Annotated in this window: 52 protein-coding genes and 1 pseudogene (1 of these 53 running past the window's edge); 15 read left to right on the top strand and 38 right to left on the bottom strand. The window is 38.7% G+C overall.

What is annotated here, in order from left to right; all coding sequences use genetic code 11:
- Positions 1-896 precede the first annotated feature (896 nt).
- The 16 genes and pseudogenes from G3O08_RS11890 to G3O08_RS11965 all read right to left on the bottom strand — a co-directional run bounded on the left by G3O08_RS11890 (position 897) and on the right by G3O08_RS11965 (position 19,597).
- A complete protein-coding gene (locus tag G3O08_RS11890) occupies positions 897-1,811 on the bottom strand; it encodes an endonuclease/exonuclease/phosphatase family protein (protein WP_239541185.1) in 915 nt (304 codons plus the stop codon).
- A 263-nt stretch (positions 1,812-2,074) separates the two neighbouring features.
- Entirely contained in the window at positions 2,075-2,605 is a 531-nt protein-coding gene (locus tag G3O08_RS11895) for a DUF421 domain-containing protein (RefSeq protein WP_163285599.1), read from the bottom strand.
- A gap of 422 nt (positions 2,606-3,027) precedes the next feature.
- Positions 3,028-3,315 carry a DUF1622 domain-containing protein gene (locus G3O08_RS11900; RefSeq protein ID WP_163285600.1) on the bottom strand — a complete coding sequence of 96 codons (288 nt, stop codon included), beginning with the start codon at positions 3,313-3,315 and terminating at the stop codon, positions 3,028-3,030.
- Between the two features lie 55 nt (positions 3,316-3,370).
- Entirely contained in the window at positions 3,371-4,975 is a 1,605-nt protein-coding gene (locus G3O08_RS11905; protein ID WP_163285601.1) for an ion transporter, read from the bottom strand.
- A gap of 129 nt (positions 4,976-5,104) precedes the next feature.
- Entirely contained in the window at positions 5,105-5,353 is a 249-nt protein-coding gene (locus tag G3O08_RS11910) for a hypothetical protein (RefSeq protein ID WP_163285602.1), read from the bottom strand.
- A 190-nt stretch (positions 5,354-5,543) separates the two neighbouring features.
- Positions 5,544-6,113, bottom strand: coding sequence for a BatD family protein (locus G3O08_RS11915; RefSeq protein WP_163285603.1), 570 nt, complete (start codon positions 6,111-6,113; stop codon positions 5,544-5,546).
- A gap of 192 nt (positions 6,114-6,305) precedes the next feature.
- Complete coding sequence (locus G3O08_RS11920; RefSeq protein ID WP_163285604.1) at positions 6,306-7,757, bottom strand: serine hydrolase domain-containing protein; 1,452 nt, start codon at positions 7,755-7,757, stop codon at positions 6,306-6,308.
- 11 nt (positions 7,758-7,768) lie between these two features.
- Positions 7,769-8,611, bottom strand: a complete 843-nt coding sequence (locus G3O08_RS11925) for a helix-turn-helix transcriptional regulator (RefSeq protein WP_163285605.1) — start codon at positions 8,609-8,611, stop codon at positions 7,769-7,771.
- A 633-nt stretch (positions 8,612-9,244) separates the two neighbouring features.
- Complete coding sequence (locus tag G3O08_RS11930) at positions 9,245-10,219, bottom strand: NAD(P)H-quinone oxidoreductase (protein ID WP_163285606.1); 975 nt, start codon at positions 10,217-10,219, stop codon at positions 9,245-9,247.
- A 286-nt stretch (positions 10,220-10,505) separates the two neighbouring features.
- Positions 10,506-11,177, bottom strand: a complete 672-nt coding sequence (locus G3O08_RS11935) for a hypothetical protein (protein WP_163285607.1) — start codon at positions 11,175-11,177, stop codon at positions 10,506-10,508.
- Positions 11,149-12,063, bottom strand: a pseudogene (locus tag G3O08_RS11940) (AAA family ATPase); the annotation flags it as partial. The pseudogene G3O08_RS11940 and the gene G3O08_RS11935, both read right to left, overlap by 29 nt.
- Positions 12,064-12,289: 226 nt before the next feature.
- The gene (locus tag G3O08_RS11945; protein ID WP_163285609.1) at positions 12,290-13,060 is read right to left on the bottom strand and encodes a hypothetical protein; all 771 of its coding nucleotides are present in this window, start codon (positions 13,058-13,060) and stop codon (positions 12,290-12,292) included.
- A gap of 653 nt (positions 13,061-13,713) precedes the next feature.
- Entirely contained in the window at positions 13,714-14,133 is a 420-nt protein-coding gene (locus G3O08_RS11950; protein ID WP_163285610.1) for a response regulator, read from the bottom strand.
- Between the two features lie 64 nt (positions 14,134-14,197).
- A complete protein-coding gene (locus tag G3O08_RS11955) occupies positions 14,198-16,411 on the bottom strand; it encodes a PAS domain S-box protein (RefSeq protein WP_163285611.1) in 2,214 nt (737 codons plus the stop codon).
- Between the two features lie 742 nt (positions 16,412-17,153).
- The gene (locus G3O08_RS21730) at positions 17,154-18,221 is read right to left on the bottom strand and encodes a sensor histidine kinase (RefSeq protein WP_163285612.1); all 1,068 of its coding nucleotides are present in this window, start codon (positions 18,219-18,221) and stop codon (positions 17,154-17,156) included.
- A 377-nt stretch (positions 18,222-18,598) separates the two neighbouring features.
- A complete protein-coding gene (locus tag G3O08_RS11965; protein ID WP_163285613.1) occupies positions 18,599-19,597 on the bottom strand; it encodes a chemotaxis protein CheB in 999 nt (332 codons plus the stop codon).
- A gap of 266 nt (positions 19,598-19,863) precedes the next feature.
- Between G3O08_RS11965 and G3O08_RS11970 the strand changes: the two genes are divergently transcribed.
- From G3O08_RS11970 to G3O08_RS11995, 6 genes are all read left to right on the top strand, one after another.
- Complete coding sequence (locus G3O08_RS11970) at positions 19,864-20,448, top strand: DUF421 domain-containing protein (protein ID WP_163285614.1); 585 nt, start codon at positions 19,864-19,866, stop codon at positions 20,446-20,448.
- A gap of 193 nt (positions 20,449-20,641) precedes the next feature.
- The gene (locus G3O08_RS11975; RefSeq protein ID WP_163285615.1) at positions 20,642-21,556 is read left to right on the top strand and encodes a glycosyltransferase family protein; all 915 of its coding nucleotides are present in this window, start codon (positions 20,642-20,644) and stop codon (positions 21,554-21,556) included.
- Entirely contained in the window at positions 21,540-22,073 is a 534-nt protein-coding gene (locus G3O08_RS11980; RefSeq protein ID WP_163285616.1) for a hypothetical protein, read from the top strand. The genes G3O08_RS11975 and G3O08_RS11980 overlap by 17 nt, the downstream gene beginning before the upstream one ends.
- Positions 22,074-22,316: 243 nt before the next feature.
- Positions 22,317-23,345, top strand: a complete 1,029-nt coding sequence (locus tag G3O08_RS11985; protein WP_163285617.1) for a hypothetical protein — start codon at positions 22,317-22,319, stop codon at positions 23,343-23,345.
- Between the two features lie 70 nt (positions 23,346-23,415).
- Positions 23,416-23,856 carry a hypothetical protein gene (locus G3O08_RS11990; RefSeq protein WP_163285618.1) on the top strand — a complete coding sequence of 147 codons (441 nt, stop codon included), beginning with the start codon at positions 23,416-23,418 and terminating at the stop codon, positions 23,854-23,856.
- A 152-nt stretch (positions 23,857-24,008) separates the two neighbouring features.
- Positions 24,009-24,368 (top strand): PRC-barrel domain-containing protein, encoded by a 360-nt coding sequence (locus G3O08_RS11995; RefSeq protein WP_163285619.1) that lies wholly within the window; start codon positions 24,009-24,011, stop codon positions 24,366-24,368.
- 111 nt (positions 24,369-24,479) lie between these two features.
- On the opposite strand, the gene G3O08_RS12000 is transcribed toward G3O08_RS11995, so the two are convergent.
- Positions 24,480-25,016 (bottom strand): YciE/YciF ferroxidase family protein, encoded by a 537-nt coding sequence (locus G3O08_RS12000; RefSeq protein ID WP_163285620.1) that lies wholly within the window; start codon positions 25,014-25,016, stop codon positions 24,480-24,482.
- A gap of 753 nt (positions 25,017-25,769) precedes the next feature.
- On the opposite strand from G3O08_RS12000, the gene G3O08_RS12005 reads away from it, so the two are divergent.
- The gene (locus G3O08_RS12005) at positions 25,770-26,819 is read left to right on the top strand and encodes a BON domain-containing protein (RefSeq protein ID WP_163285621.1); all 1,050 of its coding nucleotides are present in this window, start codon (positions 25,770-25,772) and stop codon (positions 26,817-26,819) included.
- A 98-nt stretch (positions 26,820-26,917) separates the two neighbouring features.
- Here the strand turns inward: G3O08_RS12005 and G3O08_RS12010 are convergent, their stop codons facing one another.
- The 3 genes from G3O08_RS12010 to ku form a co-directional block, all read right to left on the bottom strand.
- Positions 26,918-27,367 carry a hypothetical protein gene (locus tag G3O08_RS12010; protein WP_163285622.1) on the bottom strand — a complete coding sequence of 150 codons (450 nt, stop codon included), beginning with the start codon at positions 27,365-27,367 and terminating at the stop codon, positions 26,918-26,920.
- Positions 27,368-27,468: 101 nt separating this feature from the next.
- The gene (gene ligD, locus G3O08_RS12015) at positions 27,469-29,940 is read right to left on the bottom strand and encodes a DNA ligase D (RefSeq protein ID WP_163285623.1); all 2,472 of its coding nucleotides are present in this window, start codon (positions 29,938-29,940) and stop codon (positions 27,469-27,471) included.
- Between the two features lies 1 nt (position 29,941).
- Positions 29,942-30,715, bottom strand: a complete 774-nt coding sequence (gene ku / locus G3O08_RS12020) for a non-homologous end joining protein Ku (RefSeq protein ID WP_163285624.1) — start codon at positions 30,713-30,715, stop codon at positions 29,942-29,944.
- Positions 30,716-31,603: 888 nt separating this feature from the next.
- On the opposite strand from ku, the gene G3O08_RS12025 reads away from it, so the two are divergent.
- From G3O08_RS12025 to G3O08_RS12040, 4 genes are all read left to right on the top strand, one after another.
- Entirely contained in the window at positions 31,604-32,677 is a 1,074-nt protein-coding gene (locus G3O08_RS12025) for a formylglycine-generating enzyme family protein (protein WP_163285625.1), read from the top strand.
- A 120-nt stretch (positions 32,678-32,797) separates the two neighbouring features.
- A complete protein-coding gene (locus G3O08_RS12030; protein ID WP_163285626.1) occupies positions 32,798-33,670 on the top strand; it encodes a peptidyl-prolyl cis-trans isomerase in 873 nt (290 codons plus the stop codon).
- Position 33,671: 1 nt separating this feature from the next.
- Entirely contained in the window at positions 33,672-34,667 is a 996-nt protein-coding gene (locus G3O08_RS12035) for a HupE/UreJ family protein (protein WP_163285627.1), read from the top strand.
- Positions 34,668-34,758: 91 nt separating this feature from the next.
- The gene (locus G3O08_RS12040; protein ID WP_163285628.1) at positions 34,759-35,535 is read left to right on the top strand and encodes an FkbM family methyltransferase; all 777 of its coding nucleotides are present in this window, start codon (positions 34,759-34,761) and stop codon (positions 35,533-35,535) included.
- A gap of 48 nt (positions 35,536-35,583) precedes the next feature.
- Here the strand turns inward: G3O08_RS12040 and rluF are convergent, their stop codons facing one another.
- From rluF to G3O08_RS12060, 4 genes are all read right to left on the bottom strand, one after another.
- A complete protein-coding gene (rluF, locus tag G3O08_RS12045; RefSeq protein ID WP_163285629.1) occupies positions 35,584-36,312 on the bottom strand; it encodes a 23S rRNA pseudouridine(2604) synthase RluF in 729 nt (242 codons plus the stop codon).
- A gap of 7 nt (positions 36,313-36,319) precedes the next feature.
- Positions 36,320-37,213: a glycosyltransferase family protein gene (locus G3O08_RS12050; protein ID WP_163285630.1), complete on the bottom strand. Its 894-nt coding sequence runs from the start codon at positions 37,211-37,213 to the stop codon at positions 36,320-36,322.
- A gap of 293 nt (positions 37,214-37,506) precedes the next feature.
- A complete protein-coding gene (locus G3O08_RS12055; RefSeq protein ID WP_239541187.1) occupies positions 37,507-38,235 on the bottom strand; it encodes a sulfotransferase-like domain-containing protein in 729 nt (242 codons plus the stop codon).
- Positions 38,228-39,163 (bottom strand): aminotransferase class IV, encoded by a 936-nt coding sequence (locus tag G3O08_RS12060; RefSeq protein ID WP_163285631.1) that lies wholly within the window; start codon positions 39,161-39,163, stop codon positions 38,228-38,230. Before G3O08_RS12060 ends, G3O08_RS12055 begins: the two co-directional genes overlap by 8 nt.
- 101 nt (positions 39,164-39,264) lie before the next feature.
- On the opposite strand from G3O08_RS12060, the gene G3O08_RS12065 reads away from it, so the two are divergent.
- Complete coding sequence (locus G3O08_RS12065) at positions 39,265-40,188, top strand: glutaminase (RefSeq protein WP_163285664.1); 924 nt, start codon at positions 39,265-39,267, stop codon at positions 40,186-40,188.
- A gap of 19 nt (positions 40,189-40,207) precedes the next feature.
- Here the strand turns inward: G3O08_RS12065 and G3O08_RS12070 are convergent, their stop codons facing one another.
- Together G3O08_RS12070 and G3O08_RS12075 are read right to left on the bottom strand one after the other, a co-directional pair.
- Positions 40,208-40,624 carry a response regulator gene (locus G3O08_RS12070; protein WP_163285632.1) on the bottom strand — a complete coding sequence of 139 codons (417 nt, stop codon included), beginning with the start codon at positions 40,622-40,624 and terminating at the stop codon, positions 40,208-40,210.
- Positions 40,625-40,685: 61 nt separating this feature from the next.
- On the bottom strand, positions 40,686-42,116 hold the full coding sequence (locus G3O08_RS12075; protein WP_163285633.1) for a sensor histidine kinase: 1,431 nt from the start codon (positions 42,114-42,116) through the stop codon (positions 40,686-40,688).
- 523 nt (positions 42,117-42,639) lie between these two features.
- Here G3O08_RS12075 and azu point away from each other — a divergent pair.
- Positions 42,640-43,152 (top strand): azurin, encoded by a 513-nt coding sequence (gene azu, locus G3O08_RS12080; RefSeq protein ID WP_163285634.1) that lies wholly within the window; start codon positions 42,640-42,642, stop codon positions 43,150-43,152.
- Positions 43,153-43,251: 99 nt separating this feature from the next.
- On the opposite strand, the gene G3O08_RS12085 is transcribed toward azu, so the two are convergent.
- The 7 genes from G3O08_RS12085 to G3O08_RS12115 all read right to left on the bottom strand — a co-directional run bounded on the left by G3O08_RS12085 (position 43,252) and on the right by G3O08_RS12115 (position 50,089).
- Positions 43,252-44,796, bottom strand: a complete 1,545-nt coding sequence (locus G3O08_RS12085; protein WP_163285635.1) for an ABC-F family ATP-binding cassette domain-containing protein — start codon at positions 44,794-44,796, stop codon at positions 43,252-43,254.
- A gap of 128 nt (positions 44,797-44,924) precedes the next feature.
- On the bottom strand, positions 44,925-46,055 hold the full coding sequence (locus G3O08_RS12090) for a serine hydrolase domain-containing protein (RefSeq protein ID WP_163285636.1): 1,131 nt from the start codon (positions 46,053-46,055) through the stop codon (positions 44,925-44,927).
- A gap of 119 nt (positions 46,056-46,174) precedes the next feature.
- Entirely contained in the window at positions 46,175-47,044 is an 870-nt protein-coding gene (locus G3O08_RS12095; protein WP_163285637.1) for a mechanosensitive ion channel family protein, read from the bottom strand.
- Between the two features lie 95 nt (positions 47,045-47,139).
- A complete protein-coding gene (def, locus tag G3O08_RS12100) occupies positions 47,140-47,799 on the bottom strand; it encodes a peptide deformylase (protein ID WP_163285638.1) in 660 nt (219 codons plus the stop codon).
- Position 47,800: 1 nt separating this feature from the next.
- A complete protein-coding gene (locus tag G3O08_RS12105) occupies positions 47,801-48,286 on the bottom strand; it encodes a hypothetical protein (RefSeq protein ID WP_163285639.1) in 486 nt (161 codons plus the stop codon).
- Positions 48,287-48,322: 36 nt separating this feature from the next.
- Positions 48,323-48,799, bottom strand: coding sequence for a nucleoside deaminase (locus G3O08_RS12110; protein ID WP_163285640.1), 477 nt, complete (start codon positions 48,797-48,799; stop codon positions 48,323-48,325).
- A 39-nt stretch (positions 48,800-48,838) separates the two neighbouring features.
- On the bottom strand, positions 48,839-50,089 hold the full coding sequence (locus G3O08_RS12115; RefSeq protein ID WP_317164065.1) for a cystathionine gamma-synthase family protein: 1,251 nt from the start codon (positions 50,087-50,089) through the stop codon (positions 48,839-48,841).
- Positions 50,090-50,315: 226 nt separating this feature from the next.
- On the opposite strand from G3O08_RS12115, the gene G3O08_RS12120 reads away from it, so the two are divergent.
- Positions 50,316-50,624 carry a rhodanese-like domain-containing protein gene (locus G3O08_RS12120; RefSeq protein ID WP_163285642.1) on the top strand — a complete coding sequence of 103 codons (309 nt, stop codon included), beginning with the start codon at positions 50,316-50,318 and terminating at the stop codon, positions 50,622-50,624.
- Positions 50,625-50,829: 205 nt separating this feature from the next.
- Here G3O08_RS12120 and G3O08_RS12125 read toward each other — a convergent pair whose 3' ends face one another.
- From G3O08_RS12125 to cphA, 3 genes are all read right to left on the bottom strand, one after another.
- Positions 50,830-50,997, bottom strand: coding sequence for a hypothetical protein (locus G3O08_RS12125; protein WP_163285643.1), 168 nt, complete (start codon positions 50,995-50,997; stop codon positions 50,830-50,832).
- Between the two features lie 54 nt (positions 50,998-51,051).
- A complete protein-coding gene (locus tag G3O08_RS12130) occupies positions 51,052-51,516 on the bottom strand; it encodes a hypothetical protein (RefSeq protein ID WP_163285644.1) in 465 nt (154 codons plus the stop codon).
- 80 nt (positions 51,517-51,596) lie between these two features.
- On the bottom strand, positions 51,597-54,230 hold the full coding sequence (gene cphA, locus G3O08_RS12135; protein ID WP_163285645.1) for a cyanophycin synthetase: 2,634 nt from the start codon (positions 54,228-54,230) through the stop codon (positions 51,597-51,599).
- A 112-nt stretch (positions 54,231-54,342) separates the two neighbouring features.
- Here cphA and G3O08_RS12140 point away from each other — a divergent pair, with 112 nt between their 5' ends.
- The gene (locus G3O08_RS12140) at positions 54,343-55,209 is read left to right on the top strand and encodes a cyanophycinase (RefSeq protein WP_163285646.1); all 867 of its coding nucleotides are present in this window, start codon (positions 54,343-54,345) and stop codon (positions 55,207-55,209) included.
- Positions 55,210-55,713: 504 nt separating this feature from the next.
- Here the strand turns inward: G3O08_RS12140 and G3O08_RS12145 are convergent.
- Complete coding sequence (locus G3O08_RS12145) at positions 55,714-56,640, bottom strand: isoaspartyl peptidase/L-asparaginase family protein (RefSeq protein ID WP_163285647.1); 927 nt, start codon at positions 56,638-56,640, stop codon at positions 55,714-55,716.
- Between the two features lie 47 nt (positions 56,641-56,687).
- Positions 56,688-57,671 carry the 3' portion of a T9SS type A sorting domain-containing protein gene (locus G3O08_RS12150; RefSeq protein ID WP_163285648.1) on the bottom strand. 114 nt of this gene lie beyond the right edge of the window, so 984 of the gene's 1,098 nt are visible here — the last part of the coding sequence; the start codon falls outside the window, past its right edge; the stop codon is at positions 56,688-56,690.

Genomic DNA, 57,671 nt, shown 5'->3' on the forward strand with positions numbered 1-57,671 from the left:
GGTTTTCATGTTCTTGAAAGATGTTTGAGATTATCCTTCTAAGATACTGATTACCAATGCTTTATACTAATTTTTTAACATTTAATTTGCTGATTATCAGCGGGTTATATTTTTGTCATGTACTAAAAAATTATTCATATGATGCGCTTCTTTCAATCTTTGCTATGTACTTAACATTATATCCTGGTTCTCTTTCCAGCGCGAATTCCCTACTGCTACTAATTAGTGTCTGTCCATACAGTCCACTATCTGCGTTGCACTTGTCTTGAAAACAGTCATCCCGCCCCAGCGGGACTCCTTTATTTTCAATCCTACGTGCGCCTTGCTATTGAACTTTATGATCCAGCCACCTGACTCTATTGACAGACTCTAATTAGGTTGCTACTACTTGAATTCTATATATCTTACTGCAAAAAAGGTTGGCAATCACAAGAAATAAATACACTTATAGAGAACCCAAGTCTATTTAGTGTCTGTCCATAAAGTCCACTATCGGCGTTGCACTTGAATTGAAAACAGTTATTGACAAATGTCAACTCCTTGATTTTCAATTCTGCATGCGCCTTGCTATTGAACTTTATGATCCAGCCACTTGACTCTATTGACAAACTCTATTTAATCCACTATCCAATTTCAATTCCTTAATAGAACCATTTGATTCAACTTTTACAGTGTGATTTCCCATCTTAGAATCTATTGGAGCTATAATTTTCATTTGAACAAAATCTGAACTCAGTTTATTTTAATTCTTGCCTCCAGAATGCGCCTATAATAAGTGTTGCTGACACAAAGATTACTGTAATTATTGTCATCATTCTTATTTCAATTTTAAGTAGTTCATCCTTTCATTAATGGCTGGTTTTAAGGGTGTTTAAATTATGCCATGCAAACCTTTTTTACAATACCAACTCAACAAAAATAGGAAAATGGTCTGAACCCATTTCTGGCAGGCGCTCCAATGTTTTTAATCGGAATTCATCAGTTACAAAAACATGATCTAATGGCCACCTATTTAAAATGTTCGTTGCATTGTAACTGTTATAAAATCCTCTTCCTACCCTAACATCATAAAGTATGCTTTCAGTTCCGGTCAATTCATCAACATATGACCAAACCACATCATTAAAATCTCCTGCCACGATGGTCGGAAACTTTCTACCTTTGATTTTCTTTCCCAATTTCTTTAAAGCATCTTCCTTCTGACCTTCATTATCTGGTAAATTTTTAAAATGTGTAGGTGGGACAGGATGTAGAGAATGAAAGCTGATATACTTACCCCCAGAAAGAATAATTGTACTCTCAAAAGAAGGCACATTTTCATTTTGTAAATAATCAACTTCTACTTTTTCTATCGGGAACTTACTGAAAATAACCATTCCGTAGGTAACGTTGTTGATTGTATGTTGGGAATAAGGATAATCATTTTCAAGAACTTTAAGTTGTTTGTCCCACCATTCATTTACCTCCATGGCCAAGATCAAATCAGGTTGTTTAATTTCAATCAAATTGATGAATAGTTGAGCACTTTTATTGGACATTTTCACATTAGCTATTAATAGGCTTAATTGGGCATCATTTGGTTTTATTTCCTCTACTGAAGGAACTTCAACAGAAACCAAAGGTGTATAATTGATAAGATAAGAACCATTTATAACCATGCCCATTAAAAGTACACCGATGAACATATAATCATACCATCGCCAACGCCTTATCAATATAACTAGTATTGCAAGACAAATAAAGGATGCGATGAAAAACTGGATGCGCGGAAAATCAAGCATTTTTAAGTAAAGACTTTCGGTATTTCTCAAGATGGAAAATATTGAACATAATGCCAAAATCAATGCTATCACGATAATGACGATATACAGAACCTTCCTTGTTTTTTTCATCCTCTTAAAGGTACTTAAAAATTGATTCCTTCATCTTTATTTTAGTTGTTGCTCAAATAGCTTTAGACAAATGGTATATGAATAAAACGAACAGTAAAAGAAAGATAGGCTAGATAGAAGTATTCGGTTTTCAGTCTAACCACAGGCCCTATTTTTAAGATAGTAATACATGGACAATAATTCTATGGTTTTATTCTTACACCTGAAAGTAATTTTTTGTCGAATCTTTCATTTTTATCGCTATCGGCGGAATGAAGCACCGAGATATCTCCCGTAGATTCGAGTACAACGGCAAAGACTTGGTCATAGTTAAGTACATTGGCCTCTCGTAGTTTAGCAATTACTTGATCCTCTTCTATTCGTGCATATTTTAAATTCTCATGCAAAATCGTATTGCCATCCATAAGAAGTAAAGGTGCGTTGGAAATAGTTCTACTTAGTGATGGAAATTTTTTTTGTAGGAAAGAAAAAGTCATCGCTAAAAACAGAAGGCCTGCAATTGCAATAGATCCATGAGCCAATGATGTAGATGAGGTAAGGGTGGAAGAAATAATACTGCCAATAGCCACGGTAAAAGCAAAATCATAAGCTGTAAATTTTGCAAAGGCTCTAAGACCCACGATTCTGGTCAATATTATTATGACCACAAAAATAATGACACACCCAACTAAGGTCTGAAAAAGCGGGTCGTTGCTACTATATATCCAATCCATATTGCTTATTTAATTGGTTAATTTTTAAACTATATACAACGTATCGGCATCGATCAAGCAGGGGGAATTTCATCTCAAGCTTCTCAAATCTAGCGCACTGACGGCTAAACGGACTACGAGAACACTTGAAAAGATTGGAACCCAAGGTCGTGAAATTGCCTTACTTAGTTGCCATCAAAAAGCGCTTATATTACAAGTCTAAACTACTATATTTATTTCAGAAAATCGCCAAAGCTTTAGCCAGGTTATAAATTGCTTCCTGACTGTTGCTAAGCATTTATAGGATCTATTAATGCTATTTTTGAAACGCTTTTATCATCTTCTGGCTCACTTAAAATGTCAATGCGGTATGTTGAGGAAAAAGTACTCGCGAGCGACGAATATTGGGCTATTGTCAGTAATTATTTATTCGATTTGTTTTTTCACTTATCTTTTTTAGAATTCTCTATTTTAAATTTTTGCCAGCGAAACTCTCCTTCTAGCTCAACTTGGAGTGAAAGGCTTAAAAATGTTCTAATAAGAACAATTAAACCCAGTATTGAAACTGATTTTAAGGAAGGTTCAGTAACAACTGTTGCCATTATATCGGCTGCGATTAATATTTCTAAGCCGAGAAGCATGGATTTCCCAACCGCCTGTCGAAGTTCTATATAAGTAATAGGGTTTTTACTTTTTAATAGAAAGATAAATTTACCAGGCGAGCTACTCAATCAATGTAATGCTGGCCAATGGCGCCTGAAATAGCCAGCGCCAATTTTCGCAATACTATTTCTGTCTTTTAAACAGTGACAACTCCCTGATTACCGCGCGGCTTTCAAACCCTCCTGCAAGTGCGCCGGTAGTTACCCCCACAGTACTAATGAATGCAGCCAGGCGTATCAAATCGGTTAATTCAACTGCCTGCTTATTTAAGGTAGGCCAGGTTTGTATCAGGTCTCCCGGGAACACATAGAGTTCCATAAACAACATCAGCAAACCGACCATTAAAAAAAGGCCGATGCAAGCAAGGAATATGCTTAGGTATATAGTTGTATTTGCTACGGCAAGATGTTCTGTCAGAATTCTTTTTTCTTTCCGCGGTAAGAAAAGTGATTGTATTGTAACGAGATAAAAGCTGGCACCCATAATACTCATTACCGCAAACATGATGGCAACAGAATTGGGCATATTTATCCCTACATCCCATATCTCTGCAGTGAATAGTAGGATAAATGAAGGACTTACGGCTGCGGTTACCAGCTTTGGAAGCGACAGAGGAAGCAAGATCGCCCTATTTCTTAAAATGGGTTTGATTAGTTGTTTGGGATGACGAAATGCCATTAACAAATGAAACATAAAACTCTCCAGTCCATTGCCGCCGCGTAACTCCCGTTCAGGCAGGCGCTCGTTATTCTTATGTAACCTATCTATCTCTGCTTGCGTGAAAGCAGGCACCGATTTGCGATCTGGTATGAACTCGAAAGTAGACATAATTTTAGAACGACCTTTCTTTGTGCGGCTTAGTTCCAGGATCTCTCCTACCAAGTGCAAGAATAGTGCAGCCGCATTATACCTTACCGATTCATCGTTCAATGAAAGCATCGGCTGTTTTCTCCCAGTAGTCACCAATTTTCGAGTGGATATCATGGCGATTCGGGCTACGCTAGATGTGAAACCAGCGTCAACCCTGTTTTTTACGGTTGCCAAGGCAACATCTGTTATTACCAGCATCATATCATAGGGCCCTTCGGCCATTCGGAGGCTAGTATCATCCAGAAAATCTGAAGGTCGCCTGGCTTTATCAGTGGCCAACTGTGATGGATCTGTGATATCGAAGCTCCACGGGATACCGGTAGCAGCCTGCAATGGAGACATTACATCTAATATTAACTGCTCGGCAAACTGCTTTAATTCTTCCTTCGACTCCTTTTTACTGTATTCAATTAATATCCCGATATTCATTTCAGGCTCTGGTTGCGGGCCTTTCGCTTCCTTTAATGCTGTTAAAAATCGGCGTCCTGAAGTTAATGAGCGCAACACATTTGTAGAAGAAATGAAACTCGCCGAACGCAAAATCCGAATGGCGTTAAGCAACCGAAATACTCTAAATGCAGGAATTATTAATGCGAGCAGCGTAATCCAGTTTTGTTTTATGTATGTCCATTTGCTAGCCGCCAGGTATAGCTTTAAAATATATTCAAAAATAAAAATGCCCCAGATGATGTAAAATATCGTGTTCTGGATCTGGCCCAATCCTTTCACCAGATCTACAATAAGCAAGTAAAGCCAAAGGAGTGACAAAATAAACATTGGAATTTCAAGCCCTGCTTCGAGTTTGTACAATGCCCTGTACTTTTTGCGCTTATAAGAAAGTTTGTGCGTGTTTTGCATATTTACAAGCTTTTAGCTCTACGGAGTCTCATTAAGAAAATACCGTAGAAAACTGGGTGAACAATCTTTAGGGTTCTGAAAATTTCCATGAGTTTATCGTAAGAAAACACAAAATCCAAACGTCTGATTTTATCCATCTCGGAAATTGGTGATTAGTGGGGTTACATTCGGATTAAAACCTTCATGAGAAAGTGGAAAAATTTCCTTGTCGAAATAAGTCCATGTTTTTAGGTCAACCGTCATATATTTAGTGGTATCAACAAATGTCCAACCGTTCTTTGATGCGAATTGAATAATTCTTTCAATGTCAAAAGTTCCTTGTTTCTCACTTTTCCAGAACATTGCGCGCTGACCGCCCCAAGGTTCTTGGTCGGTCAATTGCTTTATTTTGTTATTCTTATCGAAGTCAGTCCAAAAAACCACTAGCATTGTCTTATTACAAGAAATTAGCAATATTGTCTCAAATGTTATTATGGCTGCCTGTTTTGTCATTTTTTGCATTGGGCAAAACGGCAACTGTATGGTACGTGTCCCGTAGGGCATGCACTATACAGAATGTTGTGAGAAGTTATTCTACTTTTTTAATCTTATTTATCTCTTTAAGATTAAGTAGACGAATGAATACCCATTCGCTGTTTTCAAATTTCTCAATGAATCCTGTTTCCTCATGAAAAGATATTCTGATAGTACCTTCAGGTTTCGAAGAATCAAATACCAGTCTTTCAAGTTTAATTCTGCTTTCTTTCTTATCGGATGGTACAACCGTTAGAAAGATATTCTCACAAGGAATAATGGATTCGTTCAGATATGCCGATATGCATTCCATTTTAAAGCTTCCGACATTAAGAGGTCTTAATTTATATATGTATTCCGTTTCTGAAGTCTTCAGACCGTCTGCAAACCTTATTTGCTTGAGCTTTTGGGGACCAAATGAAACCGCAAAGTTTTTGAAGTTGGGAAAACTTACGGAGTCTGGCTCGAAATCGATTTTTATGGATACTTTAATTAATTCGTCCACTCCTATGGTATCTTTTTCTAATTCTACTCGAACCGATTGAGCGTTCATTCTCAAGACAGCCATGAGAAGTATGAGAAAAGTCAGCGAAACCCGCAGAGTGAAATGAAAATGGTCATTCATGTTAGAATTTTTTGTTGATAAGAATTAGTAGTTATTCAAATACTCAAATTGCTCACAACATTCCGATAAGCGTACATGTACGCTTATTTCCGCATTGGACGTAACCTCTGTGACCCTTTCGCACCCCAAGTTTAATCAAAAAACCCAAATGATTAAAACTTACTACACAGTTATTAGCATCAATCTTCCACTCTACAGTACAATCGCAGCTATCTCATCTACTAGAGCCGCCATATTATAATACGCATTGTTGGATAGGAAAATAATCGTTTTATCAGAATCTGGCATGCGCATGATCAGTGTTGAATAACCCGGCCAACTCCCCGTGTGATATTCTAAGTCTTGAATATTATCGCCTTGCGTTAGAAAGACTCCATACCCATAATTCGTTGGTTTGCCATTTTTTAAAACATATGGGGTATTCATCCTCTTTGTTGATTCTTCGCTAAGAATTGCATTCTGCTTTAATCCGTCATTCCATTTCTGCAAATCCAAAATAGAAGAGCTTACGCCATCGTCGCCCGTAATACCATCCATAAACGACACATAATCATACCTGGATAAGCTATCAGGCAATACAAATTTATTTCTTTGAGCCGAAAATACATGTCCACTTGCATAATTTGAAAGTGAATCCTTTTGAATTCTTCTGTGGTACACAATCGACTGATCCATGTTTAAGGGCATAAAAATATTTTCTTTTAAGAAGGCACCGTAAGTTTGATTGGAGATCTTTTGAATAATACTTGAAAGCACTACGTAGCCCGTGTTTGAGTAATCCCATCGATCACCAGAATTGAATAATAATTCAGGTTTCTGTTCAGCAAATAAGGTCAGTATGTCTTCGTTTGTGGCAAATTTTGAATGATCCCAATGTTTTTTCAATAAGGCCATATAATCAGGAAGGCCGGAAGTGTGCGTTAGTAATTGTTCAATGGTAATTTCAGGATAGGGAAAATTAGGCAAGTATTTGCGAACCTGATCGCTGCAATTTAATTTACCCCTTTCTTGCAGTTGCATGATGGCCAACGCGGTAAATTGCTTTGAACACGACGCAAGTAAAAAAAGTGAACTGTCATTGAGTGCCAGTGAATCTTGGAAGTTCAGGTAGCCGACATTCTTTTTATATAAAATGCTATCACCACTGGAAACCAAAATGCAGCCATTAAAGCTATATTGACCAGTGGAGCGAATTGTTTTTTGTACAACAGAATCAATTTGATGTGCATCATCCTTGTGGTTTTTCAATTCTCCGGTGTTTCGATATACAAATGTGGGGTAACCAAATCCCATTCCTTGAAGTTTGCCTTTTTCATTGAAGATGAACTGCATAAATGTCCTTTTGCTTGCAAATGCGGGGGTAGTCAATTGTGCAGTAGCACTATACTTAGATGTGAAAATGATAGTGTCTATTACTACTTGTCCGTATTTCTGGGTAAACGGCAAGTATTCTTGTTCGAGTTTTTTTTGTCTGATTAGTACCTTTCCGATGAGCCCCCATGACTTTTTCACCACTTTATAATCCGAATTGTTTATCCCTTCAACAACTGCTTCTACAGAGTTTATGTGGTTTTCATAGTTTTGAGAATAGCCATTTAGTTTTAACACAAATAAAAAAATGAAGACTGCAAATAATCTAAGCATGAGGTAAATTTTTAGTGAGAAGTTTCATCAAAAATATCACCATTCCATCTTTTAGAATTGTAAAAATCGAACGTTAGGTCTTTATTATCAAAATATTTTTTTGGGGTCATGTGCATCGTACTTTTGAAGTCATGAATAAAATGTGCCTGATCGAAATAACCATTGTTAAATGCAATATCCTGCAAATTGATAGATAGGTTAGGCTGGATTGAACTTAATGTTTTATTGATTCTGATTATTTGAATCATCTCTTTGGTTGACCTACCAAGTCCAGAGAGACACAAATTTCGCAATGTATTTGATGATACATTTAATTCTTCACAAAGACTATCCACACGGTTTGTTTCAGCCGAATAAATACGACGCATAACATGCAGCACCCGCTGATCATACTTATTCCGAATATGTGCCAGGATAAATTCTTCGATTGCCTGAATAATTAAACGATCGTTATCGCAGGTAAGCAGCTCTTCTTGCAGTTTATCGACTGCTGATGCCTTAAAAATCTCCTTTGTGTTCAGGTGGGGACAATTTACAATGTCACTCATTGGATTTGACACCAGTAAATGGAAAAAAAATGGCTTGAACCCTATGGCAATTTCTCTAAAATTAGGGCTGATTTTAATTAAATCTGGTTTTTTTATTAGTCCGTAAATGCAAGATTCCGGCGCTTTGTTCCAGCCTTGATTTTCTTTGAGGTGAGAATCACCCTCTAAAAAAAAAGCAATTCCAATTATTCCATTTGGCGCTGTGGTATATCTTTTCTCTGTAAGTCCATTTTTTAACTCATACACGTCATAAAGCACTTCGCTTAGCAAAGTGGAGTGGTTATGTTGTATCAGTCTGTAATGCATTTATTTGCCTTTAACGATCGTTTAAAAGAATGGGATTTAATCACCAACCTTTCTGTTAATTGGTGATTCCCTACTCTATATTTACATTTTTAGTTTTGTACTAAAGTCGCTATTTTTTAATTAAATCGTAGCCGTCACTTATCCATGTTTTTGCTTCTTCAATAACTTCGCCGGTTGTAGGGTTTTTATCGTCGAAAGATTCACTGGCAAAAAGTTATCAGGTATTATTCCATCTTTATGCGTGGTTCCATCTTTGCTTTTGCAATCGAAATTATAGAATCCAATACTTGTTTTGAATTGGCTCCATTTGATAGGCTTTCTTGACTTCTGCAACAAAATGACGTCAATACTATCAGTCCTATTAGTATGTACTTTTTCATGCACGAATTGTTTTTGAAGTCTTGGCTAAAACTGGACATGCCGGACAAGGCTATCCCCCAACTATCCCAACTTTTGGGCATCTATCCTTTTTACAGATGCCAACATCTTTGGCACCCCGAGTTTAGCTAAAAACCCAAAAGATTAGAACTAATCGCATAACTGCATAAAAGCATAATGAAACTAAAACCTTCTTCCGCAAAGTTAATTTAGCCCATTTGCGCACAACCTTGCATAACGAACTAGGTCACTTTTTTAGTCCACCGTCAACAAAATTTTCCCAATATGCGCGCTACTTTCCATCAACTTATGCGCTTCCGACGCATCTCCAAGTGGAAACTTCTTGTAAATAACGGGGTGTATTTTTTCAGAACGGAACAATGGCCATATGGTTTTTTCAACTTCCTTGGCAATCTGCGTTTTTACAGCTGCGGATTGCGGCTTCAGAAAGCTTCCGGTCAATACCAGGTTTTTACTCATTACAGTGCGAAGATTAATCTTTACGTCCATACTCTTCATTCCGTTTATATTAATCAGTCGACCTTTTTTATTGAGAATTTCGAGATTCTTTTGAGTATAATCTCCACCGACCATATCCAGAATGACATCTATTCTTTCGTCTTTTAAAACTTCTTCGAAGGCTTCTTTTTTGTAGTTTATGGCCTTGCCAAGATCCATTTTATTCAGAAAATCGATCTTTTTATCAGTGCCGGCGGTTGTATACACCTTGGAGCCCAGAGCCTTAGCCATTTGCAAACCCATGGTGCCGATGCCGCTTGTGCCACCGTGAATCAATAATTTTTCACCGGGTTGAAGATTTCCCAATTGAAATACATTGAACCAAACCGTGAAAACAGTTTCGGGAATTGCAGCGGCATCGGTTAAACTTATTCCTTCGGGTACAGGAAGGCAATGAGAACTCTCAACAGCGACATATTCGGCATAACCACCGCTCGCAATCAGCGCGCAAACTTTGTCGCCAATTTTTTTATCGCTAACATCGGAACCTATCTCTATAATCTCACCCGAAACTTCCAGGCCGGGGATCAACGCATCAGAAGATCCTTTGCCATAGGCCTTTGTGTTTTTGCGTGTTACTACATCGCTGCGATTCACACCCGCTGCTTTCACTTTGATTAACACCTGGTTTTTGTCCGGTTTTGGTTTTGGGGTTTCTTCTAGTTTTAATACTTCCGGCCCACCGGATTTCGTTATATGGATTGCTTTCATTTCATTTATTTTTTTGATCAGCATAAACATACAAATTATTCCACGGCTCTAGGGTGCTGTATTTCTGATGCTTCCGTAAGATCTTTTACCAATTTCTTGTCGGTTACGTGGCAGAAGATACTTATCGGCTTCGGAACTCCACCATAAAATCGCTCCACAACGCAACGAACCGTCCCGGTACATCGGGATGGTGTGAGAGGTGGTTGCAGAGTGGTTACTGAGCTTGTCGAAGTGCTTGTCGAAGTGCTTGTCGAAGTGCTTGTCGATGTGCGCACTCCGTCCCTATTTAGGGGCGGAGCTGTCTACTCGATTGGGCATAGTTTTCTTTTATTATCAATGCAGTTAATTCACCAAGTATCGTCCTCAAGGTTTTTAATACAGCTTCATCATCAATGATTAACTTCCTTACAATACTTTCATATGTTGCCCTATCAATACCTAAACCATTAGCAATGTTATTAAGCACGGGTGTTTCTCTTACTGGATAGCGAGCAATAAGACCATTTAAATTTTTGTCATAAATTAATTGATCAAATTTGGCTACCTCTTGATTGAAATAATCTTCAAGACTAAGTTTGAGTTCAAAATCTTTATTTTCAATAATGTCAGTATGTTTTGGAAGCATAGACATAATCTCGGTTCTAACTCTTTTTTCAGATAATCTGGAACAGAGTCTCTCTTTATGTGAGCTAATGTAACTAACTATATTTACTGTTGCAGTACCGAACAATTCATCACTATCTGACCCTGTGAGTTCCGCATAAGTGTTAGCAACGAATCTTATAATATCTAAATGATAATATAGGGACTCAACGGAATAACATTTGGTTGCTATTATTCTTTTTTCAAACAATTCTTGAATTTGGTCAGTTGTTCTGTCATCTGCATCAATAAGACCAAAAGCATTAATCCAGTGTAAGGATTCACTACTAGTTATGCCTTCTACAGCTTTCAACATCTTTACAACTGCCTTTTGGAACAACGGAGACAGTAGGATATATTAATTGGTAAATCTGTCTATCTAAACTTTCATTATTGCCTTCAACAAAAAGAATTTCTCGTTTTGCTCCTAATATACTTTTTTTAATTTCTGGCGAAATTTGAGCTGATTCTGCTATTAAATCTGCATCCCAACTGTCAATATTCTTTCCGTTCCAGCTGCAGTTTCTTACTAGCAAAGTACTTGATTTGAAGTTGTCTACTGGTAGAAAAATGTCGTGGATTGAAATTACAAAGGCGCAATCGCTTCTTTTGAGAAACAGTGATGTCAATAGAGGGGAAATTATTGCACGGTGTAAATGGCTTTCAGGTTCATCAATTATTATTAATGTGTTTGGATCAGAGGTTAATACATCTGCAGCAATAAGTAATGCATTTCGTTCGCCATCTGAAAGTTCAGCGATGCTGTACAAAGCGCTACCATTCTTAGAAGCGAACAACTGTTCATCTTTACCAAGTGAGATTTCAATGGGTATGTTTGCTATTGCAAGTAACTCATTGATTCCTTCAATAGGCGCTTGAGCATTTGAGAGTTTTTTGGCTGAATCCATATCATCTTCATCTACCGCTTTTGCAATATGTCTAGCTCGAATATTTTGAGAGTTTATGAGATCAAATATTGAAATGCTAGATCTTTGAGAAGAATATACGTCTTGCCATCTTGAAGTGATTTGCTGGTCTTGGTTATTTATATTCGTCTCTGTCTGCTTCTTTTTCGCAGCAGTTAAATCCATAGAATTACTTGTAAACCAAGTTTGCCTATGCGCTAAAATCCGTTTCGCATGGGCTCTGTTACTAGCATATAAGTTATGCATTAATGTGGACTTCCCAACCCCATTTGCTCCGAGAACGAAGACGGCTCACCCTCCGCCAATGGAACAGATATTTGCCCATTATTAGAAGTCTTAATGTTAAATAAATATTTGTTCTTCGTCATTCAGTTTAATTATGCCAACGGCAATATAAGCGTAGTGCGGGATTTCGAAGCACATACTTTCAATAAACCGTAATGTTCCTTGATTGCAAGATATTCATTTTTAGACGTACAGCCCGCATTACGTTTATAAAATGTTAGCGGTTCGGGTTTCTTCTTTTATTATTTTTTGTTGTCATAATTTTAATATCTGAATACAGGTAAATGCATGCAATTGTAATTGCTGCAATTCCGGCTATAACTGCTCTAACAGTCATAGATTGTGAAATCATATAAATGCCAAGGATAATCAGAGAAATGCAAAATGGATAAGCTAAAAGTCTGATTAAAACTCTTTTTAAGCTCCATTCGCTTTTCACTCTTTCAATTTTAACTACTTCTGGTTTTCCATTTTTGACAGCTGTCAAGTTTTCCAAGAATGTACTAATATTTTTCCTATTCCATCCAAATGAGGCTACAGAGCTCATACTTTCAGGGCTGCAAATGCTGTTCACAAAAAGGCGGTCTTTATCTTTTGCAATTGTAACCATCTCACCCCAACTTGCTGTCCAATTCCAAGATCGATATGCTCTTAAAAAATTCTTGTTATTACGCTCAATACTCCATTTTAATTCTCTTGCAGTCCTATCAACGGCTTCTTGAAATTGCTCGTCTGAAAATGTAACATCGATTTCTTTAAATTTCAGGCGCCTATATTGGATAAAAGCAAAAAATAGAGCAAGCAATAAAAATGGTAACGAAGTTCTTATTATTTCTCTTGAAGTCCGAACTCCGGTATAGGTGTCCGTTACGTGAATTTGAATCAAACTCCATGCTGTCAATGAAACGATAAACAATAGAAACAAGACTATTCCATAATGAGTTAAAGTCTGAAGAGGTTTTAATTTCAGTCTTTTATTTTTTTTCATTATTTGTGTCCACCTATTTTTCATTTGTGGTTACCATATTTTGCCTGACCGCTAACACATCAATAAGCGCAACTAGTTAACTATATATCCCAAAATCAGGGAATAAACGCAACTTCTATTACGCTTATTGAAAAATAAGCGCAACTGTTGCACTTATTTCCGTTTTGGGCGTATGCTGTTTCAAACCACTTCCGCACCCCAAGTTTAATCAAAAAACCCAAAAGGTTGCCACTTATCTTATAGCAAATGTGAAAAGGCAAAAGAATCCCTCACTCCCATCGCATAAAGCAAACTTAAACCAACACAATCACTAAGAGATTAAATAGTGTCTGTCCATAAAGTCCACTATCGGCGTTGCAATTGAATTGAAAACAGTTATTGACAAATGTCAACTCCTTGATTTTCAATTCTGCATGCGCCTTGCTATTGAACTTTATGATCCAGCCACTTGACTCTATTGACAGACTCTAAATAGGCCGCCTCAATACGCGGCCCGAGAAAATAAAACAGACGATTATAGTACTTTCGTTTTTAAAGATACTACGGGGGCTAGACTCCGGCCATAAAAAAAAGCCCACCGAGCTTTTACCAAATACCTAAGTCTAGCCTATAACCAAACCGGATATTTTCGGTTTTTCGTTTTGGGATACCCCTTAAATGTTTCTCGCTATTGTTTCATTAAAAGTATGCACATCAAACGGTTTCGCTATATAGCCATTGGCGTTTGTCTTTTTACAGATTTCCTCAATTTTATCATTGGCCGAAAAAAGAAGAACAGGAACATGCTGGGTTGCCGGATTCTCTTTAATGAGCACTACGGCTTTCTCACCGCCAATTTCAGGTATCCAAAGGTCCATTAAAATAAGATCGGGCTTAATAAGGGCAATATCATCAATTACATTATCACATCTCGTTCGTGTCTCCACACGGTATTGATCTCTTGTTAAGAGCATTTTGCAGAGAAACAAAATCTCCAGATTGTCTTCATATATTAAAACACACTTATCTGCTTTACTTTTCACCCCCGCTGCAGGAAACTCTTCAACTGAAAGAAGTACCTTATTTTTACCCATTTTTATTCTATTACTTAAAAAAGTCGCACAATTTTAAGCATTTATTCTTTAACGAAACCTCAATTTATTCTGACTGCTGCACACCATTTACCGGCAGGGTAAAATAAAATGTACTTCCTTTTCCTACTTCGCTTTCTACCCACAATTTACCGTGGTGGCGCTCTATTATTTCATAAGAAATAAACAAACCCACACCCATACCTTGAAACTGCACGGCATGCTCTTCCACGCGGTGATACTTTTCAAATATTTTATGCAGACTCTGCTCGGCTATTCCGATTCCGGTATCTTTTACTGCCACGGTTATTCTATCTTTTTCTTGAGCTAAAGTTATAAAAACACTTTCTGAATGGGGAGAATATTTAATAGCATTGCTGAGTAAATTAATGACCACCTGCTGTAGCCTGTTTTTATCGCCCATTACAGCACCATTCACTTTGCCGGTCTTTATGATGATACTTTCAGGCGAAGTAAGCTGTATATTCTCTACGGTACCGACTATCATTTCATTAAAATTGAAGGTAGTCATCGAATAATTTAATTTACCGAATTGTATCTTACTCACGTCCAGCAATTCGCCAATTAATTCATTGAGTCTGTCAACAGATTGGCTGGCTTTTAAAGCAAACATTTTTGCTTCTTCTGCGGTATCACTTAAGGTAAGTTCCAGCATTTGCAAATAGGCCTTAGCCGTGGTAAGTGGCGTTTTCATTTCATGACTGGCTATACCCATAAATTCATCTTTTTTCTCGTCTTTTAATTTTTGGTCATTGATATCGGTAAATGCTCCTACCCATTTTATTATTTTATTTTCCGAATCTAAAACAGGCTCTGCTACGACCGAATGCCATCTGTAATCGCCGGCTCTGTTTTTAAGCCGCACTTCAGATTTATATACGTTGGCGGTAGCTAAACTCTTCATCCATGATTCATTTATGCCGGCATAGTCGTCAGGATGCACTATTTCTTCCCATTCTTTTTCGCCTCCAGGCTCAACACCCGAATATTCCTTCCACCGAGATGATGCAAACTCTGCATTGCCTTGTGCATCGGTTACCCAAATTAATTGAGGTATGGTTTGTGTGAGGGAGCGAAAGCGTTCTTCGCTCTCTTTTATGCTTTTATTAACCAAGGCCTGTGCCGTTACATCAGTTGCAATAATTCCAATACCATCTATTTCATTATTCATATTATACTGTGGGTATAAAATGAAATTGTAATAATTTAAAGTGGGCTCTCCATTGTGTAAAAACCTTACAGGCATTTCGATGGCATTATGAGGTACACCTGTTTTATAAACTCCCGTAAATATTTCCCTATAACCCTGATCTGCCAATTCGGGCAATACATCAAAGTACTTTTTCCCAATTACGTCTTTACCCTTGCCCCATATATTTATAATTGTTTCATTGGCCGTGGTAATAACTAAATCTTCTCCATCTAAAATCGCCATGGCCGATGGCGAAGAGTAAATAAGGTTGTGCATGCGTTTTTCGCTTGCTTCTATTTTTTTTCTGGATTCAATTTGGTCGGTTATATCACGCGCAATTTTTAATGCTCCGGTTATCTGTGCGTTATTGTCTTTAATTGGTGAAATGGTGAGCGAAATATCGATAAGCCTACCGTCCTTAGCGACCCGCTGCGTGTCAAAATGGGCAATTGTTTCACCTTCTTGAATTTTTCTAATTATTTCAGGTTCTTCATTAATGCGGTCAGGGGGAATTATTTTGAGGATGGACTGGCCAATCATTTCGGCACGCGTATAACCAAATAATTTTTCTGCCCCAAGGTTCCAGCTGGTTACAATTCCTTTAAGTGTTTTACTTATGATGGCATATTCAGATGATTGCACAATGGTAGCCAGCGTGGCATTTCCTTCGTCTGCCTTATTTGCATCAGTCACGTCTTCAATAGAAAGCAAGATTAAATTCTGTGACTCGCTATGGCGTATAATCTCCTGGGCATTCAAGAGCATTGTTCGCTCACCAATATCAGGAAAACGATGCTTTACTTCATAATCAGTAATCTTTTTTCTTTTCGGTAAAATTTCTTCCAGAAGTTTACGCAGTGAAGGAATATTCCATTGTTTGTTGCCAAGGTTATAAATTAAAGCCCCTTCTGTTTCCGTTGTTTTTAAATTAAAAACTTGATGAAATGCGTGGTTTGCCGACACAATATGAAGGCTTTTATCGAGCACCAGTAGCGGTTGCCGAATATTTGCAATCACAGCTTCTGAAAAACTTTTCGATTCCGCTATCTGCTCATTTAAATCAGTCATTTCCATATTTTCAAGCTCAAATTGCTTTGTGCGCAGATCTAACTTCCTTTTTGGTCAATCGCATCAGAAATGATTTTAGGTTGTTTATCTGAAAGCGGTTTGTTCTAAAGTATTTTCAGTGTAATCGCTTACCAATTTTCATGTAAATCTCGCAAATAATTCACTTCCTCTAATTTATTTCAAGTTAACATAATAATCCGGATTTCAATCCACCCACTCCCTTCAAACACGAATTGAAGCCCCATTTTATCTAAGATTGTGAGTTATTTCTAAACGCAAAACAGGGTTTTCGCCCAGCCAGGTTTATCTACCGCATCGGTAAGCACCTTGTCAATACAAGGCCATTCCCCACTTTTGCCCGGCTCAAGGTAAACCGGTGATTACTGATTCGGTGTTGAATCCTCAATTAAGTAATGACTGAGAAACTTCGTTAGTTGAAATTGGAGCGCTTTCCATGGTTAGCTTGCTCACAACAACTCTCTCTGAAATGGTTGCCAAAATGAAGTGAATAGTGTCATGGAGTACGACAAAAAACCATCACCTCCGGATAGAGCATTCTGCTTTATTTATTTGTGCTTAAAACAGCGTTGTGAAATAAAAATAAAATGTCAATACTAAAAAGCATGACCAAGACCTTTGCCCAATTCAGGAACGCAGTAATTATGAGCCATCAAAATATTCTTTTCAAATTCTTTCAAATTTAAGAGTGGTGTGTTCAATACTAAGTTGTTTTCTTGAGTAATTAGTAATCGCTCTTAAAATAAACTTTAAAGGTTGAACCTTCGTCAATAACGCTTTCTACTTCTATCTTGCCACCCTTATCATTTAGCATTCTGTTTACAATGTACAAACCTATTCCTGTGCCTTCAATTTGAGGGTTTATTCTTGAAAACTTATCAAAGATGTTTTTATGATGTATTTTGTCGATACCTAATCCGTTGTCTTTAATAGAAAGAAGCACATAATCTTCCTGCTTCACGGTCTTAATCACTATTTTTAAAGCTTCATCCGTTCTTCTATACTTAATGGCATTACTTAAAAGATTAAAAACAATGCTCCGTAAGTTTTTTCTTGAAAAAATTATTTCTGACGTATCAAATTGGGTGTGTATTTCTATCCCATTAGTGTAAATCTCATTCCTTAAAGCAAGAATTACATCATTAAATATATCTTCAATATTCACGCGTTCTTCTTCATTGGGTAAACTAGATTCTACATGAACATGATCGGTAAACTCTTTTAACAATGCTCTCATATTGTTAGAAGCTCTTGTAAGCATTTCAACCCATGTTGTAAATTGTTCTGTATCCTTAGAATTATATGCTTCCATTAACTGATCTGCAAGCAATAAAACAGTTGAAAGTGGCTGCCTTATGTCGTGAGTCAAGGTGTAAAGTAAAGTGTCGTTTTCGGCATTTAATCTTTCCAGTTCGTTTAATACAGCAATTCGTTTTGTTATATCTACGAAGGTTAGAATTACACCATTGGTTCTATTTTCCTTCCTAATTTTGTAGGGCAAAATGTTCATCTGAAACCACTTTTTGTCGGTTGTTTGAACTTCTTTTTCGAGAATATCACCTGTGGAAATTACTTCATTTATATTTTCAATTAAAGTTGGGTAACGAATATTGTCCGTTACATCTTCTATATGTTTGTTTATATCCGCTTCTGTCAAGGTAAATTGCTTCATAGCAGGTGGTGTGAATTTCCTTAGTATAAGGTTGCCGTCTACGTACAATTGCGGAATAATGGTGTTGGCAAAGTAATTTTCTAAATCTTCATTTAAATCATCTAATTTACTAGCCGACACCTTTGCTGTAGTTTTTACCACTAATAATTCATTTAGAATGTATAAACAATAATTTTATTAATTTTAAAGCTCTTCACAACCATGCACGCAAGGTTATCTCCAAAGGCTGAAGTGCCAATGAGAGTGTGCCGAGTACTTTTGGTGAATATAAAACATTTTGGTGATCAAAAAAGTTCAGGCTGGTTTATTAATAAACATTGATTATGCAGGCGATGACGAAAATAGAAATACGCTATAAACGCCATTCCCGGTCGCATAGGCAAACCCGATGGCTGACCCTAAATACTCCTGGTTACCGTATGGGTCATTTCAATGGAATACCTTTGTGTTATTTGCCATAATATTCTTCCAAGTAAATAATAAACATTGAAAGTCATTTACAACGTGTTTTGAGTGGCGAATAAAATTTCTTTCATTTTGTCAACATGAAACTGTATGTTTTCTCCCTTTTGCTGATAGCTTGATGCCATTTTAGATAGTCCTTTTTTAGTATTTTCATCTTCCATTTTCTTTAAAAGCGTTCTACGCTCTTCCATAATGCGCAAGGCTGTCCATAATGTAGATTCTAATATTTCGCCTTGCTTCACTACCAAATCTTTTTCAGAATACGAATGTCCAATATGGCAACGGTAACGGTCTGGTTTTCCATTTTGTTTCTTAATGTCCCACAAGCCGCCTCCACAATCAGGACAAGCATAGATACTTTTTACGCCCAACTGTTTTACATGTTCATAGTCTACCACCACTCTTTCAGCAATTTCAGATTCTATAATAACATCATGTGGGGCGGCAATCTCTCCGCGATTCGTTTGAGTAATCTCAAAAAATGTCTCACCCATTTGGCGTAGCGCAAGGCAGTAATCAACTTCCATGTTATTGAGAACCGAAAGGGGCATATCAGGATATTCTGCTTCGTTAGGATCTTGCACCATGCAGATTCCTCCACTCCTTTTAATGGCCAGCATGCCTGTAGTACCGTCGTCAAGTGAGCCTGTTAGTACGACCCCGATAACTCTTGTGCTGTAGGCGGCAGCTGCTGATCGAAACAATACATCAATGGAAGGTCGCCAACGATTTTCTTCGGGTCCCCGACCAAGAATAATTTTATTTTTCTTAACGAGTAAGTGCTGATTTGGTGCAGCAACGTAAATATGTCCTTTTTCTATTTCGCTATCTTCTTTTGCTACTTTACATTTTAAAGAGGTATGTGGTTGAAGCCGATGCACTAAGAAATCGCAAATACTTGTACGCGATAAGTGCATCACGATAAAGACTGCTGCATCCATATTGTCTTTCAATTGCGAAACTAATTCAGTCAGTGCGCTCATACCGCCGGCGGAAGTACCAACTACAATAACAAATTTTGGGGTTTTCATCTTATTGTAGGTTTTTACGTTTATCAAGAATGCCGTTGATTTGAAAACGGACCAAAAAAGTATAAAAGTACTCCATTCGGTTTCATGTTCGCAACTTTTCTTAAAGGCTAAACGAAATTCCCAAATTAAATTCACTGCCAATTAAAAGCATATATAAAAAGACCCCTTCACTTTTTGCTTTATTTCATTTCTAACAAATGTGCCTCGCTAACTGGTTTCATATTTGCGTTCTGTTTTCCCTATTTATATCTTTAAATCATAAATCTATGGATGTTTTTGAGAATTTAAAGTGGCTTCTCATCAGTTGGGATTCTGTTCTAATCACTATTTTTTCTACCATTCTTATCTATACCGCTGTAATTGTGCTTACGCGAATAAATGGGTTGAGAACATTTGCAAAAATGAGCAGCTTTGATTTTGCGATCACAATCGCCATTGGTAGTTTAATTGCATCTACCATGCTTTTAGAAGAACAGTCTGTTGCCAAAGGAGTCTTGGCGCTAATTGTACTACTGCTTCTGCAAGCGATTATAGCCCATATGCGTAGGAAAAGTGATAAACTGGAACAAATCATCACGAACACTCCCGTATTGCTCATGGAGGGAAAGAAGGTTCTTTATGAAAATCTGGAAGCTACGCGCGTTTCTGAAGCTGATTTATTCGCCAAGTTGCGCGCGGCCAACGTTTCTCATTTTGATCAGGTACTTGTGGTAGTGCTTGAAACCACCGGCGACATTTCTGTGCTACATACCGGCGAACCCAGCAATAAGGTTTCTGAAGAAGTATTGAAAAATGTAGCATATACTGCCGGTAAATCTAATTTACCAAAATCTGAAAGAAGCATAGACTAATTTTTTTTGTAGAAACTCTTCCCCGAATAGACAGGTTATTCCCCTATTGATAGAGGTTGATTTATAGGCATATTTAACTGTGACTTTATATAAAAAAATTACGATTCTACTTGGTTAAAAACAGATAGATGAGTAGTTACTACGTCAACTTTTTCGATACAAAATGAAAACGGTGAACAAATTGCAATAAATAATGACTGAAATTAACTACAAAGAAACTTTTACTATGAGCAGCCTGATTACTGTAACCACCAATAAGAATGATTCATTACATATATTTCTTGATGCTATTGCTTCAGGTACTTCTATGCCCAGAGAAGTTATTGTAATAGATCTTAGCGGGAGTGCAGAAACTGATAAAGCATATAACTTTATGGTTAAAATTCAACAGAATAAGGGTCTAAACGATGCCAGTCCAATTTCGACTGCACAAAATCTCGGAGCCCGCAAGGCGTGGGACGACAATCTCATTTTTTTGGATGTTAATTGTATTCCTAGTACAACGTTTATTGAAAAAATGGAAGAGCACCTTCTATGCGCCACTGGATTAATTATGGGAGAACCCCGTGAATTAAAACTATCAGCGTCAGCCCGTACTGGTGAATCAGATTTATTTGCCAATAGCCGGTATAATCCCCTTAGACCAGAACTTAAAAAAGAACTTACCCTTTGTTTTGATCCCAACTTATTTTGGGGTCAGGGATTCGGAATAAGTAAGAAGGAATTTATAGAAATGGGTGGATTTGATGAAAATTATAAAAATGGGATTACTTTTTCCTATCTCGATTTTATGTATAAACTTTTCCAACAGAAAAAAGATTTTTATTTGTCTAAAAATACTTTCTATCATTCCATCGTAGAACAGCTATCCACAGGAGAGCCTGACTTGCACAGCATTGTTTACCACAGCAATTATTTTTTCAATAAATGGAGCGGATGGCCTATGAAAAAAAAGTTAGCCAAATTTGTAAAACAAGGTTTGATAGAATGGAGTGAAAACCAAACCACGGAAATTAAAATTCTTAAAAACCTTGATCTCAATCTTACAACCAGCGGTAATAAAGAAGCGGTATTTAATTCTAAAATGACGCATGAAAATATCGGGTAAAATTAGGCGGCCTTTATGGGGCGGGCTCATAGCTTCTGCCATTATAGGAGTCGGAATCTATTATCTCGGAAATTTAAGTCAGTATGAAGCTCGGGAACTGTTAGGCAAATCAATTCCGGGTTTTAATATGCTTTGCAATACTGTTGTGCTCGCTTCGGCCACCATACTTGCTTTATTGTTAACTGTGCTCGGCATTTCCTCCACATCAAAATCGCACCTAAGCCAAACCCATTATCATCAGGTAGCTCTCCTCGCTAAATGGGACACCATAATTTTCATAGCCGCCATTACGCTTTTTCAGTTCTCAAACATTCCTATAACCGAAGCAGAAAATTTTCCTAAGGATTGGTACAATCTGCTTTACTGGGCTACGCTCATATCATCGTCATTGCTCTGCGGCGGAACTGTAGCAGTTATCTTAATGCTGTACAACACTGTTACTAATATGATTGACATTGTAGGTCTTGGTGTAAAAGACCATCGGCTAGTAGAAAACGAAAGCCTGGACGAAGAATAACCCCTGCGATTTGCGGTGAGTCGGGGAATATAGTGGGGAGATGTTTCCACAAGTATATAAGTGGTATTAAATCAGCAATATAACAACATACACTCACATTATTTATAAAATACTATATATCAGGTTAATAGATACTTATCTCTATGAATACGAACCACATTAATTTCGAATGGAACAGGCTCTCTTTGTGTGACTTATAGGCACAAAATTTGTGTTAATTATTAAAACACTAAACCTTATATTATGAAAACTACTACTACTAACATTGAAAACAGAGTTAATAAGCTTAGCCACGTGTCGTGGGGAGCTATTTTTGCCGGTTTCGTAGCGGCTTTATCTATTATTTTCCTGCTTAATCTACTCGGAGTCGGTATTGGCTTCGCAACCATAAATCCTTTAGAAGAGAGAGATCCGTTGGAAGGCCTCGGTTGGGGTACGATAATCTGGTGGACGTTGTCTAACCTTATTGCACTCTTTGTAGGAGGTATGATAGCAGGCCGCCTGGCGGGATTTACCGACAAAATGGATGGGGCACTTCATGGAGCTATAGCCTGGAGTCTTTATGTACTCTTGTCTGTATACCTAATTACTTCAGCCGTAGGAAACGTCTTTAGTGGAATAGCCGGCACAGCATCAAACCTCTTTGGTGGCGACAAATCCAAAGTTTTGGTAAACTATGAAGGTGCCCAACAGGATGCTGAAAAGACTACCAATATGGGTATGGACAAAATAAAGCAGCAAATAATGCAAGTGGTTAACAAAGGCCAGTCATTGAATATTCTACCTGATGATGCATCGCAGGAACTAAAAGATGTTATGAAGAACAATGACGTTACTGCACGTGGTGTAATTAACAGCCTCGATGTGGATGAATTTGTAAGCGACCTGAATTTTGATTTGGATAATGAGGGGAACCTTAAAATTACAACAGAAGGAAATGACGAATATTTTCAGAAGGAAAAGCTGAAAACATATTTGGCAAATAATACCCAGATGACCAAACAAGAAATTGATGGGCTGATCGAAAAATGGGAAACCAAAATTCAAAAGGCTGTTGATAAAGCTGAAGCAAAATTCCGTGAGTTAAAACAAGAAGCAATTGCTTATGCCGATAAGGCTGCAGAGGCTATGGCCAAATTTAGTATTGCTGCCTTTTTTGCCCTCTTATTAGGTGTAGCTGCCGCCCTATTTGGTGGAGCCATGGGTGCAGATCAACTTGTGATTTATGAAAAAGAACTGGAAGTAGAAACCGTTACAAAATCAGATTATTAAGTTTCAAATAATGATATAATAATCCCGGCAGGTAATTCTGCCGGGATTATTTTTTCAATTTTGTATTAAGATGAATTTTATTCTTAAAATAATTGTAGCTGCCGTTTGCGCTACAACGGTTATGACGGCCTTTAGTTATGCCATAAGTTTTATATTTAAAAGAAACTATAAAGAGCCGGCATTGCTTAACCGGGTATTAGATCAACTTCAGTTCTTTCCTTTTCCTGCTAAGCGTAATTCTCTGGTCGGTTGGGTGCTCCATTACCTCATTGGTCTAGGGCTCACCATTCTTGCTGTATTCATAATCTATCTCACCGACTGGCAATTTACGAGGCTCTACGGAATTGGGTATGGGTTTGTAGCTGGTATTATAGGAATTCTAAGCTGGAAATGGATGTTAAAAATGCATTCTTACTCTCCGCGTATAGATGTGGAAGGTTATTTTGAACAACTGCTGGTAGCGCATATTTTATTTGGATGGAGTTTGGCGGGTTTTTATAATCTACTGTAGCAACAATTCTTTGAGTTCGAGAAAAAAAGGATGGAATAAGAATGTCTTCATTTCCTTCCGGGAATTGCAATGAGATAAACGAAGAAAAATTTCGGCACGTTTATTTCATAAGTAATACCAACTAAATATTCAATCCTTTAAAAACAAATATTATGAACATCACACCAAATTTATTATCCTCAACAAGTATTGCAGGAACCAATGTAAAAAATCCGTCAGGAGAAAACATTGGAGAGATTAAAGATTTAATGGTTGACTGGAGTACTGGCCAGGTGGCTTATGCGGTACTTTCGTTTGGAGGTTTTCTGGGAATGGGAGATAAATTGTTTGCCATTCCGCTAGAAGCGTTTGAATTTGACACAGCCGACGCAGAAGACCGCATTGTCCTAGATGTCGATAAAAACTTTCTGGATGACGCACCGGGCTTTGATAAGGACAACTGGCCAAATACAGCAGATCATGAATTTACCAGAAATGTTTATTCTCACTACGATGTTGAGTATAAATTCTAAAATTTCCCAATCTCATTAAAAGAAGAAAGGAGCCCATTGCGGCTCCTTTCTTTTTGAATTGAACAAAATTTTAATTAAGCTATAATTACCAAATAGCAAAGCATATAGTTATTACTTGGCTTTTTGATTGATGCTTTGGGTGGCAAGCTCAGACAATTTTTTGTCGGCGGCTTTTTCTTCTTTCAAGGTTTTTTTGAGAATCTTTGCTACATCGTCAATACCGAGTTCTTCGGCCCAGGCAATGAGTGTTCCGTAGGTGGCAATTTCATAATGCTCCACTTTTTGTCCGGCAGCAATTATACCTGCATCACGTACTTTTCCAGATTCAGTTTCTTTCATGATATCCTCACCTTCGGCGATGATACCCGCCATAGCATCACATTTCTTACCTTCTGCCTTCTCATCTATCATTTCAAAGGCCTCATCTAAGCGAGAGATTTGTTCTTTCGTTTCTTTCAGATGATCATCTAGTGCATCTTTCAATTTTTTGGTAGATGCATTTTCAGCCATTTTGGGAATCGCCTTGGTAAGCGCATTTTCTGCCCAATAAATATCTTTAAGGCTGTCAAGAAATAATTCATTCAAATCTTTGGCTGCGCCACTTTTGGCTTTAACACCATTCGCGGAAGCATTTTTTGTAGTACTCATAACTGTTCATTTTAGGGTTAGATTATGCTTCAATCCAATTCTTAATCCACTTTTCATAAAAATCGGTAAATGACTGATTATCATCGCTATTTCCTATATTAGCATACGAGATATAGAGCAAAATTTCCACCAAGTGTAGAATTTTAAGGGCACAACGAAATATTTACAATTTCCGGACGCTAAAAGATTGGAACATTATGCCTTGAAAATCACTTATACAAGCAATGTAGATCGAGCAACGTACCCATGGGAATTAGAAACATAGAGAATTATCATGCATCTATTCAACCTTGGCTACAAGAATGGCATGAGGATAAATAGCACAACACTGTGGGAACATAGCTACACACCTTATAATATTGAATTTTACGTACGGGAAATAGATGAGCCAATATGAACCAAAAAAGACTTAAAAAAGGTGAAGGATTCTAAATGACTGCACTATTGAGTTGGCCATTATTTAAGCCAAAATAGTATCAATAATATTTAAAGTTACGTAAAGAAATTTGAACATATTAAAAATAATCAGGCTGACGCTATCAATTTTTCCCGTCATTAATGATTCATATAATTCTAGCTATAGTTGCGCTTTGGCAAAATCTTATAATCTTAGTCTTTAAATAAGAACACATATATCGATTTACTAAAAATTTTTAAATGCAGGATGTTGCCCGTTGAGTTTATATAAGTGTAAGGAGCTATTTCTGGCACGTTATTCTCATTACTCTTAGCCTAATCTTAAACTTAAATACAATGAATTATAATGATGACTGGCGCGAAGAACGCCGCAGACACAAAGAAAATTCCAATTACAACCCAAGATGGGAAAACCAGAATGAGCGACAAGGCTCCGGCGACTCGGGATACAGGAATAATTCTGAATTTGCCACCTCAAATTCCGGTAGTATTGACAGTTCTGACCATCGTTACGAAAGTAACAGAAATAGCGAGCAAAATTCTCGCAGTGGCAGAAACCCCAGCTGGGATCAAAATGCGCCAAACAGCAGCATGAACGAGGGGCGCAACCAAAACGAGGGTCGTAATCACTTTCAAGAGAGAGACTTTGAGCGTTCTGGAAATTATGGCAATACCTATCAAGGGCGCAATAATGATAACAGACCTAACCAGAATTACAGTGCCCAGGGTATGAGTGATCCACGATATGGCAATCCACAGTTCAGCGACCGCCAACGTCGTGGCTCAACGGGCGGTTCATCTGACCGTTATGAAAGAGGAAATTATGGAGACAACACTGATTATCGATCTTCAGGTCAAAACTTTGAAAATGCACCACAGGGACGTTATGGCTCGCATACCCAAGGTTGGGATGATAACGAAGACTACAGAGACGGCAAAAGTCTTGGACGCAGAGACTTGAGAGATTCCGGTACTGATTATGCCAGCGGCAGCCATAGAGGTAAAGGCCCGAAAAATTATAAGCGCGATGATTCCAGAGTCAAGGATGATGTGAACGATGCACTTACAGATCACCACAATATTGATGCTTCTCATATTAATGTTGAAGTAAAAGAAGGTAATGTGATTTTAAGTGGTCATGTGGAAAATCGCCAGGCAAAACGCGAAGCCGAATACGCAATTGACTACATTTCGGGTGTGAACAATGTGGAAAATCGAATCCATGTAGAATCTAAATCGAATGATTCCGGTTCAAGCTCATCAAACTCGAGTTCATCAGAGTCAGACTCAAAAACTGGTTCAAACTCAAATGATAGCAAGTATTCTGATGATGAAAACAAATCGTCATCAGACACTTCAAAACGAAACGGCAAAACTACAGTTTAGAGGATAGTTTTTTAAACTAGAAAATGGCTTCCGAATAAATTGGAAGCCATTTTTAATTTTCTGTAAATAACAGGAGTCTGATAAGGGATTTCTAAAAATTAGTAACCAAAACTACCAACGACTCTCGGCGCAAGAAATTTAATAAGATCCGGATGAATAGCTTTGGAAATGCCATTTATTTCTCTTTCTGTTACTATACCGTCATTGGTATTTGGCATATCAAGCACTTTTAAAAATGCTTCACCTTTATCGCAGTCAAAGTGTAATCGATACGTAAAGGCCTTCTCAAAACATTCAGAAAACATTAGGAAAATTTGCTCATTCTTAATAACCGGCCTTGTGAGGTCAGTGAAATGAATACTCGGAAACACTCCAAGAAAGGGTTTATTAAGCGCCCTATTGCAATTGGAATTCATAAAATCAGGAGGATTGCAATAAACGCCAATACTGTATCTCTTACAAGCCGTGGTACATTGAAAATCAAGTTCATGATTCGTTTTATACACTTTTATATCGTTAAGCAATTCGTCAAAACGCATACTAGTCATATCTATTCGATTAAGGATGACGTAAGATAAAAAACAGTATTCTAATTATTAAGAATCTATTTCGAGAAATTTTTGTTCCAAAAGGGAGAATTATTTTTATTTTAGAGACTATCGAATTGCTCTAAAGCCTTGTTCATATCAAGCTTTTCAGTTAGCACTTTTTCAAAAAGGTCTCCTTCCTTTTCTATTCTGCTTGGCATATTATGAATATCGAAATCACTGATTTTCAGATTTTTATTAACTTCATCCCAATGTAGCGGGGTAGAAACAGTAGCCCCCGGTCTTGGGCGCACACAATATGGAGCAGCGAGGGTTTGCCCCTTCTTATTTTGCATAAAGTCAAGATATATTTTTCCGTTCCTGGCTTTTATAGATCTTTCCATACTTGTCGTTTTTGGAAGCCTCTCTTGAATAAAATGACAAATAAGCTTGGCAAAAGAGCGCGATTCGTCGTAATCGTATTTTCCCGAAAGGGGAATATAAATATGCAAACCTGTGGAACCTGAAGTTTTGCAATATCCTTCAATTTTTACCTGATCTAAAATTTCTTTGGCCACTAGCGCCACTTCTACCACTTGCGAGAAAGGTGTCTTCTCTGAAGGGTCAATGTCAATAACCGTATAAGTGGGGTTATCCAGTTTGCCAACGTTTGAATTCCAGGGGTTTATTTCAATGCAACCCAGATTTGCCATATATATTAACGTTGCCTCATCTTGACAAAGCAAATAATCAATATTCTTATCGGTCGATTTTGAGTGTATCGCAATTGTATCAACCCAATCGGGCAAATTTTCATTGTCTTTTTGATAAAAGCCTTCCTTATCAATACCATTGGGATGCCTGTGCAAATTTTGAGGTCTATCTATCAAATAAGGCATAATGGTATCGGCAATCTGGATGTAGTAATCAATTATATCATATTTTCGAATGCCTTCTCCGGGAAAATATATTTTAGCGGGATGGGTTATGGCGACCTGCTTGCCGTCTATTTCAAGCACTGAATCCGAACTCATTTTAGCACTTTTACTCTCCTTAACTTTTGTTGGTGTTTTACCCGTTGGTGTTTTGTCTGCAACTGCTATTTTGTCAAGGGATTTATCATCCCGTAAACGTTTAAAAACCGGATGACGCAGCAAACCTTTACCGGTAATTTCGCTATAATTTACCTCGCAAATTAGTTTGGGTAAAATCCAATGGGGCTTCCTGCCTTTTAAATTTGGTGCAGACTTGAAAGGATGTTTTTGAGCCTTTAGGCTTTTCATTTTCTTCAAAAGATTTGCGCGCATCTCGCTGCTAAAACCGGTTCCACAATTGCCAATATACTCGAGCTTGTTATTTTGGTAAGCTCCCAAAATCAGCGAGCCAAACTCTACTCCTTCAGATTCTGTGTATCCGCAAATAATGGCTTCTCTATCGTTTACATTTTTAAACTTCAACCAAACTTCACTTCGCGCTCCCGGATAATACGCACTTGCCCCATCTTTAGCCATTATGCCCTCAAAACCGGCTTTTATCACTTTTTCGTAAAAGGCAGAGCCGAGCGTTTCTATGTGATCGCAATAGCGAATATTTTCCGAGCCGGCATTTTCTACAAGGACTTTGAGCAGCTCTTTTCTGTCTTTCAGCGGAAGCGAAATTGTAGAATGCCCATTTAAATAAACGAGATCGAAAACGTAAAAAACCAAATTGTCATTTTCTTCACCTTTGTAGTTCTGCAATTTTTCAAAATCCGAATACCCCTCTGCATTTAATATTACCACTTCTCCATCCAGCATAACTTCGTCGTCAAGAGACGTAAAACTCCTGGCAATTGGCGCAAATTTTTCATTTAGAGACAACCCATTTCGAGAATAGAGCTGAACTTTTCCATTTTTGACAGATGCCATCGTCCGGTATCCATCCCACTTTAATTCGTAAATCCAGTTCTTATCATCGAAGATTTTTTTGCCCGTTTTAGCGAGCATTGGTTTTACCAATTGGTTGGCATCACTTCCACTTATTCCAATTCTATTGCCGCCCTTACCTTTTTCTAATTGGTGGTGCGCCTTTTCGGCAAATGTTTCCGAATCATAAGGCACATCAACCGCGTATTCATCGTCTTTTTTAATGAGAAGCCAGTTGTTTTTCCCTTTTTCGAAGTGTGCTTTTACGAGTGCAAAATCACCTTTTACTTTCGTTCCCTGAAAATGAATTTTTAAGTCTCCTTTCTTTAGCTGTTCCGCGGCATCCTTCACACCTTTTCTTTCATTGATGATGTATGTACCTTTATCCCAGATCTTCATATCGCCAGCTCCATAATTCCCCTTTGGAATATTTCCGTGAAAGGTGAGATACTTCACAGGATGATCTTCGGTTTGCACGGCCAGCCTTTTATCATCCGGATTAAGCGATGGACCCCTTGGAACGGCCCAGCTTTTCAAAACGCCTTCCATCTCAAGACGCAGGTCATAGTGCAAACGGCTGGCCTGATGTCTTTGAATTACAAACCTCCCGCCATCAGATTTATCCAAATCACCCTCCGGCTCTGGTGTTTTATCAAATTTCCGTTTTTTATTGTAATCATCCAAACCCATATCAGGCCACTTTTTTCTTCTTTTTATCGAGGCTGGCTTTAAGTTTCGCCATCAAATCTTTGGCCGCCGTAGGTGTCGATTTTGTCTTTTTCACTTTGGTTTCTTTACCGGCAGCCTTGTCGTTAATTATTTTCATCAACTCGTCTGAATACACATCCTTATACTTCTTAAAATCGAACTTTTCAGTGTATTGATCTATCAGCGAAATGGCCATATCAACTTCTTTCTTAGAAACTTTCGTGTCAGGCAACTTCATTTTTTGTGGATCTCGCAATTCGTGAGCAAAGCGAATGATGTGCAATACCAGCGCATCTTGGTAAACGCCTACCAGACACAGATTTTCTCTTTGGCGCATTACAAATGTTGCCACACCCAGCTTTCCGGTTTTTTTAAGTGCGTCGCGCAGGAGATTGTATGATTTCCCGGCATCCTTTTGGGGTTCTACAAAATAAGGTTTCTTGTAAAGCACATCGGCTACCTCATCTGATTCTACAAAAGACTCAATATCTATAGTACGGCTTTTCTTAAAATTGGCTTTTTCATAATCTTCATCCTCCAATATTACGTAGCCTTCATCCTTTTTGAAGCCTTTTACTATGTCGTCCCACACAACCTCTTTTCCGGTATTTTCGTTTATCCGCTTATAGCGAATGTGCGCATTGTCATGTTTATCAAGCATATCGAGCTCAATACCGCGTTGCTCTGATCCCGAATAAAGCTTTATGGGGATAGACACGAGTCCAAATGATATTGATCCATTCCAGATTGATCTCATAATTAATCTCTTTTTTATCTAATTCTGCCTGGCACTAGCCCTCCGTCGAAAACTGACCGAGCCAGATCGGTTTCAGAAAAATGTTAAAAGTACAAAGCATAATATAGAAACCGAAAGCCCAAAACAGTCACTTCCTTCTGTCAGGGGCTCCCGGTTCCATCAAAAATAGTTTAGGGTGCCAAAACGTGAATCCAAAATACATTCCATTCCTTTATCATCTGGTCTTCAGTACACTATGCATTAAACCCTGAAACGGTTTCAGTTTTGAATCCCCACTTGTGTTGACTTTTGGACACAATTATCTCCTGATTTCACTGAGTTAATCCTACCCAAATTTAAAAAAAAATTGCCGCTCGATAATTCGAAGCGGCAATCTTTGCAAAACTTTAACCGGTTTAATAAAGCTTTTGCTCTATTATTTTTTCGGCAGTGGTTTTTTATTTTGATCTTGTTGGCTTTTGGCCTGTGGAGTTTTTTGACCTGGTTTAGTTTCAGGTTTTCTCTCTTGTTTTTTTTCTGTAGGCATGACGTTTAAATTTTAAGGTTATTAAAATATTACATTTAATTAGTGTTCAAATTTGAATCCAAACGTAACATTCAGATTACCAACACCAATCTAAAGTACTGATGTAGAATTTTTTACACAAGTTGCCCGCTTTGTATATTTCCTTACTTCAGTTTGTATTTCTTGACGGGTAAGGAAGCGTTTAAAAGGTACACGAAGGCCTGAAAATTGCTACTATTTCAGTGATTTTCAACAGATCAAACACTATTTAAAAAAACAGCACATTTATTGCTGTGGGGAATTCGATTTCAAAAACCGCTTTAAATCGTACCTATCTTACCATTTCAATATCTTTACACTTCATTTTCCTATTTTTGATTCCGATGAAGGTTAAAATTTTATTCTTACTATTTATTCTTACTACCTCCTGCGCTACACCAACTAATAAAACAGGCGAAAAGGAATTATGGGCAACCAATAATCAGGATCAGAAATTAGATTTAATAGCCAAGCCACCACGAGGAATGGTTTTTGTTCCTGGCGGAAAGTTCATTTTGGGAAGCGAAGATTCGGAAGCACAGCGTACCGAAGGTCCTGCAATAAACGCAGAAGTTTCAGGATTTTACATAGATGAAACTGAGGTAACAAATGCGCAATTCTCGTCTTTTGTTGAAGCAACGGGGTATAAAACTATATCTGAAAGATCAATTGATTGGGAAGATTTGAAGTCGCAAGTTCCATCTGGCACTCCTAAACCACCTGACTCACTCTTAACGGCAGGTTCCCTTATCTTTGGTCCCGCTCCAAATGTTACCAATCTTTACGATATCTCGCAATGGTGGGCGTGGAAAGTGGGTGCTAATTGGAGGCATCCCCAAGGGCCTGATACCAATATTGATGGAAAAGAAAATTACCCCGTCGTTCATATCGCTTTTGAAGATGCGCAAGCTTACGCCAAATGGGCAGGGAAACGACTTCCTACCGAAGCCGAATGGGAATACGCCAGTCGCGGTGGTAAAGGCCATAAACCATTTGCCTGGGGCGAAAAACTAATGCCTGACGGGAAATATCTCGCCAATTTTTTTCAAGGTTCTTTCCCTGATAATAATTCAGCGAATGATGGATATGCTGGTGCCGCACCGGTAAAAATGTATCCGCCAAATTCGTTGGGCTTATATGATATGATAGGCAATGTTTGGGAGTGGACAAACGACTGGTACAGACCAGATTCGCATAAGCTTGCCAATCTGGTGTCTGCAAAGGGATGCTTTAATCCGCAAGGACCCAAATCTAGTTATGATCCTATCGAGCCACTCGTCCCGAAACGCGTTATTAAAGGAGGGTCGTTTTTATGCAGCGATGAATACTGCAGCAATTACCGCCCTAGCGCCCGGATGGCCACTGCTATAGATTCCGGGCAGGAACATTTGGGTTTTAGATGTGTGATGGATTTATAATAAATTCCATTGCTTTTTGAAATATATCCAGACGATTTAAAAATCCAAATCGTCCAAATTGCCGTATATTTTTTTTGAATTCTTAAATTCACCGCCAAACCGTTTAAAATAACCTAATCGATGCCAAAATTTTTCAGAGAACCCCTTTTTCACTTCCTGCTTTTCGGAATACTTATTTTTATTCTTTATGCTTTTGTAAATCAGGGCGAAGCGGGCGAAAATGATATCGTGATAGATGATGGAAGAATGGAACATATTATAGCGCTCCATCAACTCGAGTACAAGAAACCGCCATCAGAAGATGAGCTTCTGGCACTTATAGAAAGTAATATTCGTCAGGAAATTTTCTATCGCGAAGCCCTGCGCTTGCACTTAGATGAAAATGACGATGTGGTAAAAGGACGCCTCGCTCAAAAAATGGAGTTTTTAAATAACGACCTTACCGCTATAGATTCGGAGCCTGACACAGAAGAGCTTGCGGCTTTTTATAGTCAAAACAAGGAGAAGTATAAAACAAAACCGACCTATACTTTTTATCAAATTGGGTTTAGCAAAAACAATGAAACAAATGCCCGCGAAGCGGCAATAAATGTTCTTAAAGAAGCTAATAATATACCGGTGGAGAATATGCGTGATAAAGGAGGTAATCTGCCATTATCTTTTTCGTATAGCGGTATGACTGCTGAGGCTTTGGGATATGAATTGGGTACTGATATGGCTGAAAAGCTTGATAAAGCTCCTCTTAAGCAATGGTTTGGCCCGATAGAAACGAAATACGGTGAGCATCTTTTCTTTCTGGTAGATCGGCTAGAACCAACCTTCCCCGAACTGGAAAGTATTGAAAAAAAAGTCGCAAACGATTTCGCCGCAGAAAAAGAAAAGGAAGTACAAAACGCAATGTACCAGGAGCTTAAAAGCCAATACAAGATACAGGTTGAAACCAATGAATTGGATGCAGCTATGAAGAAACGAATTTTGGAAACCGTAAACTGATATGCTCAAAATTTTCAAAGCATTCGTATTGGTATTATTTTTTCTGGGCTTTTCAGCCAATGTAGCTGCCCATGAGGTAAGACCCGCCTATTTGCAGATTAGCGAAACTGGAAATAACATCTATAAAGTTTTCTGGAAAGTGCCCACCATAAGAAATGCTGAGCCCGACATCAAACCCATTTTCCCGAAAGGGTACACATTAGAAATGCTCCGAACGCCCCAAACACGCGGAAATGGGATGGTGTACGCATACGTGCTGAAAGGAAACGAAAGCCTGGCTGGGAAGCAAATTACAATCGAAGGACTTTCAAGTAGCGGCATCGATGCTCTAATAAATATTGAGTATGCCAACGGTGAAAAAGCATCGCTCTTGGTTCAGCCGGGCAAAAATTCGGGAATCATTCCGGGAAAAACTGACAAGGGCCAGGTTGTAAAAACATATACCATTTTGGGAGTGGAACATATTTTATTTGGATTAGATCACTTACTTTTTGTTCTGGCCTTGATAATTATTACCAAAGGTTTTAAGAAAGTATTAAAAACAATTACCGCATTTACACTTGCACATAGCATTACACTAAGTATGGCTGTACTTGGCTATGCCAATGTTCCGGGACCACCCGTTGAAGCTATTATAGCATTGAGCATTGTATTTTTGGCAGTGGAAATTCTTAAAAATATAAATGGCGAGCAAACTCTAACGAGCAAAAAACCGTGGTTAGTTGCTTTTACTTTTGGACTTCTGCACGGATTTGGATTTGCCGGTGCCCTCGCCGAAGTGGGTTTGCCACAGAGTGAAATTCCTCTGGCTCTGGCATTCTTTAATGTGGGTGTTGAGCTTGGGCAAATCGGATTTGTTATTCTTGCATTGATTCTTATAAAAATATTGGCGCTGAATAAAAACTGGCCAATGGCACTTAAAAAATTACCCGCCTATGCTATCGGATCAATCGCTATGTTTTGGATGATTGAAAGAATCGCCGGATTTTGGAATTAGCTAAATAATCCATATAAAAATTTACGTTAAAAGCTCTTTTCAACATTGCTTTTACTACCTTGCTTGTTTGAATTCTTAACCAGAAAAAGCCATGCTAATAACTCGAGTAATTTATCCCCTTTCTCTTCGCGATAGGGTAAGCTACAAACTAAATAGGTTTTATAAACATTTGAATACAAAGGATGTAACTACGCTCTTTGGAAAAAACGTAAAGATGGATCTGCTTGAAACCGATTTTGGGCATAGAAGGATAATTATGAATGGGTTTTATGAACTCGGCCTTAGTCGCGAAATTCACGAGCTTGCCCAGCAAGGTGGGGTATTGTTTGATGTAGGGGCTAATTATGGCTACTATTCGTGTATTTGGGCTTCCGCAAATAGTGAAAATAAGGTGCATGCCTTTGAAGCGTCGCCAAAAAATGTGGATCCGCTGACCAACAATATCTCAAAAAACGACCTCTCTCCACAGGTGGTAATCAATCAATTGGCCATGGGAAAAGAAAAAGGAAAATTGAGATTTAATTTGGCTCTCGAAAAAAATCAATCGGGCTGGGGTGGTTTAACAATTGATGAAAACACCGAATCTGTTGAAGTAGACGTTAATACCCTGGATAATTATACAGCTGATAACGGGATAGAACGTATCGATGTTTTGAAAATAGATACTGAAGGAGCCGACACCTGGGTGCTGTATGGCGCAGAAAGATTATTGAAAGAAAAAAGAATTAAACATATCCATTTTGAAGTTAATCTACCCCGAATGAAGCTTTTAAAAATTTCGCCCGATGATGCTCCGAAATTTTTGGAGAGCGTAGATTATAAAGTAAAAAAAATATCAGAATCAGACTTTTACGCCTATCCGGGATAGAAGAGCATAAATCCAATTTTTAATTTGCGATGATCAGAAAACATGAAGCTATATCGTTTTTTCAGAATCTTCTAAAAGTAGATTCAGTTCGTTAAGTTCGGCTTTGGTTAAGTCGCGCCACTTCCCTACCGGAATGTCAAGCCTGATATTTATTATGCGGGTTCGCTTCAATTTTATCACTTCATAATCCAAATATTCACACATACGCCTAATTTGTCGGTTAAGGCCTTGTGTGAGTACAATTTTAAAAATATAGTTTCCTACCTGCTCAACCTCGCACTTTTTTGTAACTGTTTCGAGTATAGGAACGCCATTAGACATTTTCTCAAGAAACTCCGGTGTTACCGGCTTATCGACCTGCACAATATACTCCTTGCCATGATTATTTCTTGAGCGTAATATTTTATTTACGATATCTCCATCGTTTGTCAATAAAATCAAGCCTTCACTGGGTTTATCCAGTCGGCCTATAGGGAATATCCGCGTTGGATAATTAATAAAATCAACGATATTGTCTTTCTCTCTTCGGGTATCAGTTGTGCACACTATTCCCACTGGTTTGTTAAAAGCGATGTAAACCGGTTTTTCCTCCGGAGTTGTAATAAGTTTTCCGTTTACGTGTACTACATCGCCCGGCGCTACTTTGGTGCCGAGCTCGGGCACTTTCCCGTTTATGGTTACTCTGCCCTGGTCAATTAATTTATCAGCCGCGCGCCTTGAGCAATAGCCAGCTTCAGTTAAAAATTTATTGATTCTTACCAATTCAGTATCAGCCATGCTCACCCTATTTCTTTTTCTTGTATTTTTTTAAAATCTCGTAATTGCGGTAGGAGGTATCTATACCGAGATATTTCTTCAATACGGCTTTTGTTTTATCTTTTCCACTGCGCCGATTTTCTGAAATATCGTAGTCAAATTTCCAGTTTAGCTTTTCAATTCTTGGCTTCATCACTTCGGGATGACCTCGCTCAAAGAGTTTTAGCTCACGCACATGACTCTCATAGTCAAACGATTCCCCCTTCTCAATATTTTCCTCAATCCAGGAGTCGTCGTGCCAGAGTTTATTAAAATTCTGACGTTTCTTTTGCATGGCTCTCGGGTCTTTTACCCAGCCGTAGTGATAGATATAGGCATCAATAGGCACAACACTAAGTTTTTGGTTTTCGCCTTTTCTAAATCCCTGGGCATCTCGGTATGAATAAATAGACTTATCATTTTTAATTACCCTTATCTCATGGGCATACCAATTGGCACTTGCGCCCACATAATCGTACGAACCGTAAAAATGCAAGTAACTGAAGAGGAGTCCATCCACCTGTTTATCACCTTTATATTGCTCCATAGCTTTCCGAATAACGGGAAGATATTTTTCATGTACCACTTCATCGCCTTGAATGTAAAACGCCCAGTCAGCATCGGCAGCCACTTCGGCGAAAGCCTTATTTGTTTCTACTGCCAGCACACGCCCGCCTTCACGCAAAGATTCATCCCATTCTGTTTCTATAATACGTATTTTTTTGGGGTCGATCGCCTGAATGAGTTCCAGCGTTTTATCATCACTTTTTCCTACTGCGACTACAAAATCATCGCAAATAGGAAGGATAGATAAAATGGCTTCCACAACAGGATAATCATAGATAAGCGCATTTTTAACGAAAGTGAAGCCAGTGACCTTCATAATTGCAAAGGTAAGGATTGGTTTTTTGTTTTTGGTGATTATTCCCTTTGGGTCTTCCTGCCGCTTAGGGTTATACTATCGGAATGAGAAACTGGAGGGTGGCATGGACAAATATAATTTTTGTAGCAAAACCATTAACTTGATCAAAGTAGTAGGGTCTATATCACTTATATTCTAACTCTATCAAGATAAGTAATGCCACGCGTCAAAATAACTAAAAACCAATCACTAGAAACTTTTAAGCCAAATTATTCTACTCGTCAAAAAACTAAAAACCAAGCACTAAAAACTATTTAAGACAAGCTAATACGCTTTAATCTTTCGTAAAGCGGTAAGCATTCATTCAATAGGGGTTTCAGCCTTTCGGGGAATGGTGAAGTTTTGGGTTCGTAGGGTTGGAAACCGGTCGACTTATGTACATTTCCGTACCAGTGCTTTGCCCAAACCCCGTCTTCGGGAATAGGCCCTGATACCCATGTGAGCATTGCCTCATCAAAGGGAATTGCCAATGCAGCACATAATTTTTTGAGCTGATTTTCAGGGCTTTGTAAAATGGACTTGCTGTCTAATATTATTATCGGCAATTCATTGGCCTCCAAATATTCAAGCAATTCAATATGCATAGCATAGCCCACATCTGACATTGTCGGGTTTTCGATTTCTTTGGCGTAAGAAGGAAGCATTTCTCTGGGATCTCGGGTTAGTATGACATTGATCATTTCAGGTAGAAAAGCCCAGTCGATATTGATAAGATGATGGGTCATTTGCTTGAAAAAAAGAACCGGTTTTTCGGCCTTTCCAAGCATCATTTCAACGACTTTATTCCCGTCATTCTCCATGGTATCAAGCACTTCTTGTGCCAATGGATGGTATACTTTGGCATCGCTGCTGCGCAAATAATGAGCGTACAAGGGTTCGTCAAAAACGAGCGTATCACCTCGCTGTGCAAATGCATACATCAGCGCCGTTGATACATTGCGCGGCCCCGACCAAAGATTTATGCGCTTTACGCTATCAGGCATTTACAGAATTATTTAATCGTTTTACTTCGCGTTCAATCAGGTCGTGGTAGAGGCCACTTAATCTTCTGCTCATATTTCCAAACTTGCCATTTCCAATTTGGCGACCGTCTATTTTCACAACAGGTGTAACGCCTCCAAAACTTCCGGTTACAAAAGCCTCATCAGCACCATATACATCAAAAAGCGAAAAATTAGTTTCACGACAAGGTATTCCATTTTCGCGGCACACCCGAATAATATTTGCTCTGGTAATTCCATTCATGCAGTATTGACCGGTAGATGTAAGCACTTCATCATTTTTTACAATAAAGAAATTAGTTGCATTGCAGGTAGCTACAAACCCATGAATATCAAGCATTAGTGCCTCGTCGGCTCCAGCCTCTAGTGCCTGTATAAGTGCCTGTACTTCGTGAAGCTTGCTGTGGCAGTTGAGCCGCGGGTCTAAATAATCAGGACTTCCCCGACGGATGGTGCTGGTAAAAAGTGAAATACCTTTTTCTTTCGATTCTTCTGATGCCTTTTTGTGCTCGGCGATAATCACGAGATTGGGGCCACTTATGGTGAGCCTTGGATCTTGAGAGGGGGTTTTCTTAATTCCTCTGGTTACCATGAAGCGTACATGCACATGGTCGCTCATATTGTTGGCATCAAGCGTTTGCTGTATTTTTTCTGCGAGCTCTTCCCGCGTCATTTTCAAATCCATTCCCACAGTTGCAGCTGCATTCCAAAGCCTGTCGAAATGCATATCCAGAAATACGAGCTGACCTTTGTGCAATCTTACTGCTTCCCAAATGCCATCGCCTACGAGATATCCGCTGTCAAAAACCGATATTTTCGCATCCTTTCGCGGAAGCAGCTCTCCGTTTACATAAATTACAATCTCATTGTTGCGATCATCTTGTAGTGCATTGTGTGTTCCATGGATCATAAACTTCAAATTTTGGAAGCTGTAAACATACCGAAATCACAATGAAAATAGCCCGATATCTGCTGAAAATTCGTACGATTGCAAAACAAGTAAAAAAAACAATGGCGCAAGTAAAGTACCAGGAGATTATAGAAGAAATATTTAATGAATTAAAAGCCAAGCCAAATAAAGGCAAGGTTGCTACGTATATTCCTGAACTTGGAATTGTATCTGCCGAAAAATTTGGCGTTTACTTACGAACTGTTGAGGGGGAATCCTTTTTTTATGGTGACAGTAACGTACCTTTTAGTATTCAAAGTATTGCAAAAGTACTTTCTTTAGCGTTGGCTTATAAAACAGATGGTGCTAAATTGTGGAAACGTGTAGGCGTTGAGCCATCAGGAAACCCATTTAACTCACTGATACAACTGGAATACGACTGCGGCAAACCGCGGAATGCGCTCATTAATGCTGGGGCAATTGTAATTTGCGATGTGCTTATGAGCCAGTATGAAGATGCGCCTGCGGTATTGCTCGATTTTATTCGAACGGCATCTGGCAACTCCAGTATTGAGTACGATATGCGTATTGCTCAATCTGAAAAATCACAAGGTTTTCGCAATATGGCTCTGGTAAATTTTATCAAATCGTTTGGCAATATTAAAAACGATTCGGAGAAAGTACTTGATTTCTATTTCAATCTCTGCTCTATCAAAATGTCGTGTAAGGAGCTCGCTGAAACTTTTGTTTTCCTTGCAAATAACGGGCGTAATCTTGAATTAAATCGCGATATATTAACATCAAGTGAAACGAAACGCCTAAATGCCATTATGCTGACATGCGGGTTTTATGATGAGGCTGGAGATTTTACATACAAGGTAGGCCTTCCGGGAAAAAGTGGCGTGGGCGGCGGTATAGTAGCCGTATATCCAAACAATTACAGCATTGCAGTCTGGAGTCCGAAATTAAATAAAAAAGGAAATTCTTATTTGGGAATGAAGTTTTTAGAGCGGTTTACATCTGAAACCGGCTTATCAATATTTTGAAAATCAAAAAATGAATAAATTATTGCCGGTTATCTTCTTGTTTAAATAATGAATTTAAACTTTCTACCGTTAGAGGCTTTGTAAGATATGCCATTACATTATAGCCTTTGGTTTTATTAATGTCGGTTTGATTATTTGAAGAAGTAAGCACCACAATTTCAACGTTTTCCCAATAATTTCTTTCGAGCGCTTTATATTTTTGAAGAAATTCAAAACCATCCATTCCGGGCATATTTAAATCGAGAAAAATTAAATCAGGCTTATTTCCGGTTTCCGAATTTGCGCTAACATCTTTTACAATGTATTCAAGAGCTTCAGCACCATTGTGAACCACTGCAATATGCTGAGTTAATTCTGTTCTTTCTATAATCTTTTGGTTAATAAAACAACTTATCGGATCATCGTCAATTATGAGTGTGCTCTTAAATTTTTTCATCTATTGCTGCGACTCCTTGTCAGTTTAATTCCCTTCTTGCTTTTTGGTGCGAGAGTCATCATTATGGTTTTTGCAAAAATAATTCAAAAATGGTTCCAACCCCTATTTCGCTTTGAGCTTTTATCATACCGCCATTTCTTTCAACTATTTTCTTTACCAGATAAAGTTCTACACCACTGCCAGAAAGATCTTTATGGAAGCGCTTAGACAAACCGAATATTTGATCGCCGTGAAGCGATACATCCATTCCCAATCCGTTATCAGCAAATCGAAGTACGAAAAACCCGTCTTTTAAGTACGTGGAAATTTTAATCTCTCCAGATCTATCGGGTGATTTATATTTGATAGCATTGGATAATAGATTTAGAATGATTTCTTTTATTCCCGACTCGGAATAGCGTAGTTTTTCTAATTCGAAATGTGTTGAAACAGATGTATCTGCTGCGTCAATAAACTCTTTATGCTCTTCCAGAATCTGAAAAAGCAAATCTTGCAGTTCTATCTCTGCACCATCCGCATCGGGCTTTGAATCAATAAGCATCAATTGTTCAAGCCTATTTATGTTAGCGTTGAGCACAACAATAGATGCATTCATTTTATTGCGAATATTCTCCTGAACCGGATCTGTGGCAGGAATCATAAAAAGTAGATTTAGCAGTCCTTGCAAATTATTTATAGGCGCCTTTAAATCGTGCGAAGTAGCAAAAATGAAATTGTCGAGTTTATCGTTCGTTGCAACAAGTCCTGTATTGATTTTCTTCAGCTTTCTCTTCGATTTCTCTAGTTTATAGATCAACATATTAGAAAAAGCAACAACACTGGTTAACATTATAGTAATTACAATGGCATTAACCCAGAACAGGATGCTGGCAGATTTTCTACCCACTCTTCCCATCACAGCCGAAAATTCGATCTCCTTCGAAGTTAACTCAATTGACAATGTATTGATTTCATTAAAAAACTGACGCTTTAACAAGCTATCTGCCTTACTGTCTGCAAAAGGTGTAGCCTTATTTATATCAACACCGAGATGAATAAGTTGATTGACAAGAGAATCTCCCTGCCACCAAATAGCAATAGCATTCTGCATAAATTTATAATGCCGGAAGCCTTTATAAAGCCAGATAATATTATCAATATTTTCGGGAGGGTTCTGCCCTTTGCTAAGCGATTCTCTAACAAAACTATCGGAGCTGGAGTTTAGTAAACCATGCAAACCAGAGCCAGTACTGGAAGGTATAGAAATATACTGGAGAAATAGTTCATATTCTACAGGATCTTCATAAACCAAGTAAGTCATGAGATGCCTTACTCCTTCTTTCTGATTTTTCGAATAGGTAGACTCTCCTGAAATGTAAGCATTTATGCCCGAGACTACTTTAATAGTATTGTAATTGAAGATAGTGAGCACCGCACACGCAAACACGGCAACAACAAGCAGAAAAACTCTGTTACCCTTCTTTTTTGATATTATAGCTGTGCTTTGCGACATGTACAGTAAAGATTTTATCAAGCCCAAAATTCAGCTACCAGAAATTTTTTCTTTTGGTCAATAGAGTAAAACATGATCTGGTTATTTTGATTGATCCGTTCAAAGGTGCAGAAAATCATTGTGAAACAATAAAAAAAATTCAATTATTTTATTCATTCACAGCCTTATACAGAATAAGCTAATGAATCAAAAAAAGGTTTTTCAACATAAAGCACTTCATCGGGAAGGATATACATCCTGTATTATGCTGACTTTCAGTATCCTGAACCGAAGCATCAATGATCAATTTGAAATTAAGAGTGGTATATCTGAATATGTTCATGATTCTTTATTTTAAACAAATATTGTACATACATTTGCACCGAAATTTTAAAGCTTGCATGAGTAGTATTAGCCAGATTAGCCGGTTTAAATTTCAACAGAAATTTTAAACAAAAGCCTGGCATAATTGTCTTATTAATACTTTATCAAAATGCATTATTTAAAAATCTCGAAAGGAAAATTAATTTAAAACCAAAGTTAAATGAAACAAATTGTAATTATTTTAGCATCAGCACTTATGCTGGTAAGCTGCGGTGGCGGCGAGCAAAACACAGATTCTACAATGGATAATACTCCGGCCACAGAATCTAAATCTGACGAAGTAATGGATGAGGCTCCTGAGGCTGTAACATTAACCATTGAAGGAAACGACGAGATGAAGTACAACAAAGACATGCTATCTGTAAAAGCCGGTCAGGAAGTGACTTTGGTTTTGAAGCATGTTGGAAAAATGGACAAAGCAGCAATGGGTCACAACTGGACGCTTCTTAAAAAAGGTGTTGACATGCAGGAATTTGCAATCGAAGCGATAGCAGCAAAAGATAGCGAGTACATTCCGGTAGGTACCAATAAAGTAATCACTCACACTGCCATGATAGGTGGTGGCGAAGAAACTTCTATTACTTTTACAGCTCCGGCAAAAGGTAAATACCAATTCCTTTGTACTTTCCCAGGGCACTTTGCTGCTATGAACGGAACTTTTATGGTGGAGTGATTTCCAAAAACATTTAGAATGAGAAAGCCCCAATAATTGGGGCTTTTTTTATTCTACAATATAAGTCTTCGTTGTTTAACCTATTTATTTTCGTATATCTTATCCAAAGGCTCCATCAGGCCCTATCGTCACTACCCGATTTGCGGTAGTTTCTCTAAAAGTCTGGTCATGCGTGGTTAAGATAACTGTTCCGGGATAATCAATAAGCGAATTGTTAAACGCCGTAATACTTTCCAGGTCTAGGTGATTTGTTGGCTCATCGAGCATGAGTAAATTAGGGCCGGCCAGCATAGCGCGCGAAATCATACAGCGAACTTTCTCGCCCCCTGACAAAACGCTGCACTTTTTCAGTGTCTCCTGTCCGGTAAAAAGCATTTTGCCCAAAAATCCGCGGATGTAAACTTCATCCTTATCTTCAGAATACTGGCGCAACCAATCAATTAAATTATCGTTGCTTTTGAAATATTTATCGTTATCGGCAGGAACGTACCCTGTAGTTATTGTTTTTCCAAATTCAAACTCTCCTTCATCCGGTTCCATCTCGCCATTCAAGATTTTGTAAAATGCAGTAGTTACAACGCTGCTCGGACTTTGGAGTGAAATCTTATCTCCTCTACGCACATTTAAATCCACATTTTTAAAAAGAACCTGCCCATCAATACTTTTGCTCATGCCGCGTACATGCAAGAGCTGATCGCCCGCGTCTCGGTTTTGATTAAAAATAATAGCCGGATACTTTCGGGTTGACGGCTGAATGTCATCAACATTTATTTTCTCAAGCAATTTCTTTCTACTTGTAGCCTGCTTAGATTTTGAAGCATTTGCGCTAAAACGCGAAATAAACTCTTGCAATTCTTTCTTTTTCTCTTCTGCCTTTTTATTGGCATTTGACCGCTGACGAAGGGCGAGCTGACTGCTCTCGTACCAAAAAGTATAGTTACCCGTATAGAGCTTTATTTTCGAAAAGTCGATATCGACAACGTGCGTACACACGGTATCTAAAAAGTGGCGGTCGTGAGAGACAACAATAACAGTGTTCTTAAAATTGAGCAAGAAATCTTCAAGCCATACAATTGTCTCGGAGTCAAGGTCGTTGGTAGGCTCATCGAGAACCAATACATCGGGATTTCCGAAAAGCGCCTGTGCGAGCAAAACGCGTACCTTTTGCGGACCACTAAGATTTTTTACCTCAGTAGAATGCAGCATTTCTACAATGCCCAAACCAGATAGCAAGCTTGCGGCAGCACTCTCGGCATTCCAGCCATCCATGTCTGCAAATTCAGTTTCCAATTCAGATGCCTTAATACCATCCGCATCCGAAAAATCTGGTTTCGCATAAACGGCATCTTTTTCCTGCATGATTTTCCAGAGCCTTTTATGCCCCATCAATACAGTATCAATTACCGACACATCATTATATTCGCTGTGGCTTTGGTTTAGCACAGCCATCCGTTTACCTGGCTCCAGATATACATGACCGGTATTTGGATCAATATCTCCCGATAGAATTTTTAGAAAAGTTGACTTTCCTGCACCATTGGCACCAATTACTCCATAGCAATTGTCGCCATAAAATTTAAGATTTACTTCATCAAAAAGAATTCTCTTTCCGTATTGAAGTGCTATATTTTGGGTTTCTAACACAGTTTCCTCCTATTTTTTGCGGGTGCAAAGGTCGCATTTATTTATGATATAAAAACAGCTCTGTTTAGGGTGCCTTTTGCACCGATACAAATGTTCTTATAAAGGCTGCCGCCAATAAAACGGCCGAATTATCTTTCGACAGACTTCATTAACCCAAAACAGAGTTCCTCAAGATTACCTGAATAAGCATTGGATCCCGAAACATTTGAAAGCACAACAACGGCTCTGCAATTATTTGGGTCAATAATCATGCACGACGTATAGCCTCCTGTACTTCCCCTTTGCGAATAAAGCATATTTCCATTTTCGCTTCTGGTAATCCTCCAGGCCAATCCTATTTCAGTTTTATCGTCTTGATTGAAAGTAGGATTCCGCGTAAGCGCTAGCACTTTATCGGCAGTATCGCAATGCGCTTTCGCGAATTTTGCCAAATCCTCAGCAGTAGATAGTGCTGCTCCGGCCCCGCCGAGCGCTGCCATATCCCAATTAGAAGTATGCTTGCCGTCTTTATTTAAACCGGGAACCAAAGTATTCTTAATGTCTTCGCGATGGGTTGTAGTTGCCGACATTTTATACTTTTTGAAAATACGCTCTTCAAGTAGGTCGTCAATTGATTTTTCATCAACTTTAGATAGTGTATAACCAAGCAATCCAAAGCCAAGATTTGAATCAGAATAAGATTTTCCGGGCGGATTAGATAATGAAAGATCGTTTTCCAAGTATGCGGCAAGCGTTTTCTCATCAAAATTTTTGTACGGGTTTCGCATACTTAAAAGTGATGTAAGGAGCATACCCGTTGGCACATTTGGTAAGCCTGAAGTGTTGTTTGCCAATTGCTCAAATGTTATTTCAGTACTATCTTTCATTACTACAGGCAGATGTGTTGAAATGCTGTCTGTTAATTTCAACTTATCTCTTACAACAAAATCAGCAAGCAAAGTGGCGGTCATTACTTTTGTAATTGAGCCAATTTCAAAATGTACATCCTGATTGTGAACACTTAAAATGGTATCGTTTCTGGAGATTACTCCCAGAAAAACAGTTCCCGAATCGGTAAGAATAGCGATAGAAACTTGAGTTCTATTTGGAAAATAATCCGTTTTATTAAAAATGAGTGCTGCCTGAGTAGAGTCTATTCCCTTTTCAGCAAATAGCTCATTTGCAGCTTCTGAAGGGGGTGTGGGCTTGCAACTAATAAGCCATAACACGGGCAGGAGAAAACAAAAAAGGGAAGCCTTAATCCAAATCTTAGAAGTCATAGTGCATTATGGATGAGTTTCAAATCTACTCTTTCAGAATAAGAAAATCCATGATTTTGTTTAAATGCTTATTAAAGGCATTCATTTATAATAGCCTTTCGCGAAAAGAAATCAAAATTTTAAGCTGTGCTATTTCCCTCCCTCTTCTGGCTTCGCACAGAGATATAGTTAAAAACTTCGCGCATCGTTTTCTTTCTTATTTCTCTTTGCAAGAGCGGATCAATGTTCTTGAGTTTATACTGAAATTTCATTTCAAGATGATCGGCTTTCATTTCTACCACTTTTAGATTATACGACTTGGACATAATGTACTCGCTAAAACCTTCTAAAGTGCGTATAAGGTCTTTTTCTAATTCTTCTATACTGATTACATTCTTTAAACCTACCTGAAAATCAATGCTCATAATACGTGCATCGCGTCGGGTATAATTTATAATTTCGTTAAAATAGACTTTGAAATTTGGCATAATCACCAAGTCGTCGTCATCATTTAATATTTTGATTTTCAACATACCTATTTCAATAATTCTTCCTTTGTGATTATCGAGTTTTACATAATCGCCTATTCCAAATGTATTTGAAAAGCTGAGATATATTCCGCTTAAGAAATCGGCGATATAGTCGCGTGTTACAAGTGCAATAGCTGCTGCAACTATGGTTGCCGAGGTAATTATTTCAAATGGATCTACCCCGAAAAGCCGAAGGACAAAACCTATAAAACCGAATGCAATAAGAATGTTGGCAATATTTTCAATACCAAAATGCACGTTGTCCTTTTTCTTAAAAGGTTTATTATTGCGCCTTGCATAGTAAGCAATAATCACAATAGAGAGAAGCTTAATAAACAAGTAGAAAATCAAAAATGCCATTAGGGCATATATCATAGGATTGCGATCCAGAATATCCTCAACTGTTTGATTAAAATAGCGCAAATAGATTATTATTGCGAAAAGAATAATTTGAAATATTACACCTGGTTTCTTTAGCATAGCAATAAAGAAGTATGACTTGGATTTAGCTTAAATACCTATTTGCAACTGAAATTGTTGTTACGGCAAAAATACAATGAAAATTAACTTTGGCTTTACTTTCTGCGGGCGTCTTCCATTTCTTTTTGCAAATGATCGAGATAGAGAATTCCATTTAGGTGATCTATTTCATGCTGAAAAATTATAGCTGTAAAATCTTCTACCATTTCTACTTTCTGCTCCCCATTCATTCTATCGTATTCTATCAGTATGGCGTAAGAACGGCAGTGCAGGGTATCTGTTCTATTTGGAACAGATAGGCAACCTTCGCGCCGGGTTTGTTTCATTTCTGAATACTGCAGAATTTTTGGATTCAAATATAGTTCAAACGGAAACCCTTCTTTATCAAAGCGCTGCACCCAAATGATATTTTTCAAAATACCCACTTGTGGCGCAGCTATTCCCACGCCCATTGATGCACTATCTATTACCGTGTGGTAGAGCCTTGCTATAAATCTGGTTAAAACTTCATTATTTTCATCAGGAGTAATGTATTGAGAATCTTGCCTGAGCAGAACAGAGTCTTCTCTATTGGTGATTTTATAAACGCGCATTGGAATTTCTGGCGAGCCATCTAAAATCAAAATTTCCTGATGACTTGAAAATTGAGAGACCTTTTCTGACTTGTACAATACTCCTTTTATGCTGGAGCATCCTGAAATCGTCAGAGCTGTAAGCAATAGTATACCAATCCATTTCAGGAAACCTCTTCTCATTTTAATAGGTAGCTCTAATCTGAACTGAATTCTGGCGTAGTTTATAATCCTTTTCCTGGTACATAAATTCCACTACCACATCTACCTGGCTGTCAGGAGTCCATTCTGGCCCGCCTGTAGTATTGGCCTTTAATCTGATGTCATCTGACCGTTCAGAATTTACCATGGTTTGCACCCAAACGCTATCCCCATTTAAGACCACCATTCTTTTAAAAATCAAATTAGACGGCAATGATTCATTATCTTGGGCTGAAATACTTACTGCTGCGCGCAGCGAACGCTCTGCTTTACCAACAGATGGCATAAAATCGCGCCACAGCTCTGTGCTTAAAAGGAGCGTTTTGCCATCAACTACAAGCGATTGGGGGGTATCTTGCAGCGCTTTCACCAATTTGGCATCTGTCCTTGCGCCGTCTGCTGGCGTAGTTTTTTCGCAGCTGGCTGCACATAACACGAGGGCTGCGAATATTAGAAAAACTGAACGCATATTCTGGTTGGTTTAGGATTTAATTTAGAGATTTGGCTAATATTTCACTTTATCATTCTTTTCTGCCCATTGGTTAAATACCACATTGGCATCGCTCCGCATCATATTTACAAATTCAATTTTCTGGTTTTCACTTTTTTTATCCAGTTCATCGTATATAAACTGATCGTCAAAGTCAATCTTTGCAGCATCTTCTTTGGTGCAAGCGAAATATACTTTCTTGGGTCGCGCCCAATAAATAGCACCAAAGCACATTGGGCAAGGTTCGCAAGATGTGTAAATCACACAATCATCAAGTTGAAAAGTATTAAGTTCCCTGCACGCATTTCGTATAGCAACCATTTCGGCGTGAGCTGTTGGGTCGTTTGTACCGGTAACGCAATTATGTCCTTCAGCGATAATTTTTCCATCTTTTACTACTACGCAGCCAAAAGGGCCACCCATATTGGTTTCCACAGCTTTAGTAGAAAGCTCTATCGCGCGCTCCATAAATCGTTTATCGTCTTCAGTCATATTTATTAAATTCAAATTAATTAAAGCCACGAAAGGTAATTAAACTTTGGATAGTGCCTGCTCAATATCCCAAATAATGTCATCTGAATCTTCCACTCCAATTGAAACCCGGATTAGCTTTTCAGTAATTCCCATCTTACGTGCATGGTCAGGATCTACACCTGTATGAGTCATGGTAACAGGGTGTTGCGCCAAGCTCTCGGTGCTACCCAAGCTTACTGCCAGCTTAATGAGCTTTAACGAGTTGAGAAATTTAAAAGCTTCTTTTTCTCCACCGGCGATATCAAATGAAACCATTGCGCCCGGACCGCTGTATTGACGTTTGTAGATTTTGTAAGCGGGCGAATTTTTATCAATCAATCCCAAATAGTGTACACTTTCCACTTTTGGATGCGCATTTAAAAATCCAGCAACTTTTATCGCATTTTGCTGCTGGCGTTCCATTCTCACTTTAAGCGTTTCGAGGCTTCGCATTAGCAGCCAACCCGTATTGGGGCCAGCCATATTTCCTAAAAAGGTACGAAGTGTTTTTATTCGAACCATTAAATCTTTACGACCCAGCACAGCTCCTGCAATTACATCGCTGTGGCCGCCTATATATTTTGTAGCCGAGTACATTACAAAATCTGCCCCAAGCTGAAGCGGATGTTGCCATAGCGGTCCCATGTATGTATTGTCTACAGCAATTAGCACTTCATTATCACTGGTGTTGAATTTATTGGCCACTGCCCTGCACGATTCAATATCTATTAAATGATTGGTAGGATTGGCGGGAGTTTCTAATATCATCATTGCCAACTTATCAGCTTTACCACTATCTCTGATCATTTTCTCCAGCTCATCTCCTTCTTGCCCCGATGTAAAACCGAGGGTTTCAATACCAAACTTAGGCAGGAAATGTTGAATAAAATGGTCTGTTCCACCGTAAAGTGGTGTGCTGTAAACCAATAAATCACCGGGTTTTAAAAACTCCAAAAGCACTGTGCTTATCGCGGCCATTCCACTTTCAAATACTGCACAATCATCTGCTTTATCCCATAGGCATAGCCGATTCTCAAGAATCTCCAAATCGGGATTATTAATACGACTGTATATTAATCCAAGCTCTTCGTTTGGCAATTTATCGCGCTTCCCATAAGCTACTTCAAAAAAGGCTTTTCCTTCTTCGGCTGTTTTAAAAGCAAAGGTTGAGGTTTGAAAAATGGGACATTTAATAGCTCCTTCAGATAACTCTGGCTTGTAGCCATAAGTCATCATTAAGCTTTCGGGTTTAAATTTATGATCCATAATAACTACTTTTGATTCTTATGAGAAAAGCGGTTTTTCTTCTCCATTGCAAAACTACTTGCATTTTTTAGAAGAGTTGAAGAATTATGTAATTTTGATTGATTATGAATTGTGCGAAAGCTAAAGCGTCACTAAAACTGATATTGTAATCAAAGTCACCTAAGAATCACATTAAAATAGCGACTTTTGCATCATTCAAAATACATCACGAACTTAAAATACAAATATTATGGGATTAATGGATATGCTAACGGGCAGCTCGAAAAAAGACAAAATTCAGGAAATGCTTCAAAATGGAGCTGTAGTGGTAGATGTGCGCAGCCCGGCAGAATTTCAGGGTGGCCACGTGGCTGGCTCTACAAATATTCCGCTTCAAGAGATCGAGAAAAACGTTGATAAGCTTAAAGCAATGAAAAAGCCTGTTGTGCTATGTTGTGCTAGCGGTGCCAGAAGCGGACAAGCCAGCAATTTCTTAAAGTCAAAAGATCTTGACTGCGAAAATGGCGGTGGCTGGACTCGTGTGAATTCAATGATGTAATAGGTTTAATTGTCAGCATAAGCGTTCATTTTCTTCAGAACAAACGGCCGACCAATAAAAATCAAAAGAATTAATCCAATGACGATACTAATCGGAATTGGATTTTTTTTTGAACTGCTCATACGAGGAAAGAGCTGTGACTACAATACCTTTGAATGAACCAAAGAGACAGAAGAATCAACACGATTTTTTGCTACAAGGAAATTTACCTCATCAATTCTTCAATCTTTTTATAATCGGCTTCTGCCCAAGAATGCATATTGGTAAGAACGAGATATTCAGCCCTGAATTTATAAAGCTCAAGCCGGTTTGGATATTTCATTATCAAATCATTGACTTTATTCAATACATCTGCAGGATTGATGTTTCTCAACTGATCTTGATATTCAAGCCTAAGCCCTCTTTGAGAAATGGTAGAATAATCTTTTTAAACTAAGCTATACCCCAAATCATATTCGTGAATGGCGCTATACCATTTGTTATCCAACATCCATTTATCGCCTTGAGCCATATATTTATTAAATTCCATAAAATCTGACGTGGTTACTGTAATTGAATGAATGATCTTACCAGCAGGCCTCGACGGCCAAAATATTACTGTAAGCCAAATGGCAATCGAAAAAATAAGCACAGATATTAGGGTGAGAAATATCTTTTCTCGAAGATACTCTTTCCGGATTTTTGATCGAATTAATGCACGCTCTTGAGGTGTGGCTGTTCTAAAAGCTGCTTCGCCCCCCGCAGCTTTTCTATAGGCCTCTTTGGCGCGAAAATAAGATTTCCCACTTTTGAATAATCTTTTCTTCCGAATCAATGCCGTATTGTTTCGGTAGCTGACTATCATGTGCATTATGCTGCCTTCGCCGCCCAAGAGTTCTTTTTTTAAAGCCAATATACCATTTTTACAAATAAAAAAAAGCCCCAATCTGGGGCTCTGATTTGATTGAAATCTTAATGTCAGAATAAGAAAATTTATTGTAAGACACTTGTATCTCCACTCACCTCTCTGTCTTTCAGCTTCATAACCAAATCTAGTGCATCTGGAATCACATCGCTGCTGAGCACAATTAGCGATCCTTCCACGGCATTGTCAACCGCAAAAATAATCGCTTCTCTCTCTGAAGGGATTATGGTAGTCTTCATATTCGGGTTTTGCATTTTAATGCCGTCGTGAAGCATTTTTATGAGCTCTTCTTCCGTTTTTCCGCGCAAGCGCTTATCCTGTCTGATAATGATTTCATCAAACATTTCAGCAGCTATCTGGCCAATAGCGTTATTGTCTTCTTCGCGTCTGTCGCCAATTCCTGCTATTATCCCCACTTTTACGGTGGCTTCAATAGAATCAACAAATTTCTTTAATGCCCGCATTCCCGCAGGGTTGTGAGCATAATCGAGCAAAATGTTGAAATTGTTGAACTTAAACATATTAAGTCTTCCCGGAGTTTGCGTAGGCGACGGAATAAACGTTTCGAGTGCCACTTTTGTATCTTCAATACTTATTCCCTGAATATTTGCAGCAAGGATAGCTGGCAAGACGTTTTGAATCATAAACTCCGCTTTTCCGCCATGGGTAAGCGGAATATTCTCTGCACGCATTACACGCATTTTCCACTCTCCTCTGCAAAGTGTTACATATCCATTTTCATAAATTGCTGTAATTCCACCCCGCTTTTGAAGAGCTTTGATGCGTGGATTGTTCTCATCCATAGAAAACAATGCCAAACTGCATTCAATGTTTCTCCTCATTTCGTAAACCAGATCATCATCTGCATTTAATATGGCGTAACCGGATGGCAACACAGTTTCAGGAATAACTCCTTTAACCTTAGCCAATTGCTCAATGGTATGTATTCCGCTAAGGCCGAGATGATCTGCAGCAACATTAGTTACAATACCTATATTGCATTTCTTAAAGCCGAGTCCTGCTCGCAATAAACCACCACGGGCACATTCTAAAACGGCAAAATTTACGGTAGGGTCTTTCAATACAAATTCAGCGCTGGTGGGACCTGTGCAGTCTCCCGTAACGAGCAATCTATTCTGAATGTAAACACCATCGCTGGTAGTATAACCTACACGCTTTCCATTGAGTTTAGCAATATGGGCAATGAGTCTGGTAGTGGTCGTTTTTCCATTTGTTCCCGTAACTGCAATAATTGGAATTCTTCCGGTATCGCCGTGTGGGAATAACTTATCGATAACCGGTGCAGCAACATTTCTCGCCAATCCCGAGGTAGGTGCAAGGTGCATTCTAAAACCGGGGCCGGCGTTTACCTCAAGTACAGCACCACCTGTATCGTTTAGCGGCTGGGAAATATCTGTAGTCATTATGTCAATTCCACAGATATCAAGGTCAATAATTTTAGAAATCCTTTCGGCCATCGATACATTAGAAGGATGCACAATATCTGTTACATCTGCCGAAGTACCGCCCGTTGAGAGATTGGCAGTATCTTTAAGGATGAGCATCTCACCTTCGGCAATTACAGAGTCAATATGATATCCTTTTGCAGCTATAATCGTCTTTGTAAGTTCGTTTACAGTTATTTGCGTAAGCACATTCTCATGTCCATACCCACGTCGCGGATCAGAATTAACCTTGTCAACAAGCTGCTGAATAGTTGATTTTCCGTCTCCAATAACATGTGCTGGCGTACGTTTAGCAGCCGCAACCAGCTTATTGTTAATTACCAGTAGTCTATAATCTTCGCCATTAATATATTTCTCTACAATAACAGCGCGTGAAATATCTTTTGCCGCATTAAATGCTACAACTGCATCAGCATAATTCTTTATATTAACAGTTATTCCACGACCGTGGTTTCCATCAACCGGTTTTATAACCAGCGGAAAACCGACATATCTGCACGTTTCTTCAAGGCTGCTCTCTTTGCGAATAATCTCTCCGCGGGGAACCTGTACCTCGGCTTGCTCAAGCAAAAATTTGGTATCTTCCTTATCGCAGGCAAGCTCTACTCCTATGCTACTCGTTTCGCTGGTTACAGTGGCCTGGATGCGTTTTTGATTTGCTCCATAACCCAACTGGCAAAGCGAATATTTATTTAAACGAATCCACGGAATACCGCGTGCCTCTGCTTCTTCAATAATAGAGCCTGTGCTTGGTCCCAGTCTTACCGCCTCACGCAATTCGCGCATTTTCTGAATATCCGCTTCCAAATTGTAATCAGCGCCGCTTACCAATGCTTCACAAATTGCAACTGCGCTTTCGGCGGCAAATCTTCCCACGGCCTCTTCCATATAGGCAAAAACCACGTTATAAACGCCTTCTTCGCCAAAGCCGCGGGTACGCCCGAAGCCAACATCCATTCCTGCCAGGGTTTGAATTTCTAAAGCAATATGCTCAATTACGTGACCCATCCAGGTTCCCTCATCTACCCGTTGAAAGAAACCCCCTTCAGTGCCTACTGAGCAACGATGCTCATACATTCCGGGAAACATCTTTTCAAGTCTTTCTCTAAATCCATTTACTTTATTGGTAGGTTTTTGCTCCATTTCCAGAAGGTCGAGCACCATAACAATAAGTTTATGACGGCGCACAGACCAGTAGTTTGGCCCCCGCATGGCATTGATAGAACGTATTTTCATTTAATCAGAGTTTTAAAGTTATTAAGACCACTATGTATGGAAATTCATCGAAATATATGGTTTTGATTCAATAAATAGGGTAATTTTGAACTTTATTCAAAAAAAATCTTTGATGAGCGATAGTAGCGCAAATGGTGTCTTGATACCAATCGGGGGGAATGAGGATAAAGGATACGATCTGGAAGATGTGTATGCTTTAGACTTTATTGAAGAAGGGATTTTGCAACACGTTGTAAAACAGGCAGGCGGAAAAAACTCAAAAATTGTCATTATTCCTGCCGCATCTAGCATCCCAAAAGAGGTAGCCGTAAATTACCGCGACGCTTTTACAAAACTGGGTTGTACCAACGTGCATCTTTTAAAGATACGAGAGCGGGCTGATTCTGAAAAAGAGAAGTCTATAGATCTGGTGAAAACAGCTGATGCACTTATGTTTTCGGGTGGCGACCAGTCTAAGATTGTCGCCAAAATGGGCGGATCTACCATTCATAAAATAATGATGGATCGGTATCAAAAGGAGCATTTCGTAATTGCCGGAACCAGCGCGGGTGCCATGTGCATGTCTCAAGAAATGATCACCGGTGGCAATAATACCGACTCATTCCGCAAGGGGACCGTTTTTATGGATAAGGGAATGGGCTTCATTCCATCGCTAATTATTGATTCACACTTTATTCGTCGCGGAAGGTTTGGCCGATTGACAGAAGCAGTAGCCAAATATCCCGAATTGGTAGGAGTTGGTCTCGCAGAAGATACAGGTTTAATTATCAGAAATGATACAGAGTTTCAGGTTATTGGATCTGGAATGGCCATTGTGTTTGATGCGCGAACCTCTACCCACAACAATCAGCGGATATTGGAAGAAGGTACTCCAATGACCCTAACAGATTTAAAAACGCATATTCTTTCAAATGGAGATCGTTTTGAGATAAAAACAAGAAAGATTAAGGTATTGCCTATGAATGCCGAGTTTGTTTAATGATAATGTCTGTCGTGTCTCACTCTACAGCGGAATCTACCACGTCAGCGCGGAATTTTAAAGCTGTTGTGTAATTCTGTAAATTGCAAGTGGGTTATTCGGTTTTGAGTTTTCGGTTCTTTGATAAAAACCGAAGGCTTATTGCTTGCCTATTGCTTATTGCCTATCACCTATTGACTATTGCTTTTTGCCCATTGCTTATTGCCCATTGCTTATTGCTTATTGCCGCCCTTGTGCATTCCTCTGCATACGCACTCCCTTCGGTCGTACATACGCACTCCCTTCGGTCGTCGGCGAAAAGCCTCGTCGGATGCAGGAAAGGGAGTTTACCTTACGGTATAATAAAAATTAGAATCTAATTGGAAGGATTTGAGTAGTAATTAAGATCGTTATTGTCTATTGCAAATTGCCAATTGCTTATTGCAAATTGCCTATTGCTTATTGCCAATTGCTTATTGCTTATTGCCAATTGCTTATTGCCCATTGCCTATTGCAAAATTAACTCTACAGATAAATATTAATCTCCTCCAACCCATCAGAATTGCGACACCCTCTGTACATCCCCTCGGTATTAAAGGGCATAGCTATGTCGCCTTTTGAATTTACAGCAATCAGACCACCGTCGCCGCCTATTTTGAGAATCCGCTTGTTAATAACTTCATCAGCAGCCTTTTGAAGTGAATATCCCTTGTGCTCAATTAGGCAAGCCACATCGTAAGCCACAACGCCGCGTATAAAAAACTCGCCGCTTCCGGTGCACGATATTGCGCAGGTTTCGTTATTGGCATAATTGCCTGCACCAATCATAGGGCTGTCGCCGATGCGGCCAAACCGTTTATTGGTCATTCCGCCTGTGCTTGTTGCTGCGGCAATATTTCCGTCAGCATCACAGGCTACTGCACCTACGGTTCCAAATTTTGAATCTTTTTTTGACGAATGGTCTAATTGAAAACTGTCGGTATCTTTTATCTCAAGCCATTGTTCGTGGCGAAATTCATCGTAAAAATAAGAATCAGGCTCCTGTGTATATCCCTGTAGTTTAGCAAATTGAAGTGCTCCCTTTCCAGCCAGGAAAACATGTTCACTTTTGTCCATAACATCGCGCGCAAGGCTCACCGGGTTTTTAATGCCCGAAATCAGCGATACAGCACCTGCGTTAAGTGTCTTCCCATCCATTATTGCCGCATCCATCTCGTGGGTTTCATCGGCTGTAAAAACACTTCCTTTACCTGCGTTAAACAGCGGAGAGTCTTCCATTACCCTTACCGCAATCTCTACCGCATCAATGGCAGATTTTCCTTCAGCTAGGGCAGAATATCCCGCATTGAGGGCTTTTTCCAGGTCGGCTCTGTAATTTTGCTCCTTTTCGGGCGTCATCATTCCTTTTACGAGCGTTCCTGCTCCACCGTGTATTGCTATTGAAATTTTCATAAAATATAAGGTTGGTTTCTTAAATTAAAAGACCGGGTTGCATAAAATCAATTGAGGACAATTCGTTTGGTAGCAATTATTTTGTTTCCGCTTCCGCGAATTTCTAAGAGATAAATTCCACGAGATAAACTACTAACATCCATTCGGTTTGAGTCTTCTACCTGAACCAAATCTCCAGCAGAATTAAAAAGCTTTAATTTGATCTTGCCGGAAGTGTTTACTGTAAAATAATCGGTTGCAGGATTGGGACTTATCGTGAATTCTTCTTTTTCAGTTTTAGCTATTCCGGTCAGATTTAAATTCAATTTAAATAAACCTGAATTGCCCAAAAAGCCCCCTTCTGAAGTGAAATAAAAGAGACCCGGATTTATTTCTGAAACTCCTTCTATTTGATAAGAATAACCAGATGGAGCCTGTAAATCAATATGCTCTGTTATACCCTGCGAAAATTGTCCTTCGGGAAATGATGAAATAATAATTGCAAACGGACTTATTAGCGAATAGCCACTCAAAATTAGTCTTCCGGTGTTTTCATTTATAGCTGCACCGGTAATCATCCCCTGCGCATCCATACTATCTGTTCTGTTTAGTGCATAATTGCCCGGTAGCTTGCTTAAGGGATATACATTTGTGCGGTTGTCGCCCCAGTTTTTTGTAAAGATGTACAGGCTGTCCTGATAGGAAATAAAGGCTTCTGCATCGAAATTGGTAGAAAATGGCGCCGACGTAAAATCTGTTTGATCACTATAGTTAAAAGAAATTGCTTCGGCAGTAGCCTGATCGTTATCAGATTCAAAATAATCGCTTTGCAAAATTCGGTAAACTTTCAAATCGGTACGCACTCCATTGTTATTTCCAAAATCACCTATGTATATATACGTATTGTCGTGGGCAAGATCTTCCCAATCTTTATTGATAGCATTCAGCACAGCCACTGTTCTAAGCACATTTCCCGTAAGGCTATCTATTTCGTAAAGGCGTGCTTCTCCACCCGAATCACTGTGGGTAATTAATTTTCCGTTAAGGTATAT

The organism is Cryomorpha ignava (assembly GCF_010686655.1).
GTDB classification, from domain to species: domain Bacteria; phylum Bacteroidota; class Bacteroidia; order Flavobacteriales_D; family Cryomorphaceae; genus Cryomorpha; species Cryomorpha ignava.

Excerpts from the sequence above, each read along its gene's own strand:
- G3O08_RS11895 (WP_163285599.1), bottom strand. The coding sequence starts at position 2,605 with ATGGATTGGATATATAGTAGCAACGACCCGCTTTTTCAGACCTTAGTT.
- G3O08_RS11905 (WP_163285601.1), bottom strand. The coding sequence starts at position 4,975 with ATGCAAAACACGCACAAACTTTCTTATAAGCGCAAAAAGTACAGGGCA.
- G3O08_RS11915 (WP_163285603.1), bottom strand. The coding sequence starts at position 6,113 with ATGAATGACCATTTTCATTTCACTCTGCGGGTTTCGCTGACTTTTCTC.
- G3O08_RS11920 (WP_163285604.1), bottom strand. The coding sequence starts at position 7,757 with ATGCTTAGATTATTTGCAGTCTTCATTTTTTTATTTGTGTTAAAACTA.
- G3O08_RS11925 (WP_163285605.1), bottom strand. The coding sequence starts at position 8,611 with ATGCATTACAGACTGATACAACATAACCACTCCACTTTGCTAAGCGAA.
- G3O08_RS11930 (WP_163285606.1), bottom strand. The coding sequence starts at position 10,219 with ATGAAAGCAATCCATATAACGAAATCCGGTGGGCCGGAAGTATTAAAA.
- G3O08_RS11935 (WP_163285607.1), bottom strand. The coding sequence starts at position 11,177 with ATGTTGAAAGCTGTAGAAGGCATAACTAGTAGTGAATCCTTACACTGG.
- G3O08_RS11945 (WP_163285609.1), bottom strand. The coding sequence starts at position 13,060 with ATGAAAAAAAATAAAAGACTGAAATTAAAACCTCTTCAGACTTTAACT.
- G3O08_RS11950 (WP_163285610.1), bottom strand. The coding sequence starts at position 14,133 with ATGGGTAAAAATAAGGTACTTCTTTCAGTTGAAGAGTTTCCTGCAGCG.
- G3O08_RS11955 (WP_163285611.1), bottom strand. The coding sequence starts at position 16,411 with ATGACTGATTTAAATGAGCAGATAGCGGAATCGAAAAGTTTTTCAGAA.
- G3O08_RS11965 (WP_163285613.1), bottom strand. The coding sequence starts at position 19,597 with ATGAAAACCCCAAAATTTGTTATTGTAGTTGGTACTTCCGCCGGCGGT.
- G3O08_RS11970 (WP_163285614.1), top strand. The coding sequence starts at position 19,864 with ATGGATGTTTTTGAGAATTTAAAGTGGCTTCTCATCAGTTGGGATTCT.
- G3O08_RS11975 (WP_163285615.1), top strand. The coding sequence starts at position 20,642 with ATGACTGAAATTAACTACAAAGAAACTTTTACTATGAGCAGCCTGATT.
- G3O08_RS11980 (WP_163285616.1), top strand. The coding sequence starts at position 21,540 with ATGAAAATATCGGGTAAAATTAGGCGGCCTTTATGGGGCGGGCTCATA.
- G3O08_RS11985 (WP_163285617.1), top strand. The coding sequence starts at position 22,317 with ATGAAAACTACTACTACTAACATTGAAAACAGAGTTAATAAGCTTAGC.
- G3O08_RS11990 (WP_163285618.1), top strand. The coding sequence starts at position 23,416 with ATGAATTTTATTCTTAAAATAATTGTAGCTGCCGTTTGCGCTACAACG.
- G3O08_RS11995 (WP_163285619.1), top strand. The coding sequence starts at position 24,009 with ATGAACATCACACCAAATTTATTATCCTCAACAAGTATTGCAGGAACC.
- G3O08_RS12000 (WP_163285620.1), bottom strand. The coding sequence starts at position 25,016 with ATGAGTACTACAAAAAATGCTTCCGCGAATGGTGTTAAAGCCAAAAGT.
- G3O08_RS12005 (WP_163285621.1), top strand. The coding sequence starts at position 25,770 with ATGAATTATAATGATGACTGGCGCGAAGAACGCCGCAGACACAAAGAA.
- G3O08_RS12010 (WP_163285622.1), bottom strand. The coding sequence starts at position 27,367 with ATGACTAGTATGCGTTTTGACGAATTGCTTAACGATATAAAAGTGTAT.
- ligD (WP_163285623.1), bottom strand. The coding sequence starts at position 29,940 with ATGGGTTTGGATGATTACAATAAAAAACGGAAATTTGATAAAACACCA.
- ku (WP_163285624.1), bottom strand. The coding sequence starts at position 30,715 with ATGAGATCAATCTGGAATGGATCAATATCATTTGGACTCGTGTCTATC.
- G3O08_RS12025 (WP_163285625.1), top strand. The coding sequence starts at position 31,604 with ATGAAGGTTAAAATTTTATTCTTACTATTTATTCTTACTACCTCCTGC.
- G3O08_RS12030 (WP_163285626.1), top strand. The coding sequence starts at position 32,798 with ATGCCAAAATTTTTCAGAGAACCCCTTTTTCACTTCCTGCTTTTCGGA.
- G3O08_RS12035 (WP_163285627.1), top strand. The coding sequence starts at position 33,672 with ATGCTCAAAATTTTCAAAGCATTCGTATTGGTATTATTTTTTCTGGGC.
- G3O08_RS12040 (WP_163285628.1), top strand. The coding sequence starts at position 34,759 with ATGCTAATAACTCGAGTAATTTATCCCCTTTCTCTTCGCGATAGGGTA.
- rluF (WP_163285629.1), bottom strand. The coding sequence starts at position 36,312 with ATGGCTGATACTGAATTGGTAAGAATCAATAAATTTTTAACTGAAGCT.
- G3O08_RS12050 (WP_163285630.1), bottom strand. The coding sequence starts at position 37,213 with ATGAAGGTCACTGGCTTCACTTTCGTTAAAAATGCGCTTATCTATGAT.
- G3O08_RS12055 (WP_239541187.1), bottom strand. The coding sequence starts at position 38,235 with ATGCCTGATAGCGTAAAGCGCATAAATCTTTGGTCGGGGCCGCGCAAT.
- G3O08_RS12060 (WP_163285631.1), bottom strand. The coding sequence starts at position 39,163 with ATGATCCATGGAACACACAATGCACTACAAGATGATCGCAACAATGAG.
- G3O08_RS12065 (WP_163285664.1), top strand. The coding sequence starts at position 39,265 with ATGGCGCAAGTAAAGTACCAGGAGATTATAGAAGAAATATTTAATGAA.
- G3O08_RS12070 (WP_163285632.1), bottom strand. The coding sequence starts at position 40,624 with ATGAAAAAATTTAAGAGCACACTCATAATTGACGATGATCCGATAAGT.
- G3O08_RS12075 (WP_163285633.1), bottom strand. The coding sequence starts at position 42,116 with ATGTCGCAAAGCACAGCTATAATATCAAAAAAGAAGGGTAACAGAGTT.
- azu (WP_163285634.1), top strand. The coding sequence starts at position 42,640 with ATGAAACAAATTGTAATTATTTTAGCATCAGCACTTATGCTGGTAAGC.
- G3O08_RS12090 (WP_163285636.1), bottom strand. The coding sequence starts at position 46,055 with ATGACTTCTAAGATTTGGATTAAGGCTTCCCTTTTTTGTTTTCTCCTG.
- G3O08_RS12095 (WP_163285637.1), bottom strand. The coding sequence starts at position 47,044 with ATGCTAAAGAAACCAGGTGTAATATTTCAAATTATTCTTTTCGCAATA.
- def (WP_163285638.1), bottom strand. The coding sequence starts at position 47,799 with ATGAGAAGAGGTTTCCTGAAATGGATTGGTATACTATTGCTTACAGCT.
- G3O08_RS12105 (WP_163285639.1), bottom strand. The coding sequence starts at position 48,286 with ATGCGTTCAGTTTTTCTAATATTCGCAGCCCTCGTGTTATGTGCAGCC.
- G3O08_RS12110 (WP_163285640.1), bottom strand. The coding sequence starts at position 48,799 with ATGACTGAAGACGATAAACGATTTATGGAGCGCGCGATAGAGCTTTCT.
- G3O08_RS12120 (WP_163285642.1), top strand. The coding sequence starts at position 50,316 with ATGGGATTAATGGATATGCTAACGGGCAGCTCGAAAAAAGACAAAATT.
- cphA (WP_163285645.1), bottom strand. The coding sequence starts at position 54,230 with ATGAAAATACGTTCTATCAATGCCATGCGGGGGCCAAACTACTGGTCT.
- G3O08_RS12140 (WP_163285646.1), top strand. The coding sequence starts at position 54,343 with ATGAGCGATAGTAGCGCAAATGGTGTCTTGATACCAATCGGGGGGAAT.
- G3O08_RS12145 (WP_163285647.1), bottom strand. The coding sequence starts at position 56,640 with ATGAAAATTTCAATAGCAATACACGGTGGAGCAGGAACGCTCGTAAAA.